We start from the raw sequence: 53,939 nt of genomic DNA, 5'->3' as shown, positions 1-53,939 counted from the left end.
CGCCGTACGCACCGTCGCCGCCGGCCAGTCCATGCTCGACCCTGCCACGACGACGCGGCTGATGGGCACCCTGCGCGGCCACCCGGACGGCGCCGACGCGGGCACAGAGCTCCCCGAACTCAAAGCACTCTCCGCACGCGAGCGGGAGATTCTGACGCTGATCGGCAACGGCCTCACCAACCGGGAGATCGGCAAGCGCCTCTACCTGTCCGAGAAGACCGTCAAGAACAGCGTCTCCCGGATCCTGCACAAACTCGGCGTTCAGCGCCGCGTACAGGCCGCCGTTTTCGGTGCCCGCCCCCAAGAAGTCCAGCACCGGCCTGTCGGTTCGTGACCCTCCCGGTCCCGCCCCCGGGCCGGGCGGCCCCTGCCACCGCGTGTGCACACGGGGCGACCCTGTACGCAACGCACAGCGGTCCGCCGCGACGGACCGCCGGCCGGAGGAGGTGCCTCATGTCGCTCACGTCCCCGGACGCCACCACTTTGGAAAGGCTGCTCTCGGCCGCGATCGCGGCGCCCTCGATGCACAACACCCAGCCGTGGCGCTTCCGCTTCGACGCCGATTCCCGCACCGTGGAGATCCATGCCGCCCCCGAGCGGAGCCTGCCGCACGAGGATCCGCACGGGCGGGCGCTCCATCTGGCCGCGGGGGCCGCCCTGTTCAACCTTCGCGTCGCGGCACTCCGCCTCGGCTGGAACGCGATGCCCCGCCTGCTCCCCGACCCGGATCACCCCGGCCTGTTGGCCACGGTCCGCCTCGCCCCGAACCCTGCCCCCAGCGGCACGCACCACCCCGGGCTCTACGAGGCGATCGGGCGTCGGCACTCCAGTCGCTCCCCGTTCACCGGCGTGCGTCCGCCCGTCGCCACCCTGCGCGAACTCACCGAGGCCGCCCATGCCGAAGGCGCCCTGCTCTCCCTGCCCGACCGGGCCGAGACGGCCCGCCTGCTGGAGATCACCGCGTACGCGGAGCGCCGCAACCACGCCGACGCCCTGCGCAGTACCGAGAGCCGGCGCGCCCTCGTGCCCGACGCATACGGCCCCGACTCCGGCTTCGGCATCCCATCTGCCGCCCTCGGCCCCCAGGACAGCTTCGAGCGGCTCCCCATGCGCGACTTCAGCGCCACACCCCGGCCCCGGCGCCTGCGGTCCGAAGCGTTCGAGCACGCTCCCACACTCGGTGTGCTCACCACCGCGCACGACCGGCGTGTCGACTGGCTGCGCAGCGGCGAGGCCCTGCAGCACGTCCTGCTCCTGGCAACGGCACACGGGCTGCGGACCTCCCTCCTGCACCAGGCCATGGAGTGGCCCGACCTACGGGCGCGGCTCCGCGCGGCGCACAGGCCCGGCGATCACGTGCAGATGCTCGTCCGGCTCGGCTACGGCCCCGCGGGTCCGGTCACTCCGCGCCGCGCACCCGAGCACGTTCTGAACGGGCTCACGGAGTAGCGCCCCGGCATCGGTCGCCCGGAGGCCACCGGTTCATTTCATCAGCGAGGTGAGCGTCTGACGGGCAGTGTCGCGTGCACCGTCAGGCACCGGGATCGCGAACAGGACGGCCATGGCCAGGAGGGTGGTCCGAATACCGGTGCCCGCATCGCCCACACCCGGCGCGATCGGCACGAGGAGAGCGGCCAGAGCGAGGGCCACAGGGGCCGCTGTCCGCTGCAGGACGCGACCGAGGCGCGAGGTGAGCGGCGCCTCGGGAGCCTCTGCCAACAGGGCGTTCCAGTTGCTTCGGGAAGCTGCCAGTGCCCGGTGGTACAGCTGCTTTTCGATCTTGCGGTGCCGTTGGCGGGTGACGCCCTGTCCGATCTCGTTGCCGTAGGCGCGCACGAGGGCAGCTATACGAACGTGCCGTGCGCGCAGGGCTTTGCGGGCAGCCCGATCGGATGCGGGCACCACACGCTTGAGCGTCCGGTTGACCTCTATCGCCCGCGCGTACTCTCGGAAGAACGCGCACAGCTCCCTGACGTCTCTCACGCCCAGAGGGAAGCTGGACTCGGCTTCCCCCATGACCAGGGCAAGCTGCAGGAGCGCGACCGTGGGGAGATCCAGGGTGAGTTCCTCGTCGCGGCTTATGTGACTGAACTGGTAGCGGTCGTAGAAGTTCCACCAACGGCTTGCCACCGCGCCCATGCCCGCCGCGACCGACACGAAGATGATCCAGCCCATCCTCCACTCGCCACCGGCCGACCACAGAAGATCGACGGACCAGGGGAGCCCGGCGAGAGTGAACCCGAGCGCGGGCACCAGCGCCACGACACCCGGATCGAAGCGGCTCATCGGATCGGACTCGCGCTGGAAGGCGCGACGAGCCGTCCCCACGGCGGCGCTCGGGTGAGCGAGCAGGGCTGCCGCCGACATCACCGAGGCGAGGATGAGAAGTTGCTCCCCCAAGGAGGCGTCCAGTGTGCCGACCATGCCGCTGCCGAGCAGTGCCATGAGCGCCGCTGCCACGCACGCGCCCCCCGAAAGCGTCAGCGCCAGTGCGATCCGCGCGGCCCGGTCTCTCATCCAGACCGGCCAGGAACCACGGCTGAATGCCGCCAGGAAGGCATCGACCAGCTGTTCGCGCTGCGCGATGTCCAGCCACGGAGACCACTCCAGGAGGTGCGCGCGCAGATCAGTCGCAAGACCTTCGAACCACCGTGTCTGCCTGCGCTGTTGCTCCGGCGAACGCGCCGTCTGATACCAGTGCCACAGCTTGTCGGGCCCCCACATATGTCCCCCGAGACGGCAGCCGCGGTCCACAACTCAACGGCAGCGGCTTGGTCACCCGCCGGTCCGCTTGGCGAGCAGTCCCGCCGCGCCGTTCAGGGTGGTCAGGTCGGCGTAGTCGTCCTCGTCGATGGCCACTCCCGCACGTTCGGCGAGGAGTTCGACGATGCCGAGGAAGTCGAGCGAGTCGATCTCCAGGGCGTCGCGGTAGCGGTCGTCGAGGCCGACGCCGGCGAAGTCCGCGTCCGGGACGATCTCCTCAATGGCCTCCTTGACGAGGGCGAGCGCCTCGGTATGGCTCAGCGTGGCACCGGGCTTCTTGGCCTTGGACATCACAACACCTCTGGTTCTTGGAGCAGTTGGCCGATGGCGGTGAGGTAGCGGGCGCCGGTCGCCCCGTCGCTGGCGCGGTGGTCCGCCGACAGCGTGGCGGTGACGACCGGGCGTACACCGAGCAGTCCGTCCGCGGCCCAGGGGCGCTCCACGACCGCTCCGAATCCGACGAGGGCGACCTGCGGCGGATGGATGACACCGAACACGCTCTCCACTCCCTGGTCGCCGAGACTGGTGACCGTGAGGGTCGCGCCGCTCAACTCCGAGCCGCGCAGCCGCCCCTTGCGCGCCTTTTGGACAAGGTCCTTGAGCCTCGCCATCAGCGCGTCGGCGGTCAGGGTGTCGGCGTCGTGGATCACCGGCACCAGCAGTCCTCCGTCGCGCAGGGACACGGCCATGCCGAGGTGGACGCCCTCGCCCGCGACGAAGCCGCCGTCGCGCCAGTACCCGTTGAGCTGCGGGACGTCGCGCGCGGCACGGGCCGCCGCGGTGAGCAGGAACGCCGCCGGAAGCAGGCGCCGGGCGGGCGGCAGATCCCGGTTGTGGCCGTACAGCCACCGAGTGGCCGCGGTCAGGTCGATCGTGCTGGACAGGTAGTAGTGCGGGATCTCCCGCTTGGAGCGAGACATGAGGGCGCCGATGGCCTGGCGCATCCCGTCGGTGCGGGTGACGGCCGGCCGCGCGGTGCGGGACGGGGCGGGCTTCGTGCTCTGCCCCGCGGCCGTGCGTACGTCGGCGGCGCGCACGGCTCCGTTCTGTCCGGTGCCGTGCAACGGAGCGAGTTCGACGCCCAGTTCACCGGCGAGGCGCCGGGCATAGGGCGTCGCCCGCACGCGGGCGGGGGCCGACTCCGCCATGTGCTCGACGTCGGAGCGGGTGATCCGACCGCCGCGGCCGGTGCCGCGTACGGCCGTCAGGTCGACATGTCGTTCGGCGGCGAGATGGCGCACCAAGGGGCCTGAGCCGGGCGCACCCGGGCGCATGGGGGCAGGACGCGACGAGACGGGCTCCCGCACGACAGGCACAACAGGCACAACAGGCGCAACAGGCGCAACAGGCACGACAAGACGTGCGGGATCTCCGGGACTCACGGAGCCAACAGGTGTGACCGGACCGCTGCGCTCGCCGGAGCCAGCGGGCTCACATTCCGCCGCGCCGGGCCCGGCCCGAACTGTCCGCGTGCCGGCCCCCTTCCCGTCCTCGATCACCGCGAGCGGCGTCCCCACCGGCACCCGCGTGCCTTCCTCCACGAGCAGCCGCCCGACCGTGCCCGCCTCGAAGCACTCGACCTCGATCGCCGACTTGTCGGTCTCCACCACCGCGACCACCTCACCGCGCCGCACCGTGTCTCCCGGTCGAACGAGCCACTCCTGAAGCACTCCTTCGTCCATGTCGGCCCCGAGCGAGGGCATCGTGAAAGCGCCCATGTCAGCCCACCGCCCGTTTCGCTGCCGCGACCACGTCCGCGACCTGGGGCAGCGCGGCCTCTTCGAGGCGGCGCGCGTACGGGATCGGAACCTCGGCGCTGCACACCCGTTCCACCGGTGCGTCCAGGTCGTAGAAGCACTGTTCCGTGATGCGCGCACTGATCTCCGCGGCGAGGCTGCCGCTGCGCCACGCCTCGTCGACGACGACCGCGCGGTGCGTGCGCGTGACCGAAGCGGTGAGCGTCGCGTCGTCCAGGGGCCGCAGCGTGCGCAGGTCCACCACCTCGGCACTGATCCCGTCCGCCGCGAGTTCGTCGGCGGCCGCGAGGGCCTTCGGCAGTGAACCTCCGTACGTGATCAGGGAGATGTCGTTGCCGGCCCTGCGCACGGCCGCGTGGTCGAGGTCGGCCGGCCCCGCGTCCGCCGGCAGGTCGCCGGAGGCGTTGTACAGGGCGCCGTGCTCGAAGATCAGGACCGGGTCGGGGTCGGCGAGGGCCGGGGCCAGCATGTACCGGGCGTCCTCGATCGTCGCGGGGGCGAGCACGCGCAGGCCGGGGATGTGCGCGTACCAGCCCTCCAGGCTGTGCGAGTGCTGGGCCGCGAGCTGCCGTCCGGCGCCCGTCGTCATGCGGATGACGAGCGGCACGGGCAGTTGCCCGCCGGACATGTGCAGCAGGGTCGCGGCGTTGTTGAGGATCTGGTCGAGGGCGAGCAGGCTGAAGTTGACGGTCATGATCTCGACGATGGGCCGCAGTCCGGCGAGCGCGGCACCGATGCCGGCGCCGACGAAGCCGGACTCCGACAGCGGTGTGTCGCGGATGCGTTCGGGCCCGAACTCCTCCAGCAGGCCGAGGCTGACGCCGAAGCAACCGCCGTAGCGGCCCACGTCCTCGCCCATGAGGAAGACGCGTTCGTCGGCGCGCAAGGCGTCCCGCAGCGCGTCGCGCAGGGCTTCGCGGTACGTCGTCTTGCGCTGGGGCTCCTCGATCGGCTCGGCCCCCTGCCCGGCACGGGGTGTCGACTGCGTGGCGGTCATGACCGGCTCCCTTCCACAGCTGCCGCGTCAGGGCTGGTGACGAAGCGCAGCAGGTCCTCGACGGGCTCCTCGGGCGCCTGCTCGGCGGCCTCGACGCTGGCGTCCACCTCGGCCGCCACCTGCGCCTCCAGGCCGGCGAGTGCCTTGCCGCCGAGCTCACCGGACGCCTTCAGCTCCTGGGCGAGGCGCTCGATCGGGTCGCGCTCCTTCCACTGCGCGACCTCGGCCTTGTCGCGGTACCGGTCGGGGTCGTACAGGGAGTGGGCGCGGAAGCGGTACGTGCGTACGTCCAGGAAGTGCGGGCCCGTTCCGGCGCGGATGCCCTCCACGGCCCGCCGCGCCGCCTGCTCGACGGCGTTCACGTCCATGCCGTCCACGCTCCAGGCGACCATGCCGTACGAGGCCGCGCGCATCGCCAAGTCGGTCTGCGCCTGGGCGCGTTCGAGGGCGGTACCCATCGCGTACAGGTTGTTCTCGCAGACGAGCAGCAGGGGCAGGCCCCACAGGGCGGCCAGGTTGGCCGTCTCGTGGAACTCCCCCTCGGCGAACGCTCCGTCGCCGAAGAAGCAGCAGGTGACACGGTCGCTTCGGCCGGTCATCCGGTCGGCCAGGGCGAGCCCCGCAGCGAGCGGCAGGCCGCCGCCGACGATGGCGTTGCCGCCGTAGAAGCGGCGCCCCGCGTCGAAGAGGTGCATGGAGCCGCCGCGGCCGTGGCTGCAGCCGGTGGACTTGCCGAACATCTCGGCCATCACGGCGTCGGCGGGAATCCCGCGGGCCAGCGCGTGGCCGTGCTCGCGGTAGGTCGACACGACGGCGTCGTCCGGCCCCAGCGCCTCGCCGACACCGACGGCGACGGCCTCCTCGCCGATGTAGAGGTGGACGAAGCCGCGGATGCGGGCGGCGCTGTACAGCTCGACGCAGCGTTCCTCGAAACGGCGAATGCGCAACATCGAACCGAGCAGCCCCAACTGGTGCGCAGCATCCATCAGTTGGGGCTTCGCAGCCTTTGCCGTCCGCCCGCCTGTCCTGCGCGGCGCGGCCGGCGCCGTGCCGCGCTTCGCGCGGCTGTTGGTGGCACTCATCCGGATCCCTCCTCCAAGGTCGACACGTCGCCTTCCGGGAGCCCGAGTTCGCGGGCGCGCAGCAGGCGTCGCATGACCTTGCCGCTGCGGGTGTGGGGCAGGTGCGCGTCGAAGGCGATCTCGCGCGGGGCGACGGCGGGCCCGAGCCTGCGCCGCGCGAACGCGAGCAGCTCGCGGCGCGTCGCGGCGCTCTCCTCGAAGCCGGGACGCAGCGTGACGAACGCCTTGATGATGTTCCCGGCAACCGGGTCGGGGCGCCCGATGACGCCGGCTTCGGCGACCGCGGGATGCTCCATCAGCGCGCTCTCCACCTCGAACGGGCCGACCAGGTGCCCGGCGGACTTGATGACGTCGTCGGCGCGGCCCACGAACCAGTACCAGCCGTCCGCGTCCCGCCGTACGAGGTCTCCGGTGAGGTACCAGCCGTCGGCGAACGCGGCCGCGGACTGCTCGTCGGCGTGCAGATAGCCGCGGAACATGGACGGCCAGCCCGGGCGCAGCGCCAACTCGCCCTCCACAGCGGGGTCTTCGACCACCGTCACGTTCCCGTCCGTGACCTTCGCCCGCCCGTCCGCGCCGCGGGCGAGGACGGCGGCCTCCACTCCGGGCAGCGGGCGGCCCATCGATCCGGGTTTGATGTCGCAGGCCGCGAAGTTGGCGATCATGATGGCGCCGGTCTCGGTCTGCCACCAGTTGTCGTGCACCGCGAGCCCGAGCACGTCCTGCCCCCACACCACCGCCTCCGGGTTGAGCGGTTCCCCCACGGACGCGACGAACCGCAGCGCGCTCAGGTCGAAGGAGTCGGGCAGGTCGTGCGGGCCGGTGCGCGGCGTGCTGCGCATGAGCATGCGCAGCGCGGTCGGGGCGGTGTACCAGACGGTCACGTGCTGCTCGGCGAGGATGCGGTACCAGCGCCGCGCGTCGAAGTCGCCCTCGTCGACGACGACTTCCACCCCGTGCACGAGCGGTGCGACGATCCCGTAGGACATGCCGGTGACCCATCCCGGGTCGGCCGTGCACCAGTACACGTCGCCCGGATGCAGATCGAGTGCGTACAGCGCGCTGGCATAGTGCGCGACGACCGCCTCGTGGACGTGCACGGCGCCCTTGGGGGTGCCGGTGGTACCGCTGGTGAAGTGCAGCAGGGCCATGTCGTCGGGCGAGGTCGCCGGGATGGTGAAGGTGTCCGGGGCGTCGGCCATCAGCGTCGCGTACGAGGCGGTGCCGGGCAGTTCGTCCGCGCCCTCACCGACGATCAGTACGTGAGCGAGGTCCGGAAGGTCGGCGCGTCGCCCGGCGACCTTGCGCCGGTACAGGTCGGCCGTGGTCACCAGGACGCGCGCGTTCGCGATCCCCAGCCGCTGTGCGACCGGATCGGGCCCGAACGCCGAGAACAGCGGGCACACCACGCCGATGCTCTTCAGCGTCCCGAGGACCACCTCGTACAGCTCGGGGCAGCGCCCCAGCAACGTGGCGACGCGCTCACCCCGCCCGATCCCCAGGCCCTGGAGCACGTTCGCGAACCGGGCGCTGCGCGCGGCCAGTTCGCGGTACGTGACCGTGGTGAGGGTGTCGTCGCGGGCGACGCAGCGCAGCGCGACGTGCGCTCCGTGGCCGGACGCGGCATGCCGGTCCACCGCTTCGTACGCGATGTTGAGGCCCTGACCGCCGGGCAGCCCGTCCAGTCGGGAGCGCGCCCAGGACCAGGAGAACGCCGCGCACGTCTTGTCGTAGTCGTCCAGCTGCGCGGGGAGGACACCGTGCGGCGAGGTCCCCGTGCCCACGGGTGATTTGCGGATGGTGTCCCAGGCCATGGCCGTCCCCCTTGCTCCGTGTCCCCGTGCTTGCTCCGTATCCCCGTGGCGGCCGGCCGCGCCGACTGTTTCGAGCATCGGGGGGTCCTCGGCCGTACGCAGGGGGCCGGATGTCCTCGGACCGGGGCCAGGCGGTACACGGCCCTTCACCCGCCTGAAACGCCACTGCCCACCAGGGCCCTCTCCGCCCTTGGCGCATGCCCGAACGCCACCTGCCAAGGCACCGTACGGCCCACGTCACCACCGGTTTCCCGGAGTTCACTTGTACTGCAGCGTTACATCGGACCACCGACACAGGAAGGCGATCACGATGCCTACGTTCCTTCCCGCCGAGTTCTGGTGGATGTTCGGTCAGCTGCTGACCGTCGCGATGATCACGCTCTTCGTGGTGATTTCTGCGGCCGAAGCCCTGTACGAGCACCTTCGGCACCACCGGCCCCCGACCGAGAAGCCCGGGGCGTCGGGGCGCAGCGCCTTCACTCCCGGCTCCGGCCGAAGTGGCGATTCCCGGCCCCTGAGTCGGCTCACGCCGTAGCTCCGGTACCGCCGGACCTGTCGTGGCAAGCGCACAAGCCCGAAAGGACGGGACGGCAGCGATGACCCTGACCGCGCCTCGAGCGCCCACCGATCACGCGTTCCTCTACTTGGTCCGCGCGGCCGCCACCGCACCGTCCCTGCGCGGCGCCCAGCCGTGGCACCTCACGTCTCAGGGACACGAACTACGGCTCTACACCACCCCTGCCCCGGGTCGTGCGGATGACGTGCCGTGCGGCGGGCCGAAAACCGTCATCAGCTGTGGTGCCGCGCTGTTCCACACGCGTCTGGCCATGCGGCACCTCGGCTTTCGGGGCCACATCCGCAGCTTTCCGGACCCCGCACAGCCCACATGTCTGGCCTCCGTCCGCTGGGGGCCGTACGACCCGCCCTCCGAGCACGAGGAGGCGATGTACCGCGCCCTGCTGCACCACCACGCCTTCGGTGCCCTGTTCGGGCCCGGCCACCTGCCCGCCGCGCTGGTCGAAGAGCTGCGACAGCAGGCACTCCGGGAAGGCGCCGGACTGTGCCAGGTGGACGACCCCGCGGCGCTACGGCGAATTTCCGAAGCGATCCACACGCCTTGGTCCGCGCCGGGCGCTCGGGGCCCCACAGCTCTCCGCCCGCAGTTCGCACCCCCTGACCTGACCGCCCTCCTGTTCACCCGCCGCGATCGCGCCGAGGACTGGCTCCGGGCGGGACAGGCCCTGGGCCGCGTCCTGCTGCACGGCGCCGCCCACGACGTCGCCGCGGTTCTGCACCCCCAGCTGTTCGAACTGCCCGGTCTGCGCGCACAGTTGCACCACCAGATCCCACTGCGCGCGCATCCCCAACTGGTCCTGCGGTTGGGCTGCGCGCCCCAGCCGTCACCCGCCCCTGAAGACCGAGAAGCCGGATCCGGGGCCGAGCACCTTGCGCGCCACTCGGGTCCGGTCAGGGCCGACCGGCCCTGCCGTCGCCCGGCAGCGCGATGAACGATGGAGGCATGCCGCAGACCGACGAACACCACGCGCTCAGCAGACAGGAATGCCTGCACCTGCTGACCACGGTCCCGTTCGGCCGCATCGTGTACACCCTTCAGGCGCTGCCCGCGGTGCTCCCCGTCGGCTTCGCCCTCGACAACGACGGTTCGATCCTGCTGCGCACTTCCGCCGCCTCACGGCTCGTCCACGCCGTCGACAGCTTCGTCGTCGCTTTCGAAGCGGACGAGATCGACATCGACAGCCGCTGCGGCTGGAGCGTGATCGTCACCGGACAGGCCGACGTGGTGACCGACCCGGCGGAAAGGGAACGGCTGTCGCACTCTGCCCCACACCCGTGGGTGGACGTCCAGGACAGCGTTCTCATACGAATCCAGGCCCACATGGTCACTGGCAGGAGACTCGCCTCCCGTCCGGTCGTCCCCTGAACGCGACCCGAGTGGCCCACCCCTCCCCACCATCCCCGGCACGACAATGGCAAGAGGAACCAACTCGCACAGGAGGCCCGCCATGCAGTGCTACGACTGCGCGCTCAAGGACTCGGCCACGCCCGCGATCGCGGTGTGCGACCGCTGCGGGTGCGGTGTCTGCCTGGGCCACGCACACGTCTCCGGCCAACTGGTACGGCACCTGGCCGGCATGGGGCAGAGCTGCGGTGACCGTCCCGCACGGCGCATGACGTGCCCGGTGTGCCATGAGGCGGAAGCAGTCGCCCCTGTACGCAGGACCGGCTGACGCCGACGGACGGCGGCGCGGAGAGCTCCGGAAGGGGCGGCCGGCACACGAAGCCCGTCCTCAGCACGCCGAGGAGAACCGACATGAACCCCACCCTGCCCACCAGTAGCCCACGCATCGGCCGTGTCGCCCCACACCCACCCACGTCCGAGCCATCGGCCCACATCGAAGTCACCCACATCGCGAACCAGGCGTACGCCGTCTTCATCCGCGACCACGAACTCACCGTCGACCAGCCGACCGAGGCCGGAGGCGACAACGACGGCCCCACTCCGGTGGAACTGTTCGTGACCTCCCTCGCCTCCTGCGTCGCGTACTACGCCGGCCGCTTCCTGCAGCGCCACCACGTGGCGTACGACCATCTGCGCGTCACAGCCGACTTCGACATGGCGGACGACCGCCCCGCCCGGGTCGCGGCCGTCCGCCTCGGCCTCCAACTGCCCGTGGAACTCAGCACAGCCCGACGGGAAGGGCTGCGCGCGGTCGTCGACCACTGCACCGTCCACAACTCACTGCGCCGGCCCCCCGAGGTCACGATCGGGATCGGCTGACCCGTCGAATGCCGCGACCTCCTCCCGGCCGGGCTGCGGCACAGCGACGACGCCCAGGCTCTCAGTGCCTTCGCTCGCCGGCTCGGGGAAGAACGAAGTGGCCCCCATGAAGCCGAACTCCAGGCCGTGCTGCTGCGCCAGCGTCCGAGCGAGACACAGCACGCCGAGCCCACCGGCCCCCAGGTGCGTGACGCCCCGGAGATCGACCAGGACCGCGGTCCCTCCGGAGCGAATGGCACCGTGCAGCAGACGGCCGAGATGAGGTTCGGTGGCCGGACCGATCTCGTGCCGGACCTCGATCACCACACATCCGGCGCAGCAGCGGACGGTGACGGGTGCAGGCTCCGGGCCGCGCTCGGCGACTCGGGCCGCATGCGCCCTCGAGGCCGCACCATGACATCGCCGGAACAGAGACACCACCGGCGGGCGCAGGGGAACGCTCCATGCCATGGCGCCCCCCTGCCCTGACCGCGATCTCAACCGCGGCCGAAGAGACGAACCCACCCCACCACGGGGCGCAAGACGGAAGTCTCCCGCTGTCACGCTCCACCCGGCAGGGCCCGTTGGTCCCCGGCCGCGGCAGCCAATCTCAAACCGGCCAAGCTGATCACCCGCCTCGAAATCCGAACGGCCCAGCCCGACTTGGCGCTCGACGACCGCACACCCGCCTGTGCGAGCGCGCAGCACATCACTCAGGCTGCGGCAGAGGACGGCGCTTGGAGCCCCCGGTGCGATCCACGTCGTGGATCGCTGGCACATCTGGAACCGGTTGCTCACTGCCGGGCTCGCGCTCGTTCTGCTCCCGATGGGGCAGCAGGCGCAGGCCCCGGATGACGCGTGGGCGGCGCCCAAAGCCCCGACCGAGCAGGCGGTGCTTGCCTCGTCCGGCACGACCGTCCCAAGATGCCCCAACCTGCCATCGGGCCGGACAGCCGGAGCCCGGACCGGTCACCGCCGAGGGCACCGCGGTCACCCCCGAGGTGCCCTCGGCGCCGCCAGTTCCGCGCTGAGCAGGCGGTTGTCGATGTCGTCGAGGGCCAGCCGCAGACCGCCGAGTGCCACGCTCTCGTCGCCGAGCGTGGAGGCGCGCAGCTCCGGCAGGCGCAGGCAGTGCTTGGCGAGTTCGCGCTGCAGGGGGTCGAGGATGATGTCGGCGGAGCGCGAGAAGCCGCCGCCCAGGACCACGATCTCGGGGTCGAGGGCCAGGACGAGTGCGGCGACTCCCACGGCGAGATCGCGCGCATAGCGCCGTACGGCCGTCTTGGCTTCGCGATTGCCCTCGCGGGCCGCCTGGAACACCCAGGCCGCTGCCTCTCCCGGTCGCGCGCTCGCGGGCACGCCCGGGCAGCCGGCCAGATGCCCGGGGGCGTCGAGCCAGCGGACGGCCTTGAGCGCGCCGATCTCGCCCGCCGCGCCGCCGTGGCCGCGGCGCAGTGTGCCGTCGAGGATGAGTCCCGCGCCGGTACGGATACCGGCAAGCAGGTACACGATGTCGTCCGCGTCCTGCGCCACGCCCTTCCAACGCTCGGCCACCGCGGCGAGTTTGCAGTCGTTCTCGACCTGGATGGGGCAGGGGAAACGGGCCGCGAAGTGGCCCACCGGGTCGGCCGAAGCCCAGCCCGGAAGTGGGGTGAACAGCGAGGTGCGGCCCTTCGCGTCGACCGGGCCGGTGACCCCGACCGTCATGCCCCAGATGTCGGACGGCGTCATGTCGACCGCTGCCAGCAGTTCGTCGATGGCCTCGTCGACCGCCGCGAGGCGCGCGCCGGGTCCCGCGTCCGGGTCGGCGGGCTTGCGCAGAGTCCGGACGAGGTTGCCCTCGAGGTCGCTCAGTACGACGAGGATCTTGTGGACGCCGATGTCGACACCCAGCGCGTGGCCCGCGTCGGCGCGGAAGCGGTAGCGGCGTGCCGGGCGCCCCACGACGCTGCGCGCGCCCGGCTCCTCGACCTCGGCCCAGCCCTCGGTGACCAGCGCCTGCACCAGGACGTCGACGGCGGGGCGGGACAGGCCCGTCCGGCCGGCGAGTTCGGTGACGGTCGAGGGCGGGTTGCCGCGCAGCGCCCACACGATGGACAGCTGGTTCATCTCGCGCATCCGGGACAGGTCGGTTCCCGTGGTCGCCATGCTGATGTACTCCCTGGTGGGGGTCGCGGTACCCGCCGCTGGATATCACTGGGCAGTTTACTAATTCCCGGGTGTCGCCCGGAGCCGATCGCGGCGTTCGGTCAGGAGATCGGATACCGCTGCTGGCCCTCGGGCCGTACGGCCGCGGTGAAGTCGACCTCGCGGCCGTCGAGCGCGAACCGGTAGCGGCCGAGCCTGCGGACCTCGGGCCGGGCCTGCAAGTAGTCGGTGAGCGCCTGGAGTTCGTCGGGGTGCAGCCAGCCCGGCGGATCCGAGATCGCGCGGAAGCCGCAGATGTCGGCGAGGTCGCGCAGCCAGCTCTGCTGATGTTCCGTCAGGAGGTTGAGCCGGCTGCGGAAGTAGATGACGTCCGGGTCGACTTCGAGCAGCGGCGACTGCCACAGCCGGTGCAGAGTGTTGACCACGGCGTTGCGGGCCAGGGCGTCGGAGGGGTCCTGGGTCGCGTAGTGCTCCCACTGCGGCGCGACGTCGGGGCCGCTGCGGATGCCGTCGAGCAGGCCGAGCGAGGGGAGCAACGGGGCGCCGCTGCCGAGCAGATACGTGTCGGGGCCGGCCGCCGCACGGATGATCTCCAGGCCGAGGCGGTACGCCTCCTCGCGTCCGATGCCCGAGGCGCGGACGCCGGGGGCCGCGGCGGCGCCGATGAAGTCGGCCTTGAGGTAGCCGAAGCCCCAGTCCCGGGTGACCCGCCGGATCATCGCGCGTACGTGGTCCTGAGCGGCCGGCACCGTGAGATCGAGCGCGTAGTAGCCGGTCCCCCAGTTGTGCCCGGTGACGACCGGCTCGCCGTCCTCGCCGCGCAGCAGCAACTCCGGCTGTTCACGGGCGGTTTCGGACTCCGGCAGGGCGATGAACGGCGCGATCCACAGACCGGCCCGCAGCCCCGCCTCCTTGATCCGGTCGGCCAGCGCCCGCATGCCGCCGGGGAACTTGTCGTTCGCCTCCCAGTCCCCGACCATCCGCTCCCAGCCGTCGTCGACCTGCACGACGTCGAAGGGCAGTCCGCGCAGCGCGGTGATGTCCTTGGTGAGCTGCTCCTCGGTGATGTTCTCGTAGTACGCGTACCAGCTGCACCACACGTTGCCGGCCCGCTTGGTGCTGCGGCCGAGCCGTTCGCCGAGCTGCGTCGCGTAAGCGGCGAAGACCTCCTCCTCGGTGCCGTACGCGAGGAACCAGGGCGCGCCCTTGGACTCGTACCAGCCGACGAGGGTGTCCTGGTCGGCGGCCAGGCGCGGGATGTCGAGGCCCAGCGCGCCGAGCAGGAGCACGTGGCCGTCGGGGCCCTCCAGCGCGGCGAGGGCGGACGAGTGGTGGCGGGCGGGATCGTCCCAGACCGTGTCGTCCGCGGTCAGCCGGCGCTCGGCGCTCTCGATGCGCAGCGGCGCCTCGGACAGCTTGCGCCAGCCGCAGGGGCTCCAGGAGTTGTGACCGTGCCGGTAGAAGAGCGCGTCACCGAGGCCGTGCAGCACGGCGACGCGTCCGGGCGGCAGCAGCAGACCGCCGTCGACGGCCAGGGGTGCGCCGTCGCCTTCGAGTTCGACGGCGAAGGTGTGCGCGCCGACGTCGAGGAGCTGAGCCATGGGTCTCCTTGCAGGTGTACGAGGGGTGGGCGGCAGGTCCGGCCCTGCCGCCCCTGACAGCGGACTGCCCTACTTGAAGAGGCCGTTGACCTTGTCGTTGACGCCCTTGAGCGCCGGTCCCGGCTGCGTCTGCCCGAGGATCACGGACTGGACGGCGTCCTGGACGAGCGGGTTGATCTCGGTGCCGTGCTCGGTGACGGGGAGGAGGAAGGTGGTGTTCTTGTCGGCGGCGACGTCGGTGAAGACGTGGATGTCACGCCCCGCCGCCCGGTGTGCGGCGAGCGCAGCCTCGGTCCCCGACTTCTGGGCGGGCAGCACGATGCCCCGCTTGCCGACCTTGTCCTGGCACTCCTCCGAGCCCAGGTACTTGACCCATTTCCAGGCCTCTTCCTTGTGCTCGGTGCCGGCCCAGACAGCGTCCGACAGACCGTTGAGGGAGCTCTTGCGGCCCCGGGGACCCGCGGGCAGCGGCGCGAACGCGAACTTCTGCTGCGCCTTGGGGTCGGTGAACGTGGAGATGGTCCAGGAGCCCGCGATCATCATCGCGCCCTTGCCCGCGCTGAGGAGTTCGGTGTTCCCGACGCTCGACTGCTTGTCGAAGCGCGGCGCGTACCCCTTGTCGATCAGGCGCTTGAACCAGGCGATGGTCTCGGCGAGCTTGGGGTCGTCGAAGTGGTAGTGGGTGCCCCAGGGGTTCTTGTCGAGATAGGTGAAGCCGTTCGAGGCGGCCAGCGGGCCCCAGCCGTTCTGTCCGGTGGCGCCGTCGGCCCACTCCGGCAGGAAGCCGTAGGTCTTCACGTGCTTCTTGTCGAAGCCGGGGTCGAGTCCGTTGCGGCCCTTGCTGTCGACGGTCGCCTTGGCGATCACCTGCTCGAACGTCCCGCCGCCGTCGGGGTTCCACGTGAGGTCGGCGAGCTCATGGGCGGAGACGCCCTGCTTCTCGAACTGGGTCGTGTTGTAGACGAGCGCCATACTGTCCCAGTCCTTCGGCAGCCCGTACCGCTTGCCGTCCTTGACCCAGACGTCGGCGAGGCCCTCCTGGTAGCCGGACAGGTCGACCTTGTCGCGGTCGACCATCGGCTGCAGGTCGAGCAACTGGCCGTTGGTGGCGAACTGCGGATAGTACGAAGCCTGGTTGGTCCATACGTCCGGGGCGTCGCCCGAGGTCAGCTGCGTGGTGAGGTTCTGCCAGTACTGGTTCCAGGCGGTCTGCGTGATCTTCACGGCGATGCCGGGGTTGGCCTTCTCGAAGGCGTCCGCGCATTCCTGGTACGCGGGCAGCTGCTTGTCGTCCCACAGCCAGTAGTCGAGCGTCGTCCTGCCCGAGGCCGAGTCGGATCCCCCGCAAGACACGAGCCCGGCGGTGGCGGCCAGGCACAGCAGGGCCGCGCCTGCGCGCCGGTGCGTCGATCGCATGATGGCGTACCTCTCTCAAGGGGTTGAGCGGGATGGGAGTCGTGGAGTCGTGCCTGTATGGGTGCGTGGGGGGGAAAGCGGGCCTACTTGATGCCGGTGAAGTTGAGCGACTCCACCAGGCGGCGGCCCAGAAGGACGAGCAGGATGAGCACGGGCAGCACCGAGAGCGCGGAGCCGGCCATGATCCCGGTCCAGTCGGGCTGGGTGTTGGGGGACTGCTGCTGGAAGATGCCGAGCGCGACGGTGAGCACGCGGGTCTCCTCGTCACGGCCGGTGAGCAGCGGCCAGAGGTAGTCCTTCCAGGCCCACACGGTGGTGGTGAGCCCGATGGTGATCAGTGGTCCGCGGCTCATCGGCAGCACCACCCGCCAGAAGATCCCCCAGGCGCCGACCCCGTCGAGTACGGCGGCCTCCTCCACCTCGCGCGGGATGGAGAGGAAGAACTGGCGCAGGAAGAAGACCGCGAAGGGGGTCATCAGGACACTGGGGGCGACCATGCCGGCGAAGGTGTTCAGCCAGCCGAGGTTCTTCACGAGGACGAAGTTGGGCAGCAGGGTGAAGATCGGCGGCACCATCAGCGCGGCGATCAGCACCCCGAACACGGCGTCCCGGCCGGGGAACCTGAGCCGGGCGAAGGCGTAGCCGGCCATCGCGCAGAACAGCGTCTGCAGGGAGGCGATCAGGCCGCTGTAGACAACCGAGTTGAGCAGATAGCGCAGGAAGTCCACCTGGGCGCCGGAGCCGCCGGCGGCCACGGCCTCCTCCTGGCTGGTCAGGCCGAGCACCCGCAGGAAGTTGATCATCGTGGGGTGCTCGGGCACGAGCCCGGTGGAATCGGAGTAGAGGTCCGCCGCCGGGGTCAGGGCGGTGCGGATCATCCAGTAGAACGGGAAGAGGGTGGCCAGCAGGGCGCAGGCGAGGACCGCCCAGGCGACGATCCGGCCCGGCGACATCTTCGCGCGGGAGGTCAGGGTGCGGGTCATGGTCACTCTCCTCAGGCCAGATCCGAGCGGGAGGCCCGCAGCAGACGCATCTGCACCGCGGTCAGCACACCGAGCACCAGCGCGAGGACCACCGCGACGGCCGAGGCATAACCCATGTGGAACTGCGCGAAGGCCTGTTCGTAGATGTAGTAGTAGATGACCCGGGTGGCGCCGACCGGCCCGCCCTTCGTGGTCACGGCGATGGTGTCGAAGATCTGGAAGGAGCCGATCAGCGAGACGACGAGGACGAGGGCGAGTACGGGGCGCAGCAGCGGCAGGGTGATCCGGCTGAACATCCGCCACTCGCCGGCGCCGTCCAGCGAGGCGCTCTCGTAGAGGTGCTGGGGGACCTGGAGCATTCCGGCGTACAGGAGCAGTGCCGTGTAGCCGGTGTACGCCCAGGTGTTGACCGCGGCGATGGCCGGCATCGCCAGGTCGGGCGAGGTGAAGAAGCCGGTGGTGCCGAGGCCGAGCGCGTCCAGGATGTGGTTGACGAGGCCCAGGTTGGCGTCGAGGAGCCACATCCACAGCAGACCCACGGTCACGTTCGGCACCAGCCACGGCACCAGGAGCATCGCCCGCAGCGCCACCGACCGGGTCAGCCGGTGCATCAGGGTGGCGAGGAGCAGCGCGAGAGCGGTCTGTGAGCCGATGTTGAGGACCACGTAGTAGGCGGTGACCTTGAGCGCGTTCCAGAACTGTTCGTCACCGATGAGGTCCGCGTAGTTCTCGCCGCCGACGAAGTTCGGCGGGGCCAGCATGTTGTAGTCGGTGAGCGAGTAGTAGACGCCGCGGAGCGTCGGGTACGCGTAGAAGAGCGCGAAGCCGACCAGGGCGGGCGCCAGGAACAGCCAGGCGGCCTTGCGGTCGTCACGTCGCCTACGTGGCCCTTTCGGCTCGTCCGCCCCGTCGCCCGGTCGGCCGGTGCTCTTGAGCAGCGGCGCAACTGCCGTGTTGGCGCCCATGGTTACGCCTCCGAAGAGATCTCGCGCCGCACCTCTTGTCAGCGTGGCGCCGTGCACACATATTGATGAGCAACAGCGAAACTTTGTCAATGCTGGCGCATAAACCCGGTATTGATCCGGGCACTGCGACTCACGGCACGGACCTGCAACTCCCCCCGTCCCCATGGAGGTTGATCCATGCGTACGTCCCTGCGCAGACGCGGCAGAGGGCTCGCGGCGGCCCTGTGCGCCGCGGCCGCGGCCCTCGCTCTGGTGGCGCTGCCCGCCGGCGCCCAGGCCGCGGACCCCGACGCCCAGGTCCACGAGAAGGCCCCCGCCCCGGTGGCCGCGGGAGCCCCTGCGCGCCCCGCACCCGGGCCGACGCCGGACCCCGCGCTGCCGGTGCACGCACTCGCCGCGGGCGACTCCCCCGTGGACAACCCGCTCAAGGGCTTCGCCCGCTTCTACCAGCCCGGCGGGGACCAGAACGCGGGCTATCCGCACTCGCTGACCTGGGCGTACTTCGGTCTGTCCGAGGTCATGAACAACGCCTCGAACTGCGGGAGTTACAACTGGTCCGTCCTGGACAGCGCCCTGCAGGAGATCGGCGAGGAGGGCCAACAGGCCGCGATCCGCTTCTACATGGAGTATCCGGGCGGCACCGGCACCCATCCCGCCAACGCCATCCCGCCCTGCTTCGCCGGAAAGGTCGCCAACCGCGACAACGCGTACTGGGGCACGACCAGCCCGGACTACGACGACCCGGACCTGCTCGCCGGGCTCAAGGACTTCATCGCCGCCCTCGGCGCGCGCTACGACGGCGACCCGCGCCTGGGCTACATCCACCTGGGCCTGGTCGGCCTGTGGGGCGAGTGGCACACCTGGCCCTACGACACCGACACGTCGGGCGACTCCTACCCGAACTACATGCCGACCGACGCGCACGGCGCCGAGCTCATCAACGCGTACAACAACGCGTTCAAGAAGACCCGGCTCGAAGTCCGCTACCCGGAATCGGCGGGCGGTGCCGCCAACGGCCTGCCGGCCATCGGCTACCACGACGACTCCTTCTGTTACCGCGAAGGCAGCCCGGCGGCCGGTGTGACGCTGCCGGTCTCGATGGGCGGTGCGCCGTGGGCCCAGTTGCAGAAGGCCGTCGAACAGGGTGTGGAGAACAAGTGGATCACCGCATCCATGGGCGGAGAGGTCCGGCCGGAGATCCAGAGCACGGCCTTCGCCAACTGGCCCGGCGGGTCCGGTTCCGTGGACAACATGAAGGCGTGCATCGAGCTCGAGCACACCACTTGGAAGATCAACGAGCGCAGTGGCGAGTACGCCGCGGGCGACCCCAACGTGGCCGCCGCCGTCCGGCTCATGGGCTATGACCTGAGCGTCAAGAACGCCTACTTCCACAGCACCGCGCAGGGCTCCACCAAGGTCGGTGTGCAGATCAGCAACAACGGTGTGGCGCCGTTCTACTACCCCTGGCAGATCAGCCTCGGGCTCAAGGACTCCGCCGGGAACGTGGTCAAGTCCTGGAACACCTCATGGGACCTGCGCAAGGTCATGCCCCTGAAGATCCGCGCGTTCCCCGACTGGAACGTCGGCTCCGACCCCACGTATCTCGACTACGGCCGCCCGCAGTACTTCGACACCGACGTGGACCTGTCGTCGGTGGCCACCGGTGACTACCAGCTCGTCATGAAGGCCAAGAACCCTCTCGAAGACGTGAGTTCCGCGGCGAAGAAGCTGCGCTTCGCCAACGCCGGACAGCAGGCGGACGGCTGGCTGAACCTCGGCGCCATGACCGTCGGCGCGGACCAGGGCTCCGACCCGAAGAGCTACGAGGCCGAGGCCGCCGGCAGCACCCTCGCGGGCGGTGCCGTCAGGGCCGACTGCGCGGGCTGCTCCGGCGGCCAGAAGGTCGGCTATCTCGGCAACGGCGCCACGCTCACGTTCAACGGGATCGACGGCGGCAGCGGCGGCACCCGCACGGTGACCCTGCACTACGCCTCAGCCGTGGCCCGCGACGCCACCGTGCAGGCCAACAACGGCACCACGCAGACAGTCCGGTTCGGCCCGACGACCGACTGGACCACCACCTCGACGAAGACGGTGCAGCTGAACCTCCAGGCGGGTACGGGCAACCGCATCACCCTCGCCAACCCGGCCGGATGGGCACCCGACATCGGCCGGATCACCATCAGCTGACCACACCACCATCGGCCGAGGGAGCACCCTCAGCCGACCGGCTCCACCCCGCGCGCCGGCCGCCGCTCCCCGGACGGCCGGCGCGCACCGATCTCCCGAAAGGCACGCACCCCATGACCGACGCCTCCCCCGACCTGCGCCTCGGCGTCCTCGGCTACGGGCTCCGCGGCTCCCTCGCCCTGCTCGGACACCGGCCGGGCCACGGCTCCCGGGTCGTCGCGCTCGCCGACCCCGACCCGGCCGTCCGTGCTGCGTCCGCCACGGACTTCCCCGGCGCGCGGATATCCGACGGCCACAAGGAGGTGATCGAGAGCCCGGACGTCGACGCCGTCCTCGTCCTCACCCCGGACCACACCCACGCCGAGATCGCCTGCGCCGCGCTGCGGGCGGGCAAGCCGGTCTTCGTGGAGAAGCCCCTGGACATCACCGTCGAACGCTGCGACGAGGTGCTGCGTACCGCCTACGAGACGGGCACCCGGCTCTACGTCGGCCACAACATGCGGCACATGCCGGTCGTCCGGCTGATGCGCGACGTCATCGCACGCGGCGAGATCGGCGCGGTCAAGACGGTGTGGGTACGGCACTTCGTGGGGTACGGCGGGGACTGGTACTTCAAGGACTGGCACGCCGAACGGCGTTACACCACGGGCCTGTTGCTGCAGAAGGCCGCCCACGACATCGACGTACTGCACTGGCTCGCCAACGGATACGCGCGACAGGTCCAGGCGCTCGGCGACCTCATGGTGTACGGGGAGCTGCCGCACCGGCGAGCGGCGGGCGAGCCCAAGACCGTGGACTGGTACACCGAGGACGGGCACTGGCCGCCGGGCACCCAGCGGGACCTGAACCCGGTCATCGACGTGGAGGACGTGTCGCTGGTCAACATGCGCCTGGACAACGGGGTGTTGGCCGCCTACCAGCAGTGCCACTTCACCCCGGACTACTGGCGCAACTACACCGTCATCGGCGATGCGGGCCGCCTGGAGAACTTCGGCGACGGCCCGGGGGCGGTGGTGAAGGTGTGGAACTCGCGGCGCTCCGGCCACCGCGCCGAGGCCGACGCCGCGTACCCGGTGCCGGACGCCGCGGACGACGCCGGGCACGGCGGCGCCGACCCGCTGCTCATCGACGAGTTCGTGCGCTTCGTCCGCGAGGGCGGCCGCACCGACACCTCGCCGGTCGCGGCGCGGATGGCGGTGGCGGCCGGCGTACGGGCCACGGAGTCACTGCGGGACGGAGGCACTCCGCGTACGGTCCCCGGCCTGGACGCCGACCTGGTCGCGTACTTCGAGCGGGGCCAGTCCCGGTGACGGAGGTCGGTCACCGTAACGGAGACCGGTCACCGTAGCGGAGACCGGTCCACGTATGGGAGGTCAGTCGCCGAGCAGCGCCCGCAACCCCGGCTGCAGGCGCTCGCCGTGCGCCCGCACCATGGCGTCGCACAGCTGCCAGATCCGCTCCACGGGCAGCGCGGCGGCCGTGGCGGGGTCGGTCATGGCGGCGTGCCGGATGTGCCGCGGCTCGTCCTCGAGCGCGGCCCGCACCACCAGGTCGTTCGCGCTGAGATACGTACGGTTGAGCGCCGCCAGCTGGGGCGGCAGCTCACCGATCCGCGTGGGCTGCACTGCGGAGCCGTCGACCAGGCACGGCACTTCGACGACGCCGTGGGCGGGCAGGTTGTCGATCAGCCCGCGGTTCGGGACGTTGCCGTAGACCGTGCGCGGGGTGCCGGTGACGACGCTGTGGATGATCTGCGGGGCGTACTCCATGGTGCCCTCGACGGCCAGCGGTTCCCCGGCGGCGAGCGCGTCCTTCGTGCGGTGGTACTGAGCCACGTTGTCGTCCACGATGCCCAGGTAGGCGCCGACCGGCAGCCGCAGCCGCTCGATCTCGCCCTCGTGGTGGAGGTACCAGGGCACGTACTCGCTGGAATGCTCGCTGGTCTCGGTCGGATAGAAGCCGAGCCGCCGGTACATGTCGACGCGCACCCGACGCCTCAACTGCACGTCCGAGGCGATCAGTTCGTCCAGCCTCGGATACAGGTCGCGGCCCTCGTGCTCGAACCGCAGCACCCAGGCCTGGTGGTTGACCCCGGCGGCCCGGTAGGTGATCTCCTCGTAGGGAACGTTCACCAGCTTCGCCAGGTCCTGCATCGTCCAGTACACCGAGTGGCACAGACCGACGACCTTCGTGAGTCCGGTGGCGGCGGTGAGGTACTGGACGTTCATGGCCAGGGGGTTGGTGTAGTTGAGCAGCCACGCGTCCGGGCACACCTCGGCGATGTCCGCGCCGAGCTCCTTGAGGAAGGGGAAGGTGCGCAGGGCGCGAAAGATGCCGCCGATGCCGAGCGTGTCGCCGATGGTCTGGCGCAGCCCGAAGCGGGCCGGGACCTCGAAGTCCGTGCGGGTGGCCTCGCCCATGCCGATCTGCACGATGTTGATGACGAAGTCGGCGTCGGCCAGGGCCGCGCGGCGGTCGGCGTGCGCGGTGACGGTGGCTCGCGCGCCCTGGTGACGCGCTATGTACGTGGCGGCGGACTGCGCTGTCGCCAGCCGCTCGGGGTCGATGTCGTGCAGCGCGATCCGCGCGTCGCCGAGCTCCGGGAAGGCGAAGAGGTCGGCCAGCAGACCTTGGGTGAAGACGACACTGCCGGCGCCGATGAAGGCGATCTTCAGATGGCTCTTGCGGCTCATACGAGAGGTGCTCCGGTACGGGTGAGGTGGGTGAGGGCCTCGTCCCAGGTGGGCTGGGCCGTGGTGCCGCCGGGTGCTCTGGTGGACAGGGCGCCGCAGACGACGGCGAACGTGAGGGCCTCGTAAGGAGGCCGGCCGTCGAGGGTCGCGGCGACGAAGCCGGCGTCGAAACTGTCGCCCGCGCCGACGGTGTCCGCGACCTCGACCGGCAGGCCGGGGACGGTGAGAAGGGCGCGCCCGTCATGGCACAGCGCGCCGTCCGCACCGTTCTTGACGACGGTCAACGGGCCGCGGGCGGCCAGGAGTTCGGCCGCCTCACGGACACCGGGCACGTCTGATCCCGTCAGGCGCAGGGCTTCCTGGGCGTTGGGCAGCAGGATGTCGGTCTCGGCGAGTACGGCGTCGAGCCCCTGCCACCGGTCGGCCGGGTCGTCCTGGGTGTCCAGGGAGGTGGTCGCACCGTGGGCGCGGGCGGTGCGCAGCACGGCGGGCAGGTCGGCGGCGAGCCGCGGCTGCAGGAAGTAGGAGGCGGTGTGCACGTGGCGGCTCGCGGCGAGGAGCTCCTCGGGGACGTCCGCGCCACTGACGGCGGTGAGGGTGCCGGGCGAGGTGAGGACGGCCCGGTCGGCGCCGCGGGTGAGGACGACGGTCAGCGGGGTGGGCCGGTCCTGATCCATGTGCAGGCCCCGGGTGGCGATGCCGCGTGCGGCGAGGGTGTCGCGCAGATAGCGTCCGGCGTCGTCGTCCCCGACCCGCCCCGCGAAGGCCACCCGCAGGCCGAGGCGCGCGGCACCGCAGGCCATGATCGCGGCGGAGCCGCCGACGGTGAACGAGCCGGATTCCACCAGCTGTTCGCGCTGGCCGAAGGCGAGCGGCCCGTCCAGCGGGCCGAGGATCACGTCGGGGTTGGCGTCCCCGACGACGAGAAGGTCGTACTGGTGCGGCATGGGTGCGTCCCCTGAGTTCGTACGAGAGAAGGTGTCAGCCCTTGAGGCCGCTGGAGGTGAGGGAGCGGATGAAGGTCTTCTGCGCGGCGAGGAAGGCCAGCAGCACCGGCAGCACGGTGAGCACGTTCCCGGCCATCACCGCGGACCACCGGGTGTGGTGCTGGCCCTGGAAGGTGGTCAGGCCCAGTTGCAGCGTGTACTGGGTGTCGTGGTTGATCGCGATCAGCGGCCAGGACAGGTCGTTCCAGGTGCTCAGGAACGTCAGCACGGCGACGGTGGCGAGCGCCGGGCGGGCCAGCGGCAGCACGATCGACCAGAGCACCCGCAGCCGTGAGCAGCCGTCCATCCACGCGGCCTCCTCCAGTTCGCGTGGCAGCGAGAGGAAGAACTGCCGCAGCAGGAACACTGCGAACGGGGTCACCAGCGAGGGCACGATCAACGCGCCCAGGGTGTCGATGAGTCCGAGCTTCTTCATCACCAGGAAGGTGGGGATCATCGTCAGCTGGAACGGCACCGCCATGGTCGCCAGCATCAGCACGAGCAGCAGCCGCGAGCCACGGAAACGCATCCGGGCGAAGGCGTATCCGCCGAGTGCGCCGAAGAGGAGGTTCGAGGCGACGGCGACGCCCGAGACGATCACCGAGTTGAGCAGCCAGCGCGGGAACATCGCGTTGCCCAGCACATAGCGGTAGCCGCCGAGGTCGAGATCCGAGGGCCACAGGGCGGGCGGGAAACGGTTGATCTCGGCGTCGTTCATCACCGAGGTGATCAGCAGCCACAGGAGCGGCAGGGCGAACAGCGCGGCGAGCGGTGCGAGCAGCAAGTGCCAGGCGCTGAAGGGCAGTCGGAAACGGCGGTGGGTGCGAACGGCTTCGGCGGCCGGGCGTCGGGCGGCCTCGGGCAGGGCGGTGGTCGTCATGAGGCGGCTGCTTCCGTACGGGAGGAGACGACGGGTTCCGTACGGGCGCGGCCGCGGACGATCCGCAGCAGCACGGCCATCAGGAACAGCGCCAGAGCCAGGACGTAGGCCGCGGCCGCCCCGTATCCGGCGGTGAAGTTCTTGAACGCCTGCTCCCAGATGAAGTAGACGATCACCGTGGTGGAGCCGAGCGGACCGCCCTTGGTGGTCACGTACACCAGGTCGAAGACCTGAAGCGCCTGGATGGTCTGCCACAGGAGCAGGAAGACGCTGACGGGGGCCAGCGCGGGCAGGGTGACATGGCGAAGGAGGTGCCGGCGGCGGGCTCCGTCCAGTCGGGCCGCCTCCATCAACTCAGGCGGTACGTCCTGGAGCGCGGCCAGATAGATGACGGTGCACAGACCCGTGCCGCTCCACAGCGTGATGGCGACCAGGACGTACAGGGCCTGGGAGGGGTCGGTGAGGAAGCCCTGGGCGGAGACGCCGAGGTGGTGCAGGACCGAGTTGGCGGCGCCGAACTCGGGGTCGAGGACGAAGGAGAACAGCACGCCCTGCGCGGTGGCGGAGACCACGAACGGGACGAAGAAGAGGGTGCGGTACAGGCCGACGAAGCGGATCCGCCGGTTGAGCACCAGGGCGAGCGCGAGGCCGGCCACGATGCTCAGGGGCACGTACAGGAGGGTGTAGACGACCGTGTTCCGTACGGCCTCGTGGAAGTGCGGGTCCTGGGCCAGGGCGCGGTAGTTGTCGAGGCCCACCCAGCGGCTGGGGGTGACGAGGTCGCTGGCGCGGAAGGACAGCAGCAGCGACCAGAGCACGGGCACGACGCTCAGGCCGACGATCACCAGCACGGCCGGTGAGACGAAGGCCCAGGCGGTGGCGGCCTCGGTACGACGGCGGCGGTTTCTCGTCCTGCGCGCTGCGCGGTCGGGTGGCAGGGTCACGGGCGTGGGAAGTCTCGGCATGTCGGGTCCTCAACGCGGTATCAGGAGGGCGGCGTTGGCGTCTTCGGCGCAGGCGCGGATCGCCGCCGCGGGGGCGGCGCGGCCGAGCAGCACGGAGACGATGGCCTCCCCGAGGGCCTGGGAGATACGGGGATATGCGGGGTGCACCGGGCGGACCCGGGCCGAGGTCAGGGCCTTGGTGAACGCGGGCATGCCGGCTGTGTCGTTGGCGTGCGCGCGCCAGGCGGGGCTCGCCTCGCTGCCGCTGCTCAGCGGCAGACTGCCGGCCTCCACGTCCCAGCGGCTGTCCTGGGCGGGCCGGGTGAGCCAGGTGACGAAGGTACGGGCGGCCTCGGCGCGCGCCTCGCCGTTGTCGAAGACCGTCCAGGTGTCGGGCCCCGAGATGGTGACGGGGTCGCCGTCGAAGGTGGGCAGCGGCACCACGTGGTAGTCGAGCTTCGCCTGGGTGATGTCCGGCAGTTGCCAGGGTCCGGTGGGCACCATGGCCATCCGCCCGGACAGGAACACCTTGTACATCTGCTCGCTGCCGGGCTTCGGGTCCACGTAGACGCTCTTGTCGCGCACCAGGTCCCGTACGACCTCGAGAGCCCGTACGCCTTCCTCGGCGAAGCCGATGTGCTTGCCGTCCTCGGCGATCACCTCTCCGCCCGCGCCCCAGATCAGGGGCCACAGGCGCCACACCGTGTCCTCGTCGCCGGTGCCGGGCCAGCCGGTGCCGAAGCGGCCCTGGTCCGCGTCGGTGAAGCGCCGGGCCAGGTCGGTGAACTCGGCCCAGGTCCAGCCGGGTTCGGGCAGGTCGATGCCGGCCTCGGCGAACAGCCTCTTGTTGCAGACCACGGCCAGGCAGTCGACCATCGCGGGCACCGCGCGGACGCGGCCGTTGACGGTGACGGCCTCGCGGGCCGAGGGCCAGTAGCTGTTCCAGGGTGTCGGATCGCTCCGTACGTGCTCGGTGAGGTCCACGACCTGCGGGCTGCGCGCGACGCTGGCCAGGTCGGAACCGAAGATGAACGCCACATCCGGATAGGCGCCCGAGGCGAGTGCCGCGGTGACCTTCTGCAGCATGGCGTCGGCCAGGACTCCGCCGCCGAGGTCGACATGGATACGGGGATGGGCCCGGTGGAAGTCGGCAACCAGGCGCTTGAGCACCTTCAGGGCGGTGTCCGTCTGGCCGTGCCACAGCTGGATGGTGACGCTGCCGTCGGCGCCGACCCCGTCGGACGCTCCGCCCGCGCAGCCGGAGAGCGCACCGGCGAGCCCACCGGTGAGTCCGCTCGCGAGCGCGGCGGCCGAGCCGGCGCGCAGCACGCTGCGGCGGGCCGGTGCCCGGGGTCCGCGGGGTGGCGCGGTCATGAGGGCCTCCAGGGAGTTCACGGTTGGGCTGAGGGATCCGGGACGCCCGGCCCGCGGGGTGGTTCCGCGGGCCGGGCGCTCCCGGTGGATTCCGGCGGAGGGTCAGCAGGTCCGGCGCAGATAGCCGCTGCTGCCCGCGGGCGAGACGTCCACGTCGCGGCGGACGATGCTCAGCTCGCCGCCCCAGCCCTCGCAGGCCTTGCGCAGTCCGCTCGCGGTGTACTCGATCACGACCACGTGGTTGCCGTACTCGGCGGTGAAGTCGTCGCACTCGCCGTACGCGCCGCACTCCTCGACGACCGCGAAGTCGAGGCCGCTCTCCTTGCCCGCACCGGCGAGTTCGGCGGTGTTCTTCTGGGCGATGGCCAGGCCCTTGCCGTGGGCGCGGTCGGCGAGCAGGGAGATGAAGGCCTTGGCCTGGTTCGCGGTGAGGTAGTCGGGGAAGCGCGTGAAGGTGTCGTAGTTGTCCGGCTCCACCGCCTGGAACCCCTTGGCCGCGCAGCCGTCGATCCAGCCGCCCACCTTGGCGGCGATGCGCTGGCGCTTGGCGGCGGTGCGGATGTCGAGGACCGCCTCGCCCCAGTCGCCGTCGTAGACGACCTCGCCGCTCGCGTCCCGCAGGAGAAGGTCGGCGTCCCACTGGCCCTCGGCGCCGGGCTGCGCCTGGAAGGCGTTCACGTAACAGATGTTGTACAGGCCGGGTGCCGGGGCCGCCTCGTGGTCCCGGCTGACCACCTTCACGCCGGCCGGCGGGGTGTACGCGCCACCGATCTGGTAGTCGAAACCGGCGTGCGGCGGGGGCAGGGAGACCGCGCTCGCACCGGCCGAGGCCGTGTTCGGGAGAAGGAGGCAGGCCGCTGCCGCCGCGAGGGCCGCGGTCGCCGCCATGGACTTGCCTTTGCTCTTGCTCAGCACACGCTTGAGGCTCATCGCAGAGCTCCACAGAGGGAGGGCACGTCCCCGCCTCGGACACGGAAGGTCCTGGCGACTCAGTCCGGGCTCGCGGCCGTGGCCGCACACCGGCTAGGCGTACCTCTGCGCCGAGGTTCGACATCGGCGTGCCAGGGAGTTAAGCGAGCGCTGCCGAGCATGTCAAGAGCGGGAACTTGAGCGGAAGGCAGCCAACTCGCGCAGAAGTGCGCACAGTCCATGCTCGTACGGTCAAGAAGGCGGGCCCCGGGGCTATGCTCACGGCGTGCTGAGAAGCGACCGCCACACGCGGATACTCGAGCACGTCGCCGCGCACGGCAGCGCGGACGTCGGCCGACTCGCCCTGTTGCTCGGCGTCTCGCGGGCCACCGTGCGCCGCGATCTGGGGCAGTTGAGCGAGCAGCGGCTCCTGGAGCGCACCCATGGCGGCGCGGTCCGTGGCGGCCTGAACCTCGAACTCCCGCTGCAGCACCGTCTGGAGCGGCGTTCCCCGCAGAAGCTGGCCATCGCGCGCGCCGCCGCCGACCTGGTGCCAAAGGGCGCGGTGGTCGGCCTGACCGGCGGCAGCACCACCAGCGAGGTGGCCCGGCTGCTCGCCGCACGCGGCCGGGTCACGATCGTCACGAACGCGGTGAACATCGCGGCCGCCGTGATGCTGCGCCCCGAGGTCACGCTGATCGTCATCGGCGGCACCGCGCGCAAGGAGAGTTACGAACTCGTCGGGCCCATCGCCGAGAAGACCCTCGCCGACCACCACACCGACCTCACCTTCCTCGGCGTGGACGGCATCAGCGCCGCCCATGGCTGCACCACACACGACCAGTTGGAGGCCGCGACCGACCGGGCCTTCGCCCAGCACGCGGGCAGCACGGTCGTGGTCGCCGAGCACACCAAGCTCGGCCGTACGACCTTCGCGAAGATCTGTCCGCTGTCGGCCGTGCACACGCTCATCACGGATCAGGGCGCTCCCGAGGGCGAACTGGCGGCGGTGGCGGCGGCCGGGGTGCGCGTGACGGTGGTGTGAGACGGCGGGCGGGGACGCTCTGCGGGGCCGCGGACGAGGAGTCGTAGAAGACGCCGAGGTGGGTGCGGCGGGAAAAGTCGTTGCCGACCTCGGCGTGGTCGATCAGCGGCTCGGCGGCGTATGCGGGAAGGCCCGGTCTGCCGGCGCTGAACGTCCCTTGAACCGCCGCATGTTGACCCGTGGTGCCGACAGCTGTCCGAGGGGCGCGGCAACGGGTTCATTCGTCGGAGGCGAGGGTGTGCCAGCCGTGCTCGAGGAGATCGAAGGCGCGGGTGATTGCCTGGCGGGGGTCGTCGCGGCCGCGGGCCGCGCGGGGAGCTTCGAGTGCGAAGTGGGCCAGGGCGGTGCAGGTGGGATCGTCGTCCGGCAGGCCGCTTTCCTCGGCGATGACCTGGGCCAGGGCGGCTGTGTGGCGCAGCCACATGTTCTGCTCGTAGTCCCGCAGGGCCGGTGTGGCGTTCACCAGGTCGAAGAACGCGGTGAAGCGAGGGTCGCCGCCGGCTGCGGCGATGCGGTACGTCAGCACGTGCTCGCGCAGCGCTGCGGGAATCGACTGGTCTTCGGGACGCTCGCGTACTGCGGCGAGCAGACGGGCCTTCTTGTCCCCGTCCTCGTCGAAGACGAGTGCCTCCTTGACCGGGAAGTGCTTGAACAGCGTGGTGGTGGACACATCCGCAGCATCCGCGATCTCGCGGATGCCGACGTCGTCGTAGCCGCGCTCGAGGAACAGGCGTAGCGCGGCGTCGGCGATGGCCTGGCGGGTGGCGGCCTTCTTGCGCTCGCGGCGTCCGATCGGCGCTGCCGCGGTGGGGGCGGTGTCGGGCATGGCTCGGAGTCTACCGGCAGGTTGCTCAACTCCAAAAGTGCAACAGTTGAACTTATTGGGTTGCTGTGCTCTTCTGGAGTGGTCGTCGTGAGGCGCAGCCCGGCGGCCCTCCCCCTTCCCTCTCGTGTCCGAAAGGAGTGATCAGGCATGTCCACGTCTGCTTCCCTCCCCGCTCCGGCCTCCCCGGCCGGCCCGAAGAACGTGCGCTGGGTTCTGCTCGGCGTCATGCTCGCCCTGCTCCTGTCGATGCTCGACAACATGGTCGTCGGCACCGCGATGCCGACCATCGTCGGCGACCTCGGCGGCCTGGAGCACATCTCCTGGGTCGTCACCGCCTACACACTCGTCACCGCAGTCACCACACCGATCTGGGGCAAGCTCGGCGACCTGGTCGGCCGCAAGCCCACCTACCTGGCGGCGATCGCGGTGTTCATCGTGGGATCCGCGCTGTGCGGAGCCGCCCAGTCGATGACCGAGCTGATCGCCTTCCGCGCCGTGCAGGGCATCGGCGCAGGCGGCATCGGCGCAGGCGCCTTCGCGCTGATCGGCGCCCTCGTGCCGCCCCGCGAGCGCGGCAAGTACCAGGGCATGTCCGCCGCCGTCATGGCGATCGGCACCATCGGCGGCCCGCTGCTCGGCGGCTTCGTCACCGGCCACTTCGACTGGCGTTGGGCCTTCTACATCAACCTGCCGCTCGGCCTGGCCGCCCTGGTATGGCTGTGGCTGAACCTGCACGTGCCTGCCCAGCACATCAAGGCGAAGATCGACTGGGCCGGCATCGTCCTGCTCACCGCCTCCATCACGGCCATCGTGCTGGCCGCCACATGGGCGGGCACCACCTACGCCTGGGGCTCCTGGCAGATCCTCGCACTGGCTGCCGCCGCCGTGCTCGGACTGCTCGCCTTCATCGCCGTGGAGAAGCGGGTCGCCGAGCCGCTGCTGCCGCTGAGCGTGTTCACGAACCACCGCAACTACCCGCTCGCGATGGTGATGATCCTCGCCGCCGGTGTCGTCATGTTCGGCGCGGGCCTGTATCTGCCGCTGTTCCAGCAGACCGTGCAGGGCGCCTCGGCCACCAACTCGGGGCTCCTGATGCTGCCCATGATGATCCCCGTCGTGATCGTCTCGACCATCGCGGGCAAGGTCATGTCGGCCACCGGCAAGTACAAGGTCTTCCCGGTCCTCGGCACCCTGTTCCTCACGGCCGGTGTCGGGCTCCTCGCCACCATGGGCACCGGCACGTCCCACCTGCTGACCAGCCTGTACATGGTTCTCGTCGGCATCGGTCTGGGCTTCACCCTGCAGATGTCGGGCACCATCGCGCAGAACAGCGTCTCCCTGCGCGACATGGGCGCCGCCATGAGCTCGGTCAACCTCTTCCGCACCCTGGGCGGATCCCTCGGCGTCGCCGTCTTCGGCTCGCTGTTCACCCGCGCCGTCCAGCCCACGCTGCCCACAGGCGCCGAGAACGACCCGGGCGCGCTGCGCCACCTGCCCGTCGGGGCCAAGGCCACCTACCTCGACGCGGTCACGACCGGCACCGGCCACATTTTCCTGACCGCCGCGATCCTGTGCGCGCTCGCCTTCATCGCCGCTCTGCTCGTCGTCGAAATCCCGCTCAAGAAGGCCGGTCCGCCCGCGCCCACCACCGACACCGCCAAGAACACCGCCGCGGCGGCCGCCAACTGACGCGGCGTACGGCAACACAGCACTCACACATCACGAACGGAGCACCACGATGAACACCGCCCCACACGATCCCGTTCAGCATCATCCGGTCGCCCGCACGAGGACGACCGAACGATGCCGCAGGAAGGAGCGGGTGTAACAACTCCCATTCCTCATCAGTCAGTTCATAGCAGCGACTCACCAGAGTCATCACCCCGCGCCACCGCTTTGAAGACACGCTCCAGGGCGATTCCAAGGGACTCGCAGGCCGGCCGTGGTCAGCGCAGTGAGCCGCCGGGCTGAGGCTTCCCCCGTTTTCATCCAGGCCTTCTTCAAGTGCCGACGCCCGGGCAAGACCTTCGACTACCACCCCACGCCGGTCGAGACCCGGCGCCCCCAGGGTTCGCTGTTCGGGAGGTCAGGCCTGGGTGCGGCGGCGCCTGGCCACGACACCCAACGTCCCTGCTCCGGCCAGGAGGAGGGAACCCGCCACCGCGGCGATGGCGGGTGTCTGGCTGCTTCCGGTGCTGGCCAGCCGGGAGTTCGCCCCGGACGAGCCGGAGGTCGCGACCGAGTCCGTGGACGGGGTGCGGGCAGCAGTGGAGGGCGAGGCCGAGGCACTCGGGGTCGCGGAGGCGGTCGGGGTGGACGTGCCTGCGGCGGAGCCCGTGCCTGTGGTGGGTCCTGTGCCCCCGGTGGCGTCCGGTGCGAGCACCTGCACAGTCGCCTTCGGACCGCACGAGGTGGTGCCGGTGAACGCCTTCGCCCCCTGGTTGACGAATACAGGGCTGCACGGTGGACTTCCCCGCGGGCGTGTCCTTGCGATAGGTCACCCGGACCTTGGTGACAGCGCTGCTGTGCTCGGCGAGCGAGGCATCCTTGCCGAGCACGTTGAACCCGTAGACATCGGGCTCGGCCTTCGAGGTGACCGGGGTGAGGGTCTTCCAGGTCCCTGAGCGAAGTACCTGCACGGAAGCGTACTTGCTGGTGAGCAGGGTGCCCGTGACGTTCTGGTACTTGGACGCGGCGGGGTTGTCGACCGCGGCGTCGAAGGTGGCGGCGGGTCCGCCGGCCGTCACCTCGGCGGGGACTCCGGACACTGCGGTGCTGAGTCCGTCGACCTTGATGGTGTCCTCGTCCGAGCCGGTGGTGTCGCCGGTGAAAAGGTCGGTGACCGTCGTGGTCAGCTTCAGCTGGTCGGTGCCACCGTTGCTGTCTCCGTTGTGCGGGGCGCCCATGGGGCCCCGCTGCGCATCTGCACAGTGCGTTCACCACCCCCGGTCACCGTGAACTGCGGCATCTCTCCGGTGAACTGCCCGTCTGTGTGGGAGTACTTCAGCGGCACTCTCGTCCATACCTTGCCGCTGAGCCGGTACTCCAGGCTCACGGCGTTCGGGGACAGACCCAAACCCCCGTCGATCCGGAAGGCCAGTCGCGCCGTATTGTCAGGCAGCTCCCAGTTCGGGCCGACGCTGCGGATCGTGGTGGTGAACTCGACCGGCAGGCCCGCCAGCCCGACCTCCGCGGGCGCGTTGGTGGAGACCGACAGGATTCCCCTCTCATCATCGGTGGCGGAGGCGGTCGGTGCGAGGGCAAAGCCCGCGGCTGCCAGAAACAGAGCGGTCCCCGAGACCACGACGGACGAACGGACCTGGTATGCGCGCGAGTTCAACGGATCTCCCCGATTTGGTGTGGCGCGAGGCGTTGTCACCGCGCGCGGCCACGGCGGCTCATGCGCCGTCGTACCGTCCAGTTGGACCCACCGACCCCACAGTCCGTTGTGCTCGGTTGCGCGACAGCCCCGTCACTTATGTGACAACACTGTTGATCGACGGGATCCGTTGGCGGGTACGGACCGGTGCCCCATGGCGGGATCTGCCGCCGTACTTCGGTCCGTGGCAGACCGTCTATGGGCTCTTCCGCCGTTGGCAGCGCGACGGGCGCTCTGGTCGTCGACGGCCAACTCCTGCGCGGCGCCCACGGGTTCGCGGGCGACATCGGGCACGACGTGGTCGACGAGGAAGAGCCGCAGTGCCGGTGCGGCGCCCGCGGCTGCCTCGAGCAGTACGCGGGACAGACGACGCTGCTGCGGGCCGCGGGCATCGACGAGGGCTCGGGGCAGACGGGCTTCGCCGAGCTGGAGCGGCGCGCGGCCGACGGCGACGAGCGGGCGACGGCCGCCGTCACCGAGGCCGGACGGACCCTCGGCCTGGTCCTGTCCGGCGCCGTGAACCTGGCTCGTTCTTTTCTCCATCCCTCGGGGAGCTGAGCTGTGGCAGCGAGACGGAGCGGCACCTTGCACTCGTACATCCTGCGATCGCCGCGAGACGAGCACGAACACTCAGTGGAGCACAGGCCCCTGGACCGCGTTGTCGACCATGTCGGCCCAGTAGTCCTCCACCGTCCGCAGGCCGCGCGAGCGTTCCGGGTGCAGCATCCGGTCCTCCTCGTCATGCCCGAGGGGTTGCCCGAGAGCAGGCGACAGGCGGGTGCCGGTCGTGCCGCCGAAGGTGCAGTAGAGGTCCTCGTCGCTCGCGTAGTAGCCGGAGAAGACGTACGTCCTGCCTTCTTCCGGGACGACGGCGCCGCCGCGAGCGGTCAGGGATCCGTCCTTGGCGATGTACGCGGTGGTGCTGACGGTGACGGTTCCGGAGGCGGCCCCCTTGAAGGCCCGGTCCACGCGCACGCGCCACCGCTGTTCCATCTCGCCCGGCTGGTCGGTGCGCGCCTGGGACGCGAGGCCGACGACCGTGCCGTGGAAGATGTCGTGGGATGCGTCCGCGAGGTACTCGTCCTTGGACACGTCCGTGGCGAGCAAGGCCTCCCGTGTCGTTCGGACGGATTCCTTGTCGAGGGAGGTCATGACGGTGAACGCCATCGCTGACCCCAGGACGACAACTGCGGCTGTCGTGACCGCCGCGATGCGCGTTCGTCCCATCAGTTGCCCCAGATCTTGTGGTAGTCGCCGCGGTCGCGGCGGGTGGGCTTGTTGTCGGCCGCGTAGCGCGCGTTCGCGGTCATGATCGTGGCGCCCTGGTCAGGGTTCTTGTGGCACAGGCCAAGGGCGTGGCCGAATTCGTGGGCGGCGGCGAAGCGCCTCCAAACGGTGCTGTCCCAGTCACCGGGACGGCCCGCTTTCAAGTAGTAGTCGTTCATGTGGATGACGTCGGTCTTGCCGAGATTCGGGTTGCGGGAGTAGGTGGCGAGAGCGCCGTCCCCCTTGTTCTTGTCCTTCCAGATCAGGTCGTTGCTGGTGTTCCAGACGTCCGCCCGGATGGCGACCTGCTCAAGCCCGTGACTGCTCCACGCCCTGTTGCTGTGCTTGCGTGCGTCGTCGTACTTCGTCTCTTCGGTCCAGCGGATCTCACGGTCGTCGACGGCACTCTTGCCCGCCGAATCACGACCTTCGCTGCCTACGCACCGGGAGCCCTGCGCCTGAACCTCGTAGGGCGAAGTGTCCGCCCGGGCCGGGGTGTTCACCGAAGCGGTCGCCACCAAGGTCGCCACCAAAAGCGCAGGCCAGTGGAGTGGGACAGGACGCAGGGAGTTGTTCATGCGCCCATCGTCGACGGGCTCTTGCATACCCTCCTCACCCGGCAGGGCACCCTCACCAAAACCACCCGATATAGGGACGCCCGGTATCACTACTGCTCGGTCGCGACCGTAGCCGTCCTGCCGGTGCCAACAGGCCACGCCCGTGATCACCCGCCCGAACGAGGGACATCGTCACGCACGAGGAGCGCGCCCATGCGCGCCTGGGCGCGCTCCAGTGCGCCGTGCCCCCAGCAGGCGCTCCGGGCTCTCCGCAGTCCGGCTCGCGGAGATCGCCCGGCAGAACGGTCACGCCTCCCAGGCTGTGGCCGAACTCTGGCCGTCGGCAGACCGGTTGGAGGCGCGGGTGGAGGCCAGACACAGCCGCACCCCGGCCCGTTAGACAGCCAAGAGCCTGCAGACCGGCCGATATTTCAACGATCCCGCCTTCACCTCGTACGTCCTGTGGACGCACGGAAACGAACTGCACAAGGCCAATCTCGTCGACGCCGCCGTCGAACGACTGCGTCATACCGCCGAGTTGACTCCGGCGCCCGTCGCTCGTGCGGCCACGCTGCCCCTGTACGCGCGGGCGGCGGGACGCTTGGCAACGCTGAGCTGTTCAACGCCCTGCACCAGATCCGCCTGCACGGACTGATGGCCACTGAACGCGCGGGCCCGGCCGGACAACTCGCCGACAGCAGCCCGGCAGTAACGACCATCCGGTCCGCCGATCAGTACCCAGTACCAAGGGATACGAGCGGCGCGATGCGTCCGTCCTCGATCACTACGTCGTCACCGCAGCAGTACGCGCCGAACGATCCGAGTCGGGAGTGGGGTGGCAGGCAGCATTGCCGGCCGGTCGGGTCGGCGCGCAGCGCGGCGAGGTGGTCGGCGAGGTACTGGACGCGGTCGGTGTCGTAAACCTGGCCGTCGGCGGCGACGATGTCGTGCTCGGCGGAGCCGTTCTCCGTGAGGTGGACGGGCGGCAGCCGGTCGCCGTAGCGCTGCTGCATGCGGTACAGCCGAGCCGGGCTGTTCCTGACCGCGGTGGCAGCCGGTCAGGCCACCTGAACAGGCCGCTCAAATAGGCCAGCAGCTGTCCTATACGGGCTCTACCCTGCGGTTTATGCAGAAGTACGAGGACGGCGTCGAGATCCTTGTCCCCGCGAGCCCGGCCGCGTTGGAGGCGTGGCTCGACGAGCATCACGAGGAGCGGACCGCGCTCTGGGTGAAGATCGCCAAGAAACATACCGGCATCCCGTCGCTCACCTGGGAAGAGATGGTCGACACGGTGCTCTGCTTCGGTTGGATCGACGGCCTGCGGCGCGGCTTCGACGACACGTACTTCCTGCAGCGCACGACACCTCGACGCCCCCGCTCCCCCTGGTCGCAGGTGAACGTCGGCAAGGCCGAGGCCCTGATCGCCGAGGGCAGGATGCGCCCCCGCGGCCTCGCCGAGGTCGAGGCGGCGCGGGCGGACGGCCGCTGGGAGACGGCGTACGCCTCGCAGAAGAACGCCACCGCGCCGCCGGATCTCGTCGCGGCGCTCGATGCGAACCCGGCGGCGCGGGCGTTCTACGAGACGCTCGGCAAGTCCGACCAATTCGCCCTGCACCTCCGCCTGGTCACCGCCCGCACTCAGAAGACGCGGCTGGCCCGCCTGAAGCGAATGGTGACGACACTGGCGGCGTCCGAGCGACCGTCATGATCAACCGCTCGGTCAGCGCGCAGATCAAAGACATCAAGACACCACGGTGAAACCACAGTTCGCATCAGCCGGACCGATCACGACCGCCCCGGGGATCCGGACATCGTGACCACCACCGCTGTGGTCCACAGAGAAGCGCGGTTTCCTGCTTCCCGCGCGACACCATCGCTTTCCTGCCAGCGCTGTCAGTGCTGTCAGTGCTGTCAGGTCTCGGCGAGCCGGTTGCTGCGGTCGATCTCGGGCATGTGTGTCTCGGCCCAGATCCGCAGGGCGGAGAGCGGCTCCTCGAGGGACAGGCCGAGTTCGGTGAGCCGGTAGTGGACGGCGGGCGGCACTGTGGGTTCCACTCGGCGCTCGATCAGCCCGTCACGGGCCAAGCTCTGCAGCGTGACCGACAGCATCTTCTGCGAGATGCCCGGAATGCGACGTCGGAGTTCCGCGAACCGGACCTCGTCGGGGTCCGTCTCGGCCAGCACCTTGACCACCATCGAGGTCCACTTGGTGCCGATGCGGTCGAGCAACTGGCGGGTCGGGCAGAGCGGGTCGAGCAGGTCGCCGCGCTCACCGGGCCGCCGGTCGGGTTCGCCGGGCGTGGACGTGGACGTGGTCACCCGGGGCTCACCACCTGAGGGGAAAGTGCCGTCTTGGAGGGACCAGGCTAGTTCCCTAGCGTGACCCTGTCACCAATCCTCACCACCTCTGGAGTTCCGCCATGCCCGAACTGCGGCGTGTCCCTGTCCATGGTGTCGAGCTCAACGTCGCCCTCGCCGGATCTGGCCCGGCCGTCCTGCTGTTGCACGGCTTTCCGCACACCTGGGAGCTGTGGACAGACATCATGGCCGACCTGTCCGACCGCTACCGCGTCATCGCGCCGGACCTGCGCGGATTCGGCGCGAGCAGCCCGGCCGCCTCCGGGTACGACGCCGGCACCCTCGCCGAGGACGCCGCAGCGCTTCTCGCCGAACTCGGCGTGTCCTCGGCCGCCGTGGTGGGTGTCGACGCGGGTACCCCGGCGGCCTTCCTCCTCGCCCTGCGCCATCCCGGTCTCGTCCGGCGTCTGGTCGTCATGGAGTCCGTGCTGGGCGGGCTGCCCGGCGCCGAGGAGTTCCTTGCCGGCGGACCGCCGTGGTGGTTCGGGTTCCATACCGCCGCGTCCGGTCTCGCCGAGACCGTGCTGGAAGGTCACGAGGCCGACTACATCGACTGGTTCCTGCACGCCGGCACGCTCGGCGACGGCGTGCCCGCTGCCGTCCGGGACGCCTTTGTCCGCGCGTACACGGGCCGCCGCGCATTGAGCCGCGCGTTCTCGTACTACCGGGCCCTGCCCGAAAGCGCACGGCAGATCTCGCAGGCCGTCACCACCGCCCGCCTGACCGTGCCGACCATGGCGGTGGGCGCGCACCCTGTCGGCACTGCGCTGGAACGACAACTCCGCCCCGTCACCGACGACCTCACCGGACACGTCATCGAGGACTGTGGCCACATCATTCCTCTGCACCGACCACACGCCCTGCTTGCGTTGTTGAATCCGTTCCTGGCCGGTGAGGGCTCGATCGCGGCATGAATCGCGGCATGAGCAGGGCAGTTGTCGACGGGGGGCTGGACGGGTGGGGGCACGCTCGCACGTGGGGAGCCCCCCCATCCGCCTCAACCGTCCGAAACGCGACTGCCCTACGCGCCCTTCACCGGGACCGGAGCCTCGTGCGCGATGACCTTGTGGTCGCGCAGCGACTTCCAGAAGGTGTACGGGACGTCCTGAGCGAGAGCTGCGAGGTCCTCGGCGATGCGGGAGGGGCGCGTCGCGCCGGGGATCACCGCGGCGACGGCCGGGTGGGCGAGTACGAACTGGAGGGCGGCGGACTTGATGCCGATGCCGTGCTCCTGTGCGAGCGCCTTGATCAGGCCGACCTTCTCGATGATGTGGGCGGGCGCCTCGGCGTACTCGAAGTGGCTGCCGCCCGCGAGGATGCCGGAGCTGTAGGGGCCGCCGACGACGATGTCGACGTCCTGCTCCGCGGCCGCCGGCAGCAGACGCTGCAGGGACCGCTCGTGGTCGAGCAGCGTGTACCGGCCGGCGAGGAGGAACGCGTCGGGGCGCGGTTCGTCGAGGTCCAGCGTCATCTCCAGCGGTTCGACCTTGTTGACGCCGAGGCCCCAGGCCTTGATGACGCCTTCCTCGCGCAGCCGGGTCAGGGCACGGAACGCGCCGGTGCGGGCGCTCTCGTACACGTTCACCCACTCGTCGCCGTAGAAGTCCTGGGCGACGTCGTGGACCCAGACGATGTCGAGTCGGTCCGTCTTGAGGCGTTCGAGGCTGTCCTCGACGGAGCGGAGTGTGGCGTCGGCGGTGTAGTCGTTGACCATCTTGTTGGGGCGGCCGTGCTCGAACAGGGCGCCCTTCTCGCCGAGTTCACGGCTCGCGGGGTCCTCGACCTCGTCGAGGACGACCCGGCCGACCTTGGTCGACAGGACGTACTCGTCGCGCGGCTTGTCGGCGAGGACGTCGCCGAGACGGATCTCCGCGAGGCCCGCCCCGTACAGCGGCGCGGTGTCGAAGTAGCGGATGCCCTGGTCCCAGGCGGCCTGGACGGTGGCGGCGGCCTCTTCGTCGGGGATGGCGCGGAACATGTTGCCGAGCGGCGCGGTGCCGAAGCCGATGCGGCCCGGCAGCAGGGAGCGGATGCTCATGGTGGTGCCTCGATCTGTGGTGCGTACGTGCGTGTGGTGTTGGGGGAAGTCGGGGTGGCGTGGGACTAGTTGAGAGTGTCGGGGTCCGGGCCCGTGCGCAGACCGCGGTCCGCCGCGGCGAGGGCGTCGAGCTCCTGCGCGCCGAGTTCGAAGTCGAAGACGTCGAGGTTCTCGCGGATCCGGGCCTCGGTCACCGACTTGGGGATGACCACGTTGCCGATCTGCAGGTGCCAGCGCAGGACCACCTGGGCCGGGCTCTTGCCGTGCCGCGCGGCGATCGTGGTGACGGCCTCGTCCTTGAGGACGGCGCCCTGGGCGAGCGGGCTCCAGGCCTCGGTGGCGATGCCGTGCCGCGCGTGGAAGTCGCGCAACTCCCGCTGCTGCAGACCCGGGTGGAGCTCGATCTGGTTGACGGCCGGGACGACCGAGGCGCTGCCCAGCAGGCGCTCGAGGTGCGCGGGCTGGAAGTTGGAGACGCCGATGGCGCGGGTGCGTCCGTCGGCGTACAGCTTCTCCAGAGCGCGCCAGGTGTCGAGGTACAGGTCACGGGCCGGGGTGGGCCAGTGGATGAGGTACAGGTCGACGTGGTCGAGGCCCAGCTTGTCCAGGGACGCGTCGAAGGCGGCGAGCGTGGCGTCGTAGCCCTGGTCGGCGTTCCACAGCTTGGTGGTGATGAACAGCTCGTCGCGGGCGATGCCGGAGTCGGCGAGCGCGCGGCCCACGCCGCGCTCGTTGCCGTAGATCGCGGCGGTGTCGATGCTGCGGTAGCCGGCCTCGAGGGCGGTGGCGACGGCCGCGGTGGTCTCCTCGTCGGGGACCTGGAAGACGCCGAAGCCGAGCTGCGGCATGGTGACGCCGTTGTTGAGGGTGACGGTGGGGATGGCGTTCATGAGAGTTCCTTGCCTTGTTGCTGAGGTGTCCGTGCGTGAGGTGTCCGTGCGTGAGGTGTCAGTGGTGGACTGCGACGGGTCGCTCCGGGGCGGCCACGGCCTGGTGCCGTGCGGGCTCGCGGCGCTCAAGCGCGCTGGACAGCACGGCGAGGACCAGTGCCGAGGCGGCGAGGGCCGCGCCGACCCAGTTCGGCGACGTATAGCCGAAGCCGGCGGCGATGACGATGCCGCCGAGCCAGGCGGAGAGCGCGTTGCCGAGGTTGAAGGCGCCGATGTTGACGGCGGAGGCCAGGGTCGGTGCCCCGTGTGCGTGGTCGAGTACCCGCTTTTGCAGCGGCGGCACCGTCGCGAAGCCCAGGGCGCCGATGAGCAGGACGGCGACGGCCGCGCTGACCTTGTTGTGCGCACCGATGGTGAACAGGGCGAGCACGACGGCCAGCCCGCCGAGCGCGGTGTAGAGCATCGGCATGAGCTTGCGGTCGGCGAACCTGCCGCCGATCAGGTTTCCGGCGACCATGCCGAGGCCGAAGAGGACCAGGAGCCAGGTGACGGACGAGTCCGCGTAACCGGCGACGTCGGTCATCATCGGGGCGATGTACGTGATGGCCGCGAAGACCCCGCCGAAGCCGAGCACGGTCATGGCCATGGCCAGCAGGACCTGGACGTTCTTGAAAGCGGCCACTTCGTGGCGCAGACGCACGCCTTCGGGCTTCGGCATGTTCGGTACGAGCCGGGCGACACCGGCCAGACCGACGACACCGAGTCCGGCGACGATGAAGAACGTGACGCGCCAGCCGGCGTGCTGCCCGACGAACGTGCCCAGCGGCACGCCGACGACGTTGGCCACGGTCAGGCCGGTGAACATCATGGAGATGGCGCCGGCCCGCTTCTCAGGGGCGACGAGTTCGGCGGCGACGACGGAGCCGATGCCGAAGAACGCGCCGTGTGCCAGCGAGGCGATCACGCGGCCGATCAGCATGACCGCGAAGGCGGGGGCGACGGCCGAGACGACATTGCCCACGATGAACAGGACCATGAGCAGCATCAGCATGTTCTTGCGGCTGATCCTGGTGCCGAGTGCCGTCATGAGCGGGGCGCCGAACATGACGCCCAGGGCGTATCCGGTGACCAGGAATCCGGCGGTGGGCACGGAGACGCCGAAGTCGGTGGCGACGTCCGGCAGCAGGCCCATGATGACGAATTCGGTGGTGCCGATGCCGAAGGCCCCGATGGCGAGGGCCAGGAGCGCGAGAGGCATGGAAGTGACCTTCCGGAGGGGTTGGTGCGGTGGAGCATGACGAGCGACCACAATAATTGCACGCGCGGGTTAATTGCAAACGCGGTATAGTGGCGTATGCCTCACTGGGTTGGGGCTCGTACGGAAGGACACTCACCCATGACTGCCACGGCCCCCGCACTCACCGCCCTCGCCCAGGGCTGGTGCGCGCTGTCCCTGCTCCACGGCAGGATCGAGTCCCATCTCGAGCGCGCCCTGCAGGCCGGGCACGGCCTGAGCGTGCGCGAGTACTCCCTGCTCGACGTCCTCAGCCGACAGCACGACGGGGTGGGCGGTCATCTCCAGATGAACCAGGTCGCCGCCGCCGTCGTCCTCAGCCAGAGCGCCACGACCCGGCTCGTCACGCGCCTGGAGGACCGGGGCCTGCTGTCCCGCTATCTGTGCCCGACCGACCGCCGCGGCATCTACACGAACGTCTCCCCCGCGGGCCTCGCCCTCCTGGAGGAAGCCCGCCCGACCAACGACGCGGCGCTGCGGGAAGCGCTCGACGCTGCCGCGACGGAGCCCGATCTGGCCCCGCTCGTGCACGTCGTCGAGCAGATGCCGCGGCCGGCGGCCGCCGCCGTCCGACTCAGCCGGCCGCTGCGGCCAGTCTGTTGATCTCCGTGCTGTACAGGATGTGGTCGCCGGCGCCGCGCCGGCCTACGACCGCGAGCATCGCCCTCGCGAGGTTCTCCGTCGTCGTCACGTGCTTCGGCGCCAACCGCCGGAGCAGCGGATACGTCCAGGACCCGGCGGCGTACGTCCACCGGTACCACGCCGTCCTCGACCGCTCGCCGTGCGAGGGCTGGATGTAGCCCGGCCGGAACATGTAGCCGTGGAAGTCCATCGCCAGCAGCTCGTTCTCGGTACGCCCCTTCACCCGGGCCCAGGCGGAACGCCCGCGCTCCGTACTGTCGGTGCCCTCGCCCGATACGTAGGTGAACGTCAGCTCCGGATTCGCGGGCAGGGCGCGCGCCGCCGCCAGGGTGTAGTCGTGCGTGATGAGCCGGTACTCGTCCGCGCTGCGCCCCGCCGACGAAACGCCGAGGCAGAAGAAGCAGGCGTCGACCTCGGCGAACTCGCCGGCCAGCGCGGAGAAGTCCGTGAAGTCCTCGTGCACCAACTCGCGCAGCCGCGGATGCGTGACGCCCAGCGGTGCCCGCACCACCGCCCGTACGGACGTCACCCGGGGATCGTCGAGGCAGACGCGGAGCACGCCTTGGCCGATCATGCCGGAGGCGCCGAAGAGGAGAACGTTCACAGGAGGTCCGTCCGGGTCGAGGGATGTGCTCGTGCGCCCATCCTGCCGCGGGGCCGCCCGATGGGGCGTGCTCCGTGGATCAGCACCCTCGGTAGCGTGGCCATTGGCTGCATGGGGTGCCCATGTGTCCGACGGGTCCCGGCATGGGCCCCCGACAGCCCTGACAGCCCTGACAGCCCTGACAGCCCTGACTGATCATGATGAGGCGGCAATGAGTGAACTGATGAAGCCCGAGGTCCACGTTCCGGAGGGTGACGCTCCTACCGACCTGACCATCCGTGACCTGATCGTCGGGAACGGGGCCGAGGTGAAGCCCGGCATGGTGGTCAAGGTCCACTATGTCGGAGTGACCTTCGAATCCGGGAAGGAGTTCGACGCCTCCTGGGACCGGGGCGAGCCGTTCAAGTTCGCCCTGGGCGGCGGCAAGGTCATCAAGGGCTGGGACCGGGGGGTGAGGGCGATGAAGGTCGGCGGTCGGCGCGAGATCATCGTTCCCCCGCGTCTCGGCTACGGCAATCAGTCGCCCTCGCCGTTGATCCCGGCGGGCTCGACCCTGGTCTTCGTGGTGGACCTGATCGACTCGTATTCCGGAACAACGGGGTGGAGCAGCGCCCGGTAACCCTTGCTGCTCCTCCCCCGCAACATGCTGCGTCGGCTCCCCTGGTTGGTGCCGCCGCTGCCGGCCGCGGCGCCGGGTGACATCAGGCAGGGGCGCCGAGCGGTGGGTGCTCGAGCACGCGGGGCTTGTACTCGACCAGTTGGATGCGGCCGTCGAAGGTGCGGTGCTCGATCATCTCGAGGGCCACGTCCGGATAGCCGTCGTAAATGCGTTCTTCGCCCGTGGCCCCAGTGATCACCGGGAACATGACGACACGGAAACGGTCGACGAGCCCGGCTCGCAGCAGGGACCGGCACAGGCTGAGGCTGCCGATCGTGCTCAGGAGCCCCGAGCCACTCGACTTCATGGCGCGGACCGCCTCGACGGCGTCGTCGCGAACGAGTGTGGAGTTGGCCCACGTCAGTGGCTCCTTGAGCGAGGAGGAGAACACCACCTTGGGCGCTTGCCCGAGTTCGTCCACGGACGCCTCCTCTTCGGGCCTGAACTCGTCCTGGCCCTTCGGGACCTCGCCTGCGGCGAAGCCCGACATCAGGCGGTACGTGTTCGTTCCCATCAGGTATGTGGCCTTGGGCTGTTCGCCCAGCCATGCGAGGTACTCCGGGCCCTCGAGGCCCCAGAACCCGGGCCATCCCTCTCCCGATGCGTAGCCGTCGAGGGAGGTGATGAAGTCGACGAGAAGCTCCGACATGGTGGTGTCCCTTCCTGAGGTGTCATGAACTTGGACCGGCCGCGAGCCGCAGACTCATCGGTGAACGACCGGTGGATTGATCAGCAACTCGGATGGTGACAACGGCTTCCGGATACATCAGCGTGACGATCCGGTGACCGGTTGGTGGTCCGCGGCGGCCACCTCCGCGAGCGCACCATGATCACGAAGTGCTGCACGTCACTACGCGGCATCCCCGAACCCGTCATACGTTCGTGCAACCCACTGTCCGACCACGGGGAACATCAGCATGCGCACGTTCACGCCGACCTCCCAAGGACTGACTGCCGCCGACCTGGTGCGGGGCTGGCGCACTGTCGGCCTCGAAGAGGGCATGTCCGTGATCGTGCATGCGTCACTGGCCAGCCTCGGCCGCGTCGACGGCGGAGCCGCCACCGTGGTCGACAGCCTGTGCACCGTGCTCGGGCCCACGGGAACCCTCGTCGTCCCCACGTTCACTTGGCAGGTCACCGACCCGGACCCCGATCACCTCGGCATGCCCGACCCCGGCGTCATCGCGCGCCGTGAGGCCGTACCCACCTTCCACCCTGACCTGGAAACCACCGGTATGGGAGCCGTTCCCGAGGCAGTGCGGGCACTGCCGGAGAGCGTGCGCAGCGCCCATCCGCAAGCGTCCGTCGCAGCCGTGGGTGCCCGGGCCGAGGACATCACGAGCCGGCAGACACTCGGGTTCGCGCTCGGCCGCACCTCACCCTTCGGACGCCTCCACGACCTCGGCGGGCACATCCTCCTGGTCGGTGTCGGTCACGACCGCAACTCCTTCCTGCACCACGCCGAGTCCCTCACCCCGAATCCGCGCCTCAAGGTCCGCCGCTTCCCCCGAAACCTGGACGGTGAGCGGGTGTGGCTCGAAACCCTCGACGTCGGCAACGACAACGGCACCTACTTCCCCACTGTCGGCCGCGACTTCGAGCTGCGGGCCGGCATCACCGAGGTCAGTGACAGGGAACCAACTCATCCACAGTTCTTGAGCTCTTGACCACTGCGGAGCGCGACGCGGCGCACGGAGTTCACGGGCCGTCAGTCCTGCTGCGGCTTGCCCACGCCTGCACGGTAGGTACCGGGGGTGATGCCCACGGCCTGGGCGAAGGTGTGGACGAAGGCGCTGGTTGTCGCCCATCCGCACGCGTGCGCCGTGTCGGTGACGGTGGCACCCTCGGCGAGCATGACCATCGCGGTGAAGATCCGGGCACGGGTGCGCCATTGAGGGAAGGTCATGCCGAACTCGTCGCGGTAAAGACGCGAGAGGGTTCGCTCGCTGGTGTGCACCCGCTCGGCGAGCCGGGTGAGGGACCAGGACTGGCGCAAGTCTTCTTCGACGAGACGGCAGGCGTCGGCCAGTCGTTGGTCGCAGGCTGCGGGCAGGGCGACGGGTTGGGCTGTCACGCGGCGCAGTCGGTCGCGCAGCACCGTTTCGATGTGCCGGATCTCGGTCTGCGTGAGCGTGCTGCCGGCGAGCACGATCAGCAATTCGCGCACCAGCGCGTCGACGGCGATGACCGTGGGGCTTTCGGCGTCGAGCAGGGGCGCCCTGCCGTCGGCGGGGAAGCCGATGGTGTGGAAGCGGCTCTGCCCGTAGAAGCGGTGTTCGTGCCAGGTGCGCGCCGGGATCCACACGGCGCGGTCGTTCGAGGCGATCCAGGATCCGTGCTCCGTCGTGATCGCGAGCACGCCCGCACTGACGTAGATGAGTTGGTGGTCGTCGTGACGGTGCCGGTCGATGGTCTCGCCACCATCGAGGAGCCGGGTGGCGGTCGGCGCGACGGGCGTGTGGCGGATCTGCGACATAGGTAGGCAGAATACGGGAAGCGCGCCTGGGGTGCTCCGGCCCATCGTGGGCGTGTGACAACGATCCAGGAAACAAGCACTTCCCGTCAGGCGGGCGGTCCGCCCGGGCACTGGCGCCGGATGCGGATCTGGGCGAGCGCCCATGCCGTCGACGACTTCTACCAGGGCCTCGTGCCCGCCGCGGTCCCCTACTTCGTACTGCAGCGCGACTTCAGTTACGTACAGGCTTCGGGGCTGGCTCTCGCCGCGACGCTCGGCAGCGCAGTACCGCAGGTGCCGATCGGGCTGCTCGCCGACCGGTTCCGGCTGCGGTGGATGTCGCCGCTGGGGGTCGCTCTGGCGGGTGTCGGAGCAGGTCTGTCCGGGCTGGTGCCCTCCTACCCGCTGGTGTTCACCCTCCTGTTGATGGCGGGTATCGGCATCGCCATGTTCCATCCGCCCGCGGGACGCGATGCGCGCCGTGCGGCCGGGGGCAGCGCCACCGCCATGAGCTACTTCGCGGCGGGCGGCAGCGTGGGGTTCTTCATCGCTCCTGCGCTGGTCACACCCGCCCTGGGCAACCTCGGAATGGGCGCGACCGCGCTGTTCGTCCCACCCGCCGTCCTCATGGGCTTCGTTCTGCTGCGCCATCACAACCGGACATCGGGTGCGGCGGTCACGAAGGCGCAGCGCCAGGGAAAGGACCGGCCGGGCCGGTTCGCCGCCCTGACCGCCGTCGAGATCGTACGGTCCACCATTTCGACCGGACTGAACACCTTCGTCTCGCTGTACTGGATCCGCCATCTGGAAGCGAGCAGCGGACTCGGAGGTCTCGCCCTGACCCTCGTTCTCGGCGGTGGTGTGGCCGGCACGCTGCTCGGCGGGCGGCTGGCCGACCGCATCGGCATGGTGCGCACCGTACAGATCGGCAACGCGGCGATGCTGCCCGCTCTGTGGCTCATGCTGATCTGCGACGACAAGTACCTGGCGCTGCCGCTCGCACTGCTGGTCGGCCTGATCTCGAACATCCCGTTCGCCGTCCTCATCAAGCTCGGCCAGGACTACCTGCCCAGCCGCCCCGGAACCGCCGCCGGCGTCACCCTCGGCCTCGCCATGAGCGCCGGTGGCCTGTTCATGCCGCTGCTCGGCGTCGTCGCGACCCACTACGGTCCCCGGGGCGCACTCGCGGTGCTCGCCGTCCTGCCGGTGCTCGCGATGCTGGTCTCTGTCTTCTTGCGTGAACCGGCCCAGGGCGAACGGGAGCCTGCCGAGGGCCTGTGACTGGTGACGGTCTCGTCCTGGAGCCGATGGGTGGGGCATCCGATGCTCCACCACCCATCGGCGAAGGCCGACATCTGCCACGGCTGCACCATAAAGCTCTCGACGACGCCCGTGTCCAAGAGCGCGAGGCATCGATTTGAGGGCGTGGATCACTGAGTCAGGTACGTCGTGCGAGGAAGACGAACTCCTTGCCCGGCCGGTCAGGAGCATCGCGAATGTCTTCCACCACGTAGCCGTGGGCGACCAAGGTCGCCTCGATCTCTTCGCGCTCCCGGAAGCGCAGCGTCGAATCCGAGGTCAGCACCTGTCCGTTCGCGGCGAAGACGTAGGTCCAGCGGAAGGTCACCAGGGGCAAGACCACGTCGATCAACTGGACCCAGCTCTCGACGGAGCCGACCCCCGGGATCTCCGTCACGCGGTAGGAGTTCTCTCGGGTCCATTCTTCCCAGGCGCGCCTGGCGGGATCACGGGTCTCGAAGACGAGGTGCCCGCCCGGCCGTAGTGCGTCATGGGCGCCCCGCAGCGTCTTCTCCCAGGTGCCGGGATCTGCGATGGCCTGGGCGACGTTCGCTGTCATGGTCGCCAGGTCGACCTGCAGCAGCGGGATCGCCGTCGCATCGCCGCAGACCCAACGCACTTGCTCACTGCCCGGTTTGGCCCGGGCGACGTCGACGGAAGCCTGCGCGGGATCGACACCGACGACCTCGATCCCGCGGTCGGCCAGGAGAAGTGCGAACACCCCTGTACCGCAGCCGATGTCCAGAACTCGTCGCACCCCGAAGTCTTCCGCCATCCCGAGGTAGGCATCGAGGTCGCTGCGGTCAGGGTCGAGCGCATCGTAGATCGCGGCGAGTCGGGGATGCGCGAAGCATGCGTCAGCCATGGTGCCGAACGTATGCGGGTCCGGCCCCGAAGAACTACCCGGTTTCGCTCGCGTACGGCGGGCGGCTCCGTGTTTCGCCCTGCCGGCCGGCGAGCCCGCTTCGCACCGCCCGGCCTGACCCCAGCCTGACGAACGACTTCCCCTTGACGCAGGGTGAAGCGATGCCCGACCCAACAGGGCACCGCCCTCAAAGACGCCGGATCACCCGCGACCCGTCAGACAGACAACCCCTCGGGGCCGTCCGACTGATCGCGGGCCCGCCCGTGCCGTAATCGCGTTGACCGCCCCCGGCAGGCAGTGCTGGAGTCGGCACGTGGACAGCACCCCCGCCAACCGGCGGCTCTGGAACCAGATCAGCAGCGACTACCAGCACAAACACGATCCGCAGATCGGCGCCACACCCCGCCTGTGGGGCATGTACTCCATCCCCGACGCGCACCTGCAGGCCCTGGGCGGCGTCACCGGCAAACGCGTCCTCGAACTCGGCTGCGGCGCCGGCCAGTGGTCCAGGGCGCTCGCCGCCGAGGGCGCCGGCGTGGTCGGGCTCGACCTGTCCGAAGCCCAACTCGCCGCAGCGGCCCGCGCGATGGGAGCGGCCCGCTACCCGCTGGTGCAAGGCGCCGCCGAGCAACTCCCCTTCGCCGCAGGCAGCTTCGACCTGGTGTTCTGCGACTTCGGTGGGCTCAGCTGGGCGCCCCCGCACCTGGCCGTCCCGGAAGCCGTACGCGTCCTGGGCCGAGGCGGGCGCCTGGTGTTCAACGTCGCCAGCCCGTGGTTCGAAGCCTGCTACGACGAAGCCGCCAGCCGCGTGACCACGACGCTGCAGCAGGACTACTTCGGGCTGAACACCATCGCCGAAGGCGACGGTGCGACCAGCTATCAGCTCACCTACGGCGGCTGGGTCAAGGTCCTGCGCGGCGCGGGTCTCATCATCGACGACCTCATCGAGCCACGGCCCGCACTCGGCACACCCAACGGCTACAACGAAACCGACCCACCCGACTGGGCACACCGCTGGCCGGCGGAACTGCTCTGGGTAACCCACAAACCGTAAGTTCCGCTGCGCCGGGACGTGAAAGCGTCCCGGCCCATGCAACCGGCCGGCCGGGGATCATGAACGTAGCCGGAACCCTGCCCAGTAGTGTGACTTCGCATGACCGACGCCGAGACCGAGATCACCGCAGACCTGGTCCGTGACCTGTTGCAGGAGCAGCATCCGGACCTCGCCGGGCTGGTCATCCGTGAGGTGGAGGGCGGCTGGGGCAATCACATGTGGCGCCTCGGGGACAAGTTGGCTGTGCGCATGCAGCGCATGGACCCCACTGCGGAGCTCCAGTTGAAGGAGCGGCGATGGCTGCCCGTGCTGGCTCCGCGCCTGCCGCTCCCGGTGCCGACCCCGGTGCGGTTCGGCGAACCGTCCGTGCGCTTCCCCAAGCACTGGACCGTGATGACGTGGGTTCCCGGCGAGCCGCTGGACCACGGCTCGATCAGCCGTGGAGACCACGCGGCCGACACACTCGCGGGCTTCCTCCGGGCGCTCCACGTGGAGGCGCCCGCCGAGGCGCCGATCAGCTCGGACTTCGGCGCCCACCCCAAGAAGTGCACGGACGGCTTCGACCACTTCTTCGAAGCCGTCGCCCCCGGCGGCATTGCCGACGAGGTCCGGGCCGTCTGGGACGACGCCGTTGCGGCTCCCGACTGGGAGGGCCCGCCCGTATGGGTGCACGGCGACCTCCATCCCGCGAACGTCGTCGTCTCGGACGGAACGCTCTCGGGCGTCGTCGACTTCGGTGCCCTGTTCGCCGGCGACCCGGCCTGGGACCTCGCCGCCGCGTGGGTGCTCCTCCCCGCGGGCTGCGCCTCACGGTTCTTCGACGCGTACGCGCAGGCAGACGAGGGGACGATCCGGCGCGCCCGCGGGCTGGCCGCCATGAAGAGCCTCTTCCTCATGCTCATGGGCCGGAACGGAGACCGGGGCCTTCCCGGCGGCAAGCCACACTGGGGACCTGCGGGCCGGGCAGCACTCGAGGGCGTACTGATCGACGGTTCGGCGTAGCCATGGGGATGACGTCGTAGCCGAGCAGACCGGCCTTTCGAGCGACCTGGCGGGCGATACTGCCCGCACCCCAACTTGGCGGCTCACAGGCAGACTGGATACCAGGGTGCCGCCGCGGCGGCCTGAAGGTGTCCAGGGAACGCAGCCGGTCGGCTCCGCAGACCATGTCGCACACCCCACCAGATCGCGCACAAGGTCGCACTTGTCGATGAACGCCCCGGAGACGGGCACCAGCCCTGACCGCTGGCTCACTCGGCAGCGGGTGAACGACGCACACACTCTCCTGGAGACCACCGACCTCTCGGTCGACCGGATCGCGACCGAGGTCGGCTTCGCCACGAGGAACTCGCTGCTACCAGCCGCGCCCGCGTGTCACTGCGAGCCCGCGGCCACCAGGGCCGCAGTGATCGGTTCGAGTTCGGTGATCAGTGCGTCGAGCTCGGCGGGGGCCAGGGCGTCGTAGGGCGGTGTGGCGAGTTCGTCCGTCAGAGTTTCGATACGTTCCTTGGTCGCGCGACCGGCATCAGTGAAGTGACCCTCGGCGTCGACCAGTCCCCGTTCACGCAAGCCGTCCATGACCGCGGCCAGGCGCTCTTTCGGGAGGTGATGGATGCGTCCGAACGACTCCGGGGGGTGAATGCCCTGTTCCAGAGCGGACAGCACGTGGGCCTCCGTGCCGCTGATGCGCGCGCCGACGAGCGCGGCGATGTGCCCGTCGCCGCGATGCTCGCGCAGCATGGTCGCGGAATGCCACAGCCGGGTGACGGGGTCGCCGGGGATCTCAAGGGTGCGCATGCCGGCGTACATCACCCGGCCTTCGGTGGGGGCGCTCGTCGCGGCCTTGGTGGTCAGGTCCGCGGCGCGCACCAGGCCCGGCGAGTCGGCCAGTTCGGCGCCGAGGATTCGCCGCAGGGAGGCCGCACTGCCCCGCTCCCGCGCGGCGACGGACTCCTCGGGCGGGATCGTCTCCCAGGCGCTGGGGATGTGCCGTGCGGCCTCCCCTTCGGCGAAGTTGTAGAAGGCCGCGTGCACGACCTGGGCCGGCACCCGTCCCAGTGGAGCGGCGCGGCTGGCGAAGTAGCCGTCCCAGTAGGTGCGGTGGCCGAGCGCGGCCAGTTCCTCATTGCACTCGTCGGCGAAGAAGGTGACCAGGCAGATCGGCTCCAGCAGTTCGAACATACGACGGGCCGTGTGAGTCATCGGATGCAAGCGCGTCATACCCATCGAGTTCTCCGTTGTTAGGTGTGCCGACTGAGACCGTCCGGGACACCGAAACTCATCGGCGACCGGAGGGAATCGGTGTCCCCTGACGATCGAGCGTGTTCTCAGTCATGGGGAGGGGCTTGACGGGCGTGGATTCCTGGCAGAACGCGCCAGTTCCTGGAAGGACCCGCTGAGCCTCCCGCCCACGGTGGCGATCATTGCCATGTACCTGATAGGCAGAGGTTCATGACGTTACGTCACCTGAGGACGGGAACCGGCCGGGCCGCGGCGGGCGCGATCGCGCTGGTGCTGCTGCTCGGCGCATGCGGCGACAGCGACTCGGACGGCTCCGGCGGCGGGAAGGACACCCGGATCACCGTCGCGGCCCTGCCGCTGACGGACTCCGCAGCGCTCTACATCGCCCGGGACCGGGGCCTGTTCAAGAAGGAGGGCCTGGATGTCCGCATCCAGCCCGTGCAGCAGAGCATCCAGGCGCTGCCCGCCCTGTCCAAGGGCCAGGTGGACGTGATCGCGAGCGCCAACTACGTGACCTTCCTGCAGGCGTACGAGAAGGGCACGCTCGACGTACGGATCCTCGCGGAGGGCGTACGGATGGCGCCGCACATGATGGACGTCCTGGTCCCGAAGGACTCCCCGATCAAGACCGCGGCCGGCCTCCAGGGCAAGAAGGTCGCCGTCAACATCCTCAACAACATCCAGACACTGACGCTGAACGCGATCCTCGACCAGCAGGGTGCCGGGCGACCCGCCTACCGACAGATCGCGTTCCCGCAGATGGGGCCCGCCCTGGAGAAGGGGCAGGTCGACGCCGTGCACGCGGTCGAGCCCTTCGACGGCGCGATCCAGCACGACCTCGGGGCGAGGGTCCTCGTCGACGGCGGCGCGGCACCCGTCCAGTCGCTGCCCATCAGCGGATACGTCACCACCGCCCGGTACGCGAAGCAACACCCGGACGCCGCCGCCAAGTTCCGGCGCGCGATCGAGGCCGCGTCCGCCGTCGCGGCCCAGGACCCGTCGGCCGTCCGCGCGGAGCTGCCGAAGTACACCAAGGTCACGGCGGCGCAGGCCACGTCGCTCGGGCTGCCCGCCTACCCCGCGTCGGCCGACGCGACCCAACTGCGCCGACTCGTCGAACTCATGCGAAAACAGGGGCTGTTGAAGAAGGACGTCGACCCGTCGGCCCTGCTCGTCAAGTGAGTCGGGGGAATCGAGCGAGTCGCGCGAACAGAGGGACTCCCGTACGTCGCGTGAGCGGGCGGCGCAGTCGCCGGGACGTCGCGCTCGGCGTCGTCGGTGTGCTGCTGGCCTTCGGCGCGTGCGAGGCCGTGTCGCGGGCGGGGCTGGTGCGGCGCAGCTATCTGCCGCCCGCGTCCGACGTCCTCGCCCGCGCCGTGGAGCTGAGCGGGGACGCCGCGTTCCGCGACGGGGTGGGGGCCACCCTGCGCGCCTGGGCGCTGGGGCTCGGGCTCGCGTGCGTGATCGCCGTGCCGGTCGGCCTGGTGCTCGGGAGCGTGCCGGTGGTGGACGCGGCGACGCGTGCGATCGTGGAGTTCCTGCGGCCGTTGCCGTCGGTCGCGTTGATCCCGCTGGTCTCGCTGCTCCTCGGGTCCGGCACCGAGACCGAGGTCGCGCTGATCACGTACGCCTCGGTGTGGCCGATCCTGTTCAACACGGTGTACGGCCTCGGGGAGAGCGAGGCGCTGGCCAAGGACACGCTGCGCGCGTTCGGCTTCGGGCGGATCGCGGTGCTGGTGCGCGTCGAACTCGTCGGCGCGGCGCCGTTCATCGCCGCGGGCGTACGCATCTCAGCGGCCGTCGCGCTCGTCCTGGCCGTGGCGACGGAGCTGCTGTCCGGGTTCGGCGAGGGCCTCGGCATCTTCATCGCCCAGGCCCAACTGGCCACGGACGGAACGCGGGACGTGCTGGCGGGCGTGGTGTGGGCCGGGGCTCTGGGTCTGCTCGTCAACGGCGTACTGGTGTGGGCGCAGCGGCGGTTGTTCCCGTGGACGCCCGACCGCCAGGCGGTGGGCTCGTGAAGCGTCCACCGGCGCCCGGGTCCCTCCTGCGCTGGCCCGTGCTCGTACTGGCCGTCGGCGCCTGGGAGTTGGCGGCCCGCTCGCACGGCAGCGTTTTCTTCCCGCCGCCGTCGCGGATCGTGCGCCAGGCCCACGCCCTGTGGTTCTCCGGACCGGCCGGCCGGCT

General features: G+C 70.2%; 55 protein-coding genes and 3 pseudogenes (2 of these 58 running past the window's edge). 25 read left to right on the top strand and 33 right to left on the bottom strand.

Translation table 11 applies throughout. From position 1 onward, the window contains the following. Both ACIBUY_RS27425 and ACIBUY_RS27420 read left to right on the top strand, forming a co-directional pair. Window positions 1-334 carry the end of a response regulator transcription factor gene (locus ACIBUY_RS27425; RefSeq protein ID WP_365571795.1) on the top strand. 374 nt of this gene lie to the left of the window's left edge, so only the last 334 of its 708 coding nucleotides appear in the window; the start codon falls outside the window, past its left edge; the stop codon is at window positions 332-334. Between the two features lie 119 nt (window positions 335-453). Continuing rightward, window positions 454-1,449, top strand: a complete 996-nt coding sequence (locus ACIBUY_RS27420; RefSeq protein ID WP_365571798.1) for an Acg family FMN-binding oxidoreductase — start codon at window positions 454-456, stop codon at window positions 1,447-1,449. A gap of 33 nt (window positions 1,450-1,482) precedes the next feature. On the opposite strand, the gene ACIBUY_RS27415 is transcribed toward ACIBUY_RS27420, so the two are convergent. From ACIBUY_RS27415 to acsA, 6 genes are read right to left on the bottom strand one after another with little or no spacing between them, the layout of a single operon-like run. Then, entirely contained in the window at window positions 1,483-2,724 is a 1,242-nt protein-coding gene (locus ACIBUY_RS27415) for a hypothetical protein (protein ID WP_365571801.1), read from the bottom strand. A 51-nt stretch (window positions 2,725-2,775) separates the two neighbouring features. Next, window positions 2,776-3,054 carry an acyl carrier protein gene (locus ACIBUY_RS27410; protein ID WP_365571804.1) on the bottom strand — a complete coding sequence of 93 codons (279 nt, stop codon included), beginning with the start codon at window positions 3,052-3,054 and terminating at the stop codon, window positions 2,776-2,778. Then, on the bottom strand, window positions 3,054-4,481 hold the full coding sequence (locus tag ACIBUY_RS27405) for a dihydrolipoamide acetyltransferase family protein (protein ID WP_399154017.1): 1,428 nt from the start codon (window positions 4,479-4,481) through the stop codon (window positions 3,054-3,056). The genes ACIBUY_RS27410 and ACIBUY_RS27405 overlap by 1 nt, the downstream gene beginning before the upstream one ends. Window position 4,482: 1 nt before the next feature. Further along, window positions 4,483-5,517 carry an alpha-ketoacid dehydrogenase subunit beta gene (locus tag ACIBUY_RS27400; RefSeq protein ID WP_399154016.1) on the bottom strand — a complete coding sequence of 345 codons (1,035 nt, stop codon included), beginning with the start codon at window positions 5,515-5,517 and terminating at the stop codon, window positions 4,483-4,485. Then, the gene (gene pdhA, locus ACIBUY_RS27395) at window positions 5,514-6,599 is read right to left on the bottom strand and encodes a pyruvate dehydrogenase (acetyl-transferring) E1 component subunit alpha (RefSeq protein WP_365571812.1); all 1,086 of its coding nucleotides are present in this window, start codon (window positions 6,597-6,599) and stop codon (window positions 5,514-5,516) included. Before pdhA ends, ACIBUY_RS27400 begins: the two co-directional genes overlap by 4 nt. Continuing rightward, window positions 6,596-8,413, bottom strand: a complete 1,818-nt coding sequence (gene acsA, locus ACIBUY_RS27390) for an acetate--CoA ligase (RefSeq protein WP_399154015.1) — start codon at window positions 8,411-8,413, stop codon at window positions 6,596-6,598. Before acsA ends, pdhA begins: the two co-directional genes overlap by 4 nt. Before the next feature lie 310 nt (window positions 8,414-8,723). On the opposite strand from acsA, the gene ACIBUY_RS27385 reads away from it, so the two are divergent. The 5 genes from ACIBUY_RS27385 to ACIBUY_RS27365 all read left to right on the top strand — a co-directional run bounded on the left by ACIBUY_RS27385 (window position 8,724) and on the right by ACIBUY_RS27365 (window position 11,213). Next, window positions 8,724-8,948 carry a hypothetical protein gene (locus tag ACIBUY_RS27385; protein WP_399154014.1) on the top strand — a complete coding sequence of 75 codons (225 nt, stop codon included), beginning with the start codon at window positions 8,724-8,726 and terminating at the stop codon, window positions 8,946-8,948. A gap of 61 nt (window positions 8,949-9,009) precedes the next feature. Further along, on the top strand, window positions 9,010-9,921 hold the full coding sequence (locus ACIBUY_RS27380) for a hypothetical protein (protein WP_399154013.1): 912 nt from the start codon (window positions 9,010-9,012) through the stop codon (window positions 9,919-9,921). 11 nt (window positions 9,922-9,932) lie between these two features. Beyond that, window positions 9,933-10,355 (top strand): pyridoxamine 5'-phosphate oxidase family protein, encoded by a 423-nt coding sequence (locus ACIBUY_RS27375; protein ID WP_399154012.1) that lies wholly within the window; start codon window positions 9,933-9,935, stop codon window positions 10,353-10,355. A gap of 82 nt (window positions 10,356-10,437) precedes the next feature. After that, window positions 10,438-10,662, top strand: a complete 225-nt coding sequence (locus tag ACIBUY_RS27370) for a DUF2180 family protein (protein WP_399154011.1) — start codon at window positions 10,438-10,440, stop codon at window positions 10,660-10,662. 83 nt (window positions 10,663-10,745) lie between these two features. Further along, on the top strand, window positions 10,746-11,213 hold the full coding sequence (locus tag ACIBUY_RS27365; protein ID WP_365571830.1) for an OsmC family protein: 468 nt from the start codon (window positions 10,746-10,748) through the stop codon (window positions 11,211-11,213). Here ACIBUY_RS27365 and ACIBUY_RS27360 read toward each other — a convergent pair. The 6 genes from ACIBUY_RS27360 to ACIBUY_RS27335 form a co-directional block, all read right to left on the bottom strand. Then, entirely contained in the window at window positions 11,172-11,519 is a 348-nt protein-coding gene (locus ACIBUY_RS27360; protein WP_399154010.1) for an STAS domain-containing protein, read from the bottom strand. The genes ACIBUY_RS27365 and ACIBUY_RS27360 overlap by 42 nt on opposite strands. 663 nt (window positions 11,520-12,182) lie before the next feature. Continuing rightward, window positions 12,183-13,340: an ROK family transcriptional regulator gene (locus ACIBUY_RS27355; RefSeq protein WP_365571836.1), complete on the bottom strand. Its 1,158-nt coding sequence runs from the start codon at window positions 13,338-13,340 to the stop codon at window positions 12,183-12,185. Between the two features lie 101 nt (window positions 13,341-13,441). Further along, window positions 13,442-14,941, bottom strand: coding sequence for a glycoside hydrolase family 36 protein (locus ACIBUY_RS27350; RefSeq protein WP_365571839.1), 1,500 nt, complete (start codon window positions 14,939-14,941; stop codon window positions 13,442-13,444). A 69-nt stretch (window positions 14,942-15,010) separates the two neighbouring features. Next, a complete protein-coding gene (locus ACIBUY_RS27345; RefSeq protein WP_399154009.1) occupies window positions 15,011-16,357 on the bottom strand; it encodes an ABC transporter substrate-binding protein in 1,347 nt (448 codons plus the stop codon). 83 nt (window positions 16,358-16,440) lie between these two features. Beyond that, window positions 16,441-17,340: a carbohydrate ABC transporter permease gene (locus ACIBUY_RS27340; protein ID WP_365571845.1), complete on the bottom strand. Its 900-nt coding sequence runs from the start codon at window positions 17,338-17,340 to the stop codon at window positions 16,441-16,443. A gap of 11 nt (window positions 17,341-17,351) precedes the next feature. Continuing rightward, the gene (locus ACIBUY_RS27335) at window positions 17,352-18,305 is read right to left on the bottom strand and encodes a sugar ABC transporter permease (RefSeq protein WP_365571848.1); all 954 of its coding nucleotides are present in this window, start codon (window positions 18,303-18,305) and stop codon (window positions 17,352-17,354) included. Between the two features lie 177 nt (window positions 18,306-18,482). On the opposite strand from ACIBUY_RS27335, the gene ACIBUY_RS27330 reads away from it, so the two are divergent. Together ACIBUY_RS27330 and ACIBUY_RS27325 are read left to right on the top strand one after the other, a co-directional pair. After that, complete coding sequence (locus ACIBUY_RS27330; protein ID WP_399154008.1) at window positions 18,483-20,495, top strand: DUF4832 domain-containing protein; 2,013 nt, start codon at window positions 18,483-18,485, stop codon at window positions 20,493-20,495. 113 nt (window positions 20,496-20,608) lie between these two features. Further along, complete coding sequence (locus ACIBUY_RS27325; RefSeq protein WP_399154007.1) at window positions 20,609-21,805, top strand: Gfo/Idh/MocA family protein; 1,197 nt, start codon at window positions 20,609-20,611, stop codon at window positions 21,803-21,805. Between the two features lie 63 nt (window positions 21,806-21,868). On the opposite strand, the gene ACIBUY_RS27320 is transcribed toward ACIBUY_RS27325, so the two are convergent. From ACIBUY_RS27320 to ACIBUY_RS27295, 6 genes are all read right to left on the bottom strand, one after another. Further along, entirely contained in the window at window positions 21,869-23,188 is a 1,320-nt protein-coding gene (locus ACIBUY_RS27320; protein ID WP_399154006.1) for an alpha-glucosidase/alpha-galactosidase, read from the bottom strand. Continuing rightward, a complete protein-coding gene (locus tag ACIBUY_RS27315; protein WP_399154005.1) occupies window positions 23,185-24,135 on the bottom strand; it encodes a carbohydrate kinase family protein in 951 nt (316 codons plus the stop codon). The genes ACIBUY_RS27320 and ACIBUY_RS27315 overlap by 4 nt, the downstream gene beginning before the upstream one ends. A 34-nt stretch (window positions 24,136-24,169) precedes the next feature. Then, window positions 24,170-25,054 (bottom strand): carbohydrate ABC transporter permease, encoded by an 885-nt coding sequence (locus ACIBUY_RS27310; protein WP_399154004.1) that lies wholly within the window; start codon window positions 25,052-25,054, stop codon window positions 24,170-24,172. After that, window positions 25,051-26,019 carry a sugar ABC transporter permease gene (locus ACIBUY_RS27305; RefSeq protein ID WP_365571866.1) on the bottom strand — a complete coding sequence of 323 codons (969 nt, stop codon included), beginning with the start codon at window positions 26,017-26,019 and terminating at the stop codon, window positions 25,051-25,053. Before ACIBUY_RS27305 ends, ACIBUY_RS27310 begins: the two co-directional genes overlap by 4 nt. A 9-nt stretch (window positions 26,020-26,028) precedes the next feature. Continuing rightward, window positions 26,029-27,372 carry an ABC transporter substrate-binding protein gene (locus ACIBUY_RS27300; RefSeq protein WP_399154003.1) on the bottom strand — a complete coding sequence of 448 codons (1,344 nt, stop codon included), beginning with the start codon at window positions 27,370-27,372 and terminating at the stop codon, window positions 26,029-26,031. A 102-nt stretch (window positions 27,373-27,474) separates the two neighbouring features. Further along, window positions 27,475-28,302: an endo alpha-1,4 polygalactosaminidase gene (locus ACIBUY_RS27295; protein WP_365571872.1), complete on the bottom strand. Its 828-nt coding sequence runs from the start codon at window positions 28,300-28,302 to the stop codon at window positions 27,475-27,477. A gap of 265 nt (window positions 28,303-28,567) precedes the next feature. Between ACIBUY_RS27295 and ACIBUY_RS27290 the strand changes: the two genes are divergently transcribed. Further along, complete coding sequence (locus tag ACIBUY_RS27290) at window positions 28,568-29,326, top strand: DeoR/GlpR family DNA-binding transcription regulator (protein WP_365571875.1); 759 nt, start codon at window positions 28,568-28,570, stop codon at window positions 29,324-29,326. Window positions 29,327-29,543: 217 nt separating this feature from the next. Here ACIBUY_RS27290 and ACIBUY_RS27285 read toward each other — a convergent pair whose 3' ends face one another. Next, entirely contained in the window at window positions 29,544-30,152 is a 609-nt protein-coding gene (locus ACIBUY_RS27285; protein ID WP_399154002.1) for a TetR/AcrR family transcriptional regulator, read from the bottom strand. Between the two features lie 147 nt (window positions 30,153-30,299). Here ACIBUY_RS27285 and ACIBUY_RS27280 point away from each other — a divergent pair, with 147 nt between their 5' ends. Further along, a complete protein-coding gene (locus ACIBUY_RS27280) occupies window positions 30,300-31,841 on the top strand; it encodes an MDR family MFS transporter (RefSeq protein WP_399154001.1) in 1,542 nt (513 codons plus the stop codon). 397 nt (window positions 31,842-32,238) lie between these two features. Here the strand turns inward: ACIBUY_RS27280 and ACIBUY_RS27275 are convergent, their stop codons facing one another. Next, on the bottom strand, window positions 32,239-32,535 hold the full coding sequence (locus tag ACIBUY_RS27275; RefSeq protein WP_399154000.1) for an LPXTG cell wall anchor domain-containing protein: 297 nt from the start codon (window positions 32,533-32,535) through the stop codon (window positions 32,239-32,241). Window positions 32,536-33,009: 474 nt separating this feature from the next. Then, entirely contained in the window at window positions 33,010-33,492 is a 483-nt protein-coding gene (locus ACIBUY_RS27270) for a hypothetical protein (protein ID WP_399153999.1), read from the bottom strand. A gap of 149 nt (window positions 33,493-33,641) precedes the next feature. On the opposite strand from ACIBUY_RS27270, the pseudogene ACIBUY_RS27265 reads away from it, so the two are divergent. Together ACIBUY_RS27265 and ACIBUY_RS27260 are read left to right on the top strand one after the other, a co-directional pair. Next, window positions 33,642-33,761 (top strand): annotated as a pseudogene (locus ACIBUY_RS27265) (transposase); the annotation flags it as partial. Further along, window positions 33,760-34,056: pseudogene (locus ACIBUY_RS27260) on the top strand (ROK family protein); the annotation flags it as partial. The pseudogenes ACIBUY_RS27265 and ACIBUY_RS27260, both read left to right, overlap by 2 nt. A 105-nt stretch (window positions 34,057-34,161) precedes the next feature. Here ACIBUY_RS27260 and ACIBUY_RS27255 read toward each other — a convergent pair. The 3 genes and pseudogenes from ACIBUY_RS27255 to ACIBUY_RS27245 form a co-directional block, all read right to left on the bottom strand. Next, window positions 34,162-34,758, bottom strand: coding sequence for a hypothetical protein (locus ACIBUY_RS27255; protein WP_365571884.1), 597 nt, complete (start codon window positions 34,756-34,758; stop codon window positions 34,162-34,164). Further along, window positions 34,758-35,375 carry a hypothetical protein gene (locus ACIBUY_RS27250; RefSeq protein ID WP_365571887.1) on the bottom strand — a complete coding sequence of 206 codons (618 nt, stop codon included), beginning with the start codon at window positions 35,373-35,375 and terminating at the stop codon, window positions 34,758-34,760. Before ACIBUY_RS27250 ends, ACIBUY_RS27255 begins: the two co-directional genes overlap by 1 nt. 845 nt (window positions 35,376-36,220) lie before the next feature. Continuing rightward, window positions 36,221-36,367, bottom strand: a pseudogene (locus tag ACIBUY_RS27245) (family 1 glycosylhydrolase); the annotation flags it as partial. 113 nt (window positions 36,368-36,480) lie between these two features. Between ACIBUY_RS27245 and ACIBUY_RS27240 the strand changes: the two are divergent. Beyond that, a complete protein-coding gene (locus ACIBUY_RS27240) occupies window positions 36,481-37,062 on the top strand; it encodes a YdeI family protein (RefSeq protein ID WP_399153998.1) in 582 nt (193 codons plus the stop codon). Between the two features lie 203 nt (window positions 37,063-37,265). Here ACIBUY_RS27240 and ACIBUY_RS27235 read toward each other — a convergent pair whose 3' ends face one another. Further along, window positions 37,266-37,673: a winged helix-turn-helix transcriptional regulator gene (locus ACIBUY_RS27235; RefSeq protein WP_399153997.1), complete on the bottom strand. Its 408-nt coding sequence runs from the start codon at window positions 37,671-37,673 to the stop codon at window positions 37,266-37,268. A gap of 101 nt (window positions 37,674-37,774) precedes the next feature. On the opposite strand from ACIBUY_RS27235, the gene ACIBUY_RS27230 reads away from it, so the two are divergent. Further along, the gene (locus ACIBUY_RS27230; protein ID WP_399153996.1) at window positions 37,775-38,626 is read left to right on the top strand and encodes an alpha/beta fold hydrolase; all 852 of its coding nucleotides are present in this window, start codon (window positions 37,775-37,777) and stop codon (window positions 38,624-38,626) included. Window positions 38,627-38,733: 107 nt separating this feature from the next. Here ACIBUY_RS27230 and ACIBUY_RS27225 read toward each other — a convergent pair whose 3' ends face one another. The 3 genes from ACIBUY_RS27225 to ACIBUY_RS27215 all read right to left on the bottom strand — a co-directional run bounded on the left by ACIBUY_RS27225 (window position 38,734) and on the right by ACIBUY_RS27215 (window position 41,898). Next, window positions 38,734-39,750, bottom strand: a complete 1,017-nt coding sequence (locus tag ACIBUY_RS27225; protein ID WP_399153995.1) for an aldo/keto reductase — start codon at window positions 39,748-39,750, stop codon at window positions 38,734-38,736. Between the two features lie 65 nt (window positions 39,751-39,815). After that, a complete protein-coding gene (locus tag ACIBUY_RS27220; protein ID WP_365571901.1) occupies window positions 39,816-40,640 on the bottom strand; it encodes an aldo/keto reductase in 825 nt (274 codons plus the stop codon). A gap of 58 nt (window positions 40,641-40,698) precedes the next feature. After that, complete coding sequence (locus tag ACIBUY_RS27215) at window positions 40,699-41,898, bottom strand: MFS transporter (RefSeq protein ID WP_399153994.1); 1,200 nt, start codon at window positions 41,896-41,898, stop codon at window positions 40,699-40,701. 138 nt (window positions 41,899-42,036) lie between these two features. On the opposite strand from ACIBUY_RS27215, the gene ACIBUY_RS27210 reads away from it, so the two are divergent. Then, complete coding sequence (locus ACIBUY_RS27210; protein ID WP_365571907.1) at window positions 42,037-42,537, top strand: MarR family transcriptional regulator; 501 nt, start codon at window positions 42,037-42,039, stop codon at window positions 42,535-42,537. Here the strand turns inward: ACIBUY_RS27210 and ACIBUY_RS27205 are convergent. Continuing rightward, window positions 42,509-43,180, bottom strand: a complete 672-nt coding sequence (locus tag ACIBUY_RS27205; RefSeq protein ID WP_365571910.1) for an NAD-dependent epimerase/dehydratase family protein — start codon at window positions 43,178-43,180, stop codon at window positions 42,509-42,511. The two genes, ACIBUY_RS27210 and ACIBUY_RS27205, sit on opposite strands and share 29 nt — an antisense overlap. Before the next feature lie 211 nt (window positions 43,181-43,391). Here ACIBUY_RS27205 and ACIBUY_RS27200 point away from each other — a divergent pair, with 211 nt between their 5' ends. Next, window positions 43,392-43,799: an FKBP-type peptidyl-prolyl cis-trans isomerase gene (locus tag ACIBUY_RS27200; RefSeq protein WP_365571913.1), complete on the top strand. Its 408-nt coding sequence runs from the start codon at window positions 43,392-43,394 to the stop codon at window positions 43,797-43,799. Between the two features lie 82 nt (window positions 43,800-43,881). Here ACIBUY_RS27200 and ACIBUY_RS27195 read toward each other — a convergent pair whose 3' ends face one another. Further along, a complete protein-coding gene (locus ACIBUY_RS27195) occupies window positions 43,882-44,487 on the bottom strand; it encodes a dihydrofolate reductase family protein (RefSeq protein WP_399153993.1) in 606 nt (201 codons plus the stop codon). Between the two features lie 268 nt (window positions 44,488-44,755). On the opposite strand from ACIBUY_RS27195, the gene ACIBUY_RS27190 reads away from it, so the two are divergent. Next, complete coding sequence (locus ACIBUY_RS27190; protein WP_399153992.1) at window positions 44,756-45,505, top strand: aminoglycoside N(3)-acetyltransferase; 750 nt, start codon at window positions 44,756-44,758, stop codon at window positions 45,503-45,505. A gap of 41 nt (window positions 45,506-45,546) precedes the next feature. On the opposite strand, the gene ACIBUY_RS27185 is transcribed toward ACIBUY_RS27190, so the two are convergent. After that, window positions 45,547-46,314, bottom strand: coding sequence for a helix-turn-helix transcriptional regulator (locus tag ACIBUY_RS27185; protein WP_365571922.1), 768 nt, complete (start codon window positions 46,312-46,314; stop codon window positions 45,547-45,549). A 120-nt stretch (window positions 46,315-46,434) separates the two neighbouring features. On the opposite strand from ACIBUY_RS27185, the gene ACIBUY_RS27180 reads away from it, so the two are divergent. Next, entirely contained in the window at window positions 46,435-47,574 is a 1,140-nt protein-coding gene (locus ACIBUY_RS27180; protein WP_399154049.1) for an MFS transporter, read from the top strand. 157 nt (window positions 47,575-47,731) lie between these two features. On the opposite strand, the gene ACIBUY_RS27175 is transcribed toward ACIBUY_RS27180, so the two are convergent. Further along, window positions 47,732-48,457, bottom strand: a complete 726-nt coding sequence (locus tag ACIBUY_RS27175) for a class I SAM-dependent methyltransferase (protein ID WP_399153991.1) — start codon at window positions 48,455-48,457, stop codon at window positions 47,732-47,734. 313 nt (window positions 48,458-48,770) lie between these two features. On the opposite strand from ACIBUY_RS27175, the gene ACIBUY_RS27170 reads away from it, so the two are divergent. From ACIBUY_RS27170 to ACIBUY_RS27160, 3 genes are all read left to right on the top strand, one after another. Then, a complete protein-coding gene (locus ACIBUY_RS27170) occupies window positions 48,771-49,511 on the top strand; it encodes a class I SAM-dependent methyltransferase (protein WP_399153990.1) in 741 nt (246 codons plus the stop codon). A gap of 99 nt (window positions 49,512-49,610) precedes the next feature. Continuing rightward, window positions 49,611-50,513 carry an aminoglycoside phosphotransferase family protein gene (locus ACIBUY_RS27165; protein WP_399153989.1) on the top strand — a complete coding sequence of 301 codons (903 nt, stop codon included), beginning with the start codon at window positions 49,611-49,613 and terminating at the stop codon, window positions 50,511-50,513. Window positions 50,514-50,721: 208 nt separating this feature from the next. Further along, entirely contained in the window at window positions 50,722-50,976 is a 255-nt protein-coding gene (locus ACIBUY_RS27160; RefSeq protein ID WP_399153988.1) for a helix-turn-helix domain-containing protein, read from the top strand. Here the strand turns inward: ACIBUY_RS27160 and ACIBUY_RS27155 are convergent. Then, window positions 50,886-51,692: a MarR family transcriptional regulator gene (locus tag ACIBUY_RS27155; protein ID WP_365571937.1), complete on the bottom strand. Its 807-nt coding sequence runs from the start codon at window positions 51,690-51,692 to the stop codon at window positions 50,886-50,888. The two genes, ACIBUY_RS27160 and ACIBUY_RS27155, sit on opposite strands and share 91 nt — an antisense overlap. 270 nt (window positions 51,693-51,962) lie before the next feature. Here ACIBUY_RS27155 and ACIBUY_RS27150 point away from each other — a divergent pair, with 270 nt between their 5' ends. The 3 genes in view from ACIBUY_RS27150 to ACIBUY_RS27140 are tightly spaced (at most 50 nt apart) and all read left to right on the top strand, a layout consistent with a single transcriptional unit that may run on beyond the window. Next, on the top strand, window positions 51,963-52,934 hold the full coding sequence (locus ACIBUY_RS27150; RefSeq protein WP_399153987.1) for an ABC transporter substrate-binding protein: 972 nt from the start codon (window positions 51,963-51,965) through the stop codon (window positions 52,932-52,934). 50 nt (window positions 52,935-52,984) lie between these two features. Next, window positions 52,985-53,773, top strand: coding sequence for an ABC transporter permease (locus ACIBUY_RS27145; protein ID WP_399153986.1), 789 nt, complete (start codon window positions 52,985-52,987; stop codon window positions 53,771-53,773). After that, window positions 53,770-53,939 carry the 5' portion of an ABC transporter permease gene (locus ACIBUY_RS27140; protein WP_399153985.1) on the top strand. 619 nt of this gene lie beyond the right edge of the window, so 170 of the gene's 789 nt are visible here — the first part of the coding sequence; the start codon lies at window positions 53,770-53,772; its stop codon lies off the right edge, out of view. Before ACIBUY_RS27145 ends, ACIBUY_RS27140 begins: the two co-directional genes overlap by 4 nt.

It is taken from the genome of Streptomyces sp. NPDC050085, assembly GCF_044460595.1.
Taxonomy (GTDB): Bacteria; Actinomycetota; Actinomycetes; order Streptomycetales; family Streptomycetaceae; genus Streptomyces.
Note: the sequence above shows the minus strand (reverse complement) of the source record. Positions and strands in the feature narration are given on the sequence as shown.

Coding starts and splice junctions, on each gene's coding strand:
- ACIBUY_RS27380 (WP_399154013.1), top strand. CDS start 9,010: ATGACCCTGACCGCGCCTCGAGCGCCCACCGATCACGCGTTCCTCTAC.
- ACIBUY_RS27410 (WP_365571804.1), bottom strand. CDS start 3,054: ATGTCCAAGGCCAAGAAGCCCGGTGCCACGCTGAGCCATACCGAGGCG.
- ACIBUY_RS27335 (WP_365571848.1), bottom strand. CDS start 18,305: ATGGGCGCCAACACGGCAGTTGCGCCGCTGCTCAAGAGCACCGGCCGA.
- ACIBUY_RS27280 (WP_399154001.1), top strand. CDS start 30,300: ATGTCCACGTCTGCTTCCCTCCCCGCTCCGGCCTCCCCGGCCGGCCCG.
- ACIBUY_RS27250 (WP_365571887.1), bottom strand. CDS start 35,375: ATGAACAACTCCCTGCGTCCTGTCCCACTCCACTGGCCTGCGCTTTTG.
- ACIBUY_RS27285 (WP_399154002.1), bottom strand. CDS start 30,152: ATGCCCGACACCGCCCCCACCGCGGCAGCGCCGATCGGACGCCGCGAG.
- ACIBUY_RS27150 (WP_399153987.1), top strand. CDS start 51,963: ATGACGTTACGTCACCTGAGGACGGGAACCGGCCGGGCCGCGGCGGGC.
- ACIBUY_RS27385 (WP_399154014.1), top strand. CDS start 8,724: ATGCCTACGTTCCTTCCCGCCGAGTTCTGGTGGATGTTCGGTCAGCTG.
- ACIBUY_RS27180 (WP_399154049.1), top strand. CDS start 46,435: ATGCGGATCTGGGCGAGCGCCCATGCCGTCGACGACTTCTACCAGGGC.
- ACIBUY_RS27160 (WP_399153988.1), top strand. CDS start 50,722: ATGAACGCCCCGGAGACGGGCACCAGCCCTGACCGCTGGCTCACTCGG.
- ACIBUY_RS27320 (WP_399154006.1), bottom strand. CDS start 23,188: ATGAGCCGCAAGAGCCATCTGAAGATCGCCTTCATCGGCGCCGGCAGT.
- ACIBUY_RS27330 (WP_399154008.1), top strand. CDS start 18,483: ATGCGTACGTCCCTGCGCAGACGCGGCAGAGGGCTCGCGGCGGCCCTG.
- acsA (WP_399154015.1), bottom strand. CDS start 8,413: ATGGCCTGGGACACCATCCGCAAATCACCCGTGGGCACGGGGACCTCG.
- ACIBUY_RS27195 (WP_399153993.1), bottom strand. CDS start 44,487: ATGTCGGAGCTTCTCGTCGACTTCATCACCTCCCTCGACGGCTACGCA.
- ACIBUY_RS27420 (WP_365571798.1), top strand. CDS start 454: ATGTCGCTCACGTCCCCGGACGCCACCACTTTGGAAAGGCTGCTCTCG.
- ACIBUY_RS27175 (WP_399153991.1), bottom strand. CDS start 48,457: ATGGCTGACGCATGCTTCGCGCATCCCCGACTCGCCGCGATCTACGAT.
- pdhA (WP_365571812.1), bottom strand. CDS start 6,599: ATGAGTGCCACCAACAGCCGCGCGAAGCGCGGCACGGCGCCGGCCGCG.
- ACIBUY_RS27185 (WP_365571922.1), bottom strand. CDS start 46,314: ATGTCGCAGATCCGCCACACGCCCGTCGCGCCGACCGCCACCCGGCTC.
- ACIBUY_RS27255 (WP_365571884.1), bottom strand. CDS start 34,758: ATGGGACGAACGCGCATCGCGGCGGTCACGACAGCCGCAGTTGTCGTC.
- ACIBUY_RS27215 (WP_399153994.1), bottom strand. CDS start 41,898: ATGCCTCTCGCGCTCCTGGCCCTCGCCATCGGGGCCTTCGGCATCGGC.
- ACIBUY_RS27415 (WP_365571801.1), bottom strand. CDS start 2,724: ATGTGGGGGCCCGACAAGCTGTGGCACTGGTATCAGACGGCGCGTTCG.
- ACIBUY_RS27345 (WP_399154009.1), bottom strand. CDS start 16,357: ATGCGATCGACGCACCGGCGCGCAGGCGCGGCCCTGCTGTGCCTGGCC.
- ACIBUY_RS27400 (WP_399154016.1), bottom strand. CDS start 5,517: ATGACCGCCACGCAGTCGACACCCCGTGCCGGGCAGGGGGCCGAGCCG.
- ACIBUY_RS27365 (WP_365571830.1), top strand. CDS start 10,746: ATGAACCCCACCCTGCCCACCAGTAGCCCACGCATCGGCCGTGTCGCC.
- ACIBUY_RS27350 (WP_365571839.1), bottom strand. CDS start 14,941: ATGGCTCAGCTCCTCGACGTCGGCGCGCACACCTTCGCCGTCGAACTC.
- ACIBUY_RS27375 (WP_399154012.1), top strand. CDS start 9,933: ATGCCGCAGACCGACGAACACCACGCGCTCAGCAGACAGGAATGCCTG.
- ACIBUY_RS27210 (WP_365571907.1), top strand. CDS start 42,037: ATGACTGCCACGGCCCCCGCACTCACCGCCCTCGCCCAGGGCTGGTGC.
- ACIBUY_RS27315 (WP_399154005.1), bottom strand. CDS start 24,135: ATGCCGCACCAGTACGACCTTCTCGTCGTCGGGGACGCCAACCCCGAC.
- ACIBUY_RS27300 (WP_399154003.1), bottom strand. CDS start 27,372: ATGACCGCGCCACCCCGCGGACCCCGGGCACCGGCCCGCCGCAGCGTG.
- ACIBUY_RS27200 (WP_365571913.1), top strand. CDS start 43,392: ATGAGTGAACTGATGAAGCCCGAGGTCCACGTTCCGGAGGGTGACGCT.
- ACIBUY_RS27165 (WP_399153989.1), top strand. CDS start 49,611: ATGACCGACGCCGAGACCGAGATCACCGCAGACCTGGTCCGTGACCTG.
- ACIBUY_RS27325 (WP_399154007.1), top strand. CDS start 20,609: ATGACCGACGCCTCCCCCGACCTGCGCCTCGGCGTCCTCGGCTACGGG.
- ACIBUY_RS27340 (WP_365571845.1), bottom strand. CDS start 17,340: ATGACCCGCACCCTGACCTCCCGCGCGAAGATGTCGCCGGGCCGGATC.
- ACIBUY_RS27305 (WP_365571866.1), bottom strand. CDS start 26,019: ATGCCGAGACTTCCCACGCCCGTGACCCTGCCACCCGACCGCGCAGCG.
- ACIBUY_RS27190 (WP_399153992.1), top strand. CDS start 44,756: ATGCGCACGTTCACGCCGACCTCCCAAGGACTGACTGCCGCCGACCTG.
- ACIBUY_RS27220 (WP_365571901.1), bottom strand. CDS start 40,640: ATGAACGCCATCCCCACCGTCACCCTCAACAACGGCGTCACCATGCCG.
- ACIBUY_RS27240 (WP_399153998.1), top strand. CDS start 36,481: ATGCAGAAGTACGAGGACGGCGTCGAGATCCTTGTCCCCGCGAGCCCG.
- ACIBUY_RS27155 (WP_365571937.1), bottom strand. CDS start 51,692: ATGTTCGAACTGCTGGAGCCGATCTGCCTGGTCACCTTCTTCGCCGAC.
- ACIBUY_RS27370 (WP_399154011.1), top strand. CDS start 10,438: ATGCAGTGCTACGACTGCGCGCTCAAGGACTCGGCCACGCCCGCGATC.
- ACIBUY_RS27405 (WP_399154017.1), bottom strand. CDS start 4,481: ATGGGCGCTTTCACGATGCCCTCGCTCGGGGCCGACATGGACGAAGGA.
- ACIBUY_RS27225 (WP_399153995.1), bottom strand. CDS start 39,750: ATGAGCATCCGCTCCCTGCTGCCGGGCCGCATCGGCTTCGGCACCGCG.
- ACIBUY_RS27310 (WP_399154004.1), bottom strand. CDS start 25,054: ATGACGACCACCGCCCTGCCCGAGGCCGCCCGACGCCCGGCCGCCGAA.
- ACIBUY_RS27230 (WP_399153996.1), top strand. CDS start 37,775: ATGCCCGAACTGCGGCGTGTCCCTGTCCATGGTGTCGAGCTCAACGTC.
- ACIBUY_RS27355 (WP_365571836.1), bottom strand. CDS start 13,340: ATGGCGACCACGGGAACCGACCTGTCCCGGATGCGCGAGATGAACCAG.
- ACIBUY_RS27295 (WP_365571872.1), bottom strand. CDS start 28,302: ATGAGCCTCAAGCGTGTGCTGAGCAAGAGCAAAGGCAAGTCCATGGCG.